The following is a 57,671-nucleotide window of genomic DNA, read 5'->3' as shown; positions in this document are numbered from 1 at the left end:
TAACTTTTGAATCTTCTTTGTCCTTTATTTCTTCAACTTCATCCATAACTTTAAAAACTCTCTCTGCAGATGCAATTGCAGCTTGAAGCATATTTACAATATAAGATATCTCTGTAGTAGGCTCTGATGCTTGATTTACATATTGTATAAACGCCTGTATACTACCAAGAGTCATTGCTCCAGTTGATGCAAATACACCTCCCACAACTGCTATAATAACATACCCAATTTGATTTATAAATCTAATAATTGGAGATATAGCATATGATGAGAATTGAGCTTTTCTACTAGCATTATAAAGATTTTGATTTAATTCTTTGAAGTTTTTTATAGTATCTTTTTCTTTACTAAATGCCTTGACTACTATTTGACCAGTAAACATCTCTTCTATATTGCTATTTAATTCTCCCAATGCTTTTTGATTTTCTGAAAATCTATTTTGTGATTTTCTTGCAATTATAACAGTAATACCTAAGGAAACAAGCAATGTTACAGCTGATACTATTGTAAGTGGTATACTTATGCTTATCATCATTACAATAGAACCAATCACTGTGACCACTGCCGTAATAAGTTGCATTAACCCTTCTTGTAAACTATCTGCTACCTTCTCTAAATCATTTGTGACGATACTAAGTGTTTCCCCTTTTTTGTGGGAATCATAGTACTTAAGAGGAAGCTTATTTAATTTATCACTTAAATCTTTTCTCATGTTAAGAACTAAATTTTGTGCAACCCCTGACATAATATATTGTTGTATATATATGAATACTGCACTAATCAAATATAACCCTAGAAGTATTGATATTATACCTCCCATAGTACTAAAATTCACACTGAACTTTGTACCTGTTTGAACTGCAGTTTTAATCCCATTAAATAATTGGTCAATAGCTTTTCCCATAACCATTGGTGCTAAAACTGTAAGAGCTGAACTTACTAATACTGAAATAAAAATCATTAATAACTTAAATTTTTGTTTCTTCATATATTTCAATAATCTTTTAGTAGTCTTTTTTGCATTTTTAGCTTTTTCTGCTGACATACCATCCTCAAAACTAAGTACATCTACATCTTGTTTTTCTGTTATTTTTTCACTCATATTACACCTCCAAATACACAGATTGATTCTTCACTCTATGCAAGTTCTTCTTTACTAAGCTGTGAATCTGCGATTTGCTTATAAACTTCACAATTTTCAAGTAACTCTTTATGTTTTCCTATACCTACAATTTCTCCATCATTCAAAACTATAATCTGATTAGCATCCATAATTGTACTTATACGCTGTGCTATAATTATGGCTGATGAATCTTTAATTTCATTCTTCAATGCTTTTCTAAGCCTTTTATCTGTATTGAAATCTAATGCAGAAAAGCTATCATCAAAAACATATACTTCTGGTTTTCTAACTAATGCCCTTGCAATAGATATTCTCTGTTTCTGGCCACCAGATAAGTTATTTCCTCCTTGTGCTACGAACGAATCATACTTATCTTCCATATCAGAAATAAATTCATCAGCTTGGGCTACATTTGCAGCATATTTTACTTCTTCAATACTTGCATCTTCTTTTCCATATCTTATATTTTCTTCTATTGTCCCACTAAATAAAAAGGCTTTTTGTGGTACAAATCCAATCTTGTCTCTAAGCTCTTTTTGAGGCATGTTCTTAATATCTTGACCATTTATAGATATTTCTCCAGATTGAATTTCAAAAAAACGTGGTATTATATTTGCAATAGTAGATTTACCAGAACCAGTGCTTCCTATAATTGCAGTTACTTCTCCAGATTTTGCTTCAAATGTTATATTGTTTAAAACAGGTTCCTCCGACTGTGAATATGAAAAAGTTACATTTTTAAATACTAAATGGCCTCTTTCTGAAGTAATATCTTTATATCCATTTCCATCTACAATTTCAGGTTCTATGTCTAAGATTTGGTTTACTCTATCTGCACAAGCTCCTGCTCTAGGTATGTACATAAATACCATTACTCCCATAATTAAATAAAATAATATTAAGATACAATACTCAACCAGTGCCATTATATGACCTATCTCCATATTTCCATTACTTACTCTCATACCACCAAACCAAATTATACTCACTATACCTAAGTTCATTATTAACATTACAACAGGCATAAGTACTGCAAATATTTTATTTATTGAAATTGCTGTTTCAGAATAATCTATTGCAGTTCTATCAAATCTCTTTTTTTCAAAACGACTTCTATCAAAAGCTCTTATAACTCTTACTCCAGTTACTACTTCACGTAATACTCTATTCATATTATCCATCTTTATTTGCATCATTTTAAACAATCTGATAACTTTTTTACCAACCAAAAACGCAGATAACATGAATAGAAACATTACTGTAACAATAATAATTGTCATTACTTTATCTATAGAATATGCTAAGAATAAACCACAAACTGTTATGATTGGTGCTGGTAATACCAACTGAATAAACATAAACAAAGATTGACCTATTAAAGTAATATCACTAGTACTCCTAGTAATCATTGAAGCTGTTCCTATTTTATTAAAACCATTTATTGATAAATCTTGTGATTTTATAAATACTGCTTCTCTAATATCTCTACAAAATCCAGATGAGAGATTTGATGATACTTTGCAAACTAAAACAGCTGATAAAGCTGTTATACCTGCTGCTATCAACATAATTAAACCTGTCTTTACAATATAATCTACATCCCCCTTTACTACACCATTATTTACTATACTTGCTGTAAGTGTTGGTATATATAAAGTTCCAAGAGTTTGTAAAAATGTAAACATCAGCACTGTAACAATTAAAACTCTATATGGTTTTAAAAAACGAATTAATTTTTTCATACAATCACACTCCTTTATAGAATATTATGATAAACTATACTGTAACAGGATAGTCAAGGAGGAATTTTAATTATGAGTCAAATTTCGAAAAATTATTTCACAACTGGAGAATTTGCAAAGATTTGTGGAGTCAATAAAAAGACGCTTTTTCATTATGATGATATAGGTCTTTTCTCTCCAGAGTTAAAGAATGAAAACGGATATAGATACTACTCATACCATCAACTCAGTATTTTTGGTATAATTTCTTCTCTTAAGGAAATTAAAATGCCTTTAAAAGAAATTAAAGCTTATATAGATAAACGAACTCCGAATTTACTAATTGAACTTTTAGAAAAGAAAACTCTTGATATTAACAATGAAATTGAAAAATTGAATAATATTAAGGCTTTAATGGAGTCTACTATTTCATTTACTAAAAAAGCATGTAATATAGATGCAAATACGATTACTTTAGAAGAACATGAGGAAGAGTATTTAGTCAAAACGCCTCTTACTTATAAAGAACCCTTTCTTGGAGATGATGATGAAAACTTTTTATATGAATGTATTAACTTTATGGATAACTATGATTTAGGTGATAATGGTATGATTGGTTCAATCATTAAAGGCGAAGATATAATGAATAGAGATTTTGAGTCATATTCATATTTATTTACAAAAGTTAATAAAGACTATAAGAAATATCCTACATCAATCAAACCAAAAGGGCTTTATGTAACTGCTTATCATAAAGGAAGTTATGAAACTATTAATAAAACTTATGAAAAACTATTAGAATTTTTCAATCAAAATAATTTATATATGGGAGATTTTGTTTATGAAGAATATCTCCTATATGATATAAGTGTAAGAGATTCTAATGAATATCTAACTCAAATATCAGCAGAAGTTAAAATGTAAAAGGAGATACTAAAGAATACAAAAATGAATGTAAAGATTAATAATGAGTATAGCAAATTAAATAAATTTTATAATAGTATTATCTAAAGCATACAGAAGTTTATTTAAAAAGATGTAGGTGATTTTATATAAAATCACCTACATCTTTATTTATATTTAAACTAATTTCTAGAGTTATCTAATAGCCATTTTTCTGCATCTTTATAAAGTCTATCAACTTTCTCTGGTCTACTTAATAACATGTTCTCAATCTCCTTTAACATAAACTTCTTTTATTTTTAACAATACTCAATTCATTATCTTACTTTATTACCCTTTATCCATACACCTTTTATATTTCTAGTTGCTACTATATCTTTAATTGGGTCACCTTCAACCATTACTAAATCAGCTCTTTTTCCCTCTTTTATTACTCCACGGTCATTAAGACCTAATAATTTTGCTGGTAAACTTGTTGCACTCTCAAGTACTTCAATTGTATTAAGACCTGCCTTAACTAATAATTCAAATTCACGATGAAGAGATTCCCCATGTTTCACTATACTAATAGAATTTTCATCATTATTTGCATCAGTTCCAGCTAATATCATCACTCCAGCTTTTTTCAATGTAGCTGTATTTTCTATTGCTGTTTCTAACCTAACATCTTCTCTTCCTGTAGCTTTTTTTATATTTGATACTATACTTTCCATCATAACTATAGTTGGAATTGATATAAGATTTTTCTCTTTTATCCTTTTGGCTACATCATCAGATAATTTACCTATAAAAGGAATATGATTTATTACATCAACATTTGCTTTTTCTGCATATTCATAAGCTATAGTTGTAGGTGCATGAGCAAATACTTTTTTACCATGTTCATGAGATATTTCAACTACTCTTTTTATTGTCTCAAAATCAAAAGCCGTTTTAGATGTTTTAGGGTCTTCTATTATGATTTTTACAAAATCTGCTCCTTGTTTAATTTGTTTCTTAGCAAAATTTTCAGCATCTTCAATAGTGTGTATTTTACTATCTTTAAACCCCATTCCCATAAGATGAGGGTGCGATTCTGGTGCAACAGGTTCATATACACTACGAATATCAGTTAATCCGTCTAAATTTCTTAAAGATTCTACTACATCTTTACTATTAGTTGCCATATCAAGCATAGTAGTTATACCCCAATCAGTTGCGTCCTCCAAGTTTTTTAAACTATCCAAATGTATATGAGAATCAATAAATCCTGGAAGTAAAGTGCATCCTTCTCCATCTATAGTAATATCAGATATTGTTTTTGATGATATCACACCATCTTCTATTACAACACTCCTTTGTTCTGAAAGTTTTTCTCCATCAAATATTTTAACATTCGTAATTTTAGTTATTGCCATACTTCACACTCCCTTTATTTTTATTTATTAAAAATTTAATTCTTATTTAATTAAAAATTTCTTACTTTGATATTTTCTTAATTTATATAACTAATTATATATAAATTAATTTACCTAAACTATGTGTTATAATCTAAACTTTAATGTAAAATATACTATATTGATTGTGCTATAGTACAATCAAATATAATTAGAGGAGGTTTAGCATGAAATTAACAGATTTAATGAAAGATATATCTCAATATATCTCAGTATTAAAGCCATTTCCAGATGAATATATAGACATTACTAGCTTGAATATTTATAAGAATAATCAAACTGAATTTACTACTGGATGTTTATATTTAGGAAATATATCAGATATTACTGTGGATTTGAACAATATAAATTTTTTAGGTATATTTATACAAAATGAAGTTAACATTGATTTAGAAAGATATAATTTAAACTCAGATATTTGTATCATAAAATCAAAAAAAGAAAAATATGACCTTTTTAGTGAATTGTTAAATATTATGAATCAAGAAATACGTCTTAGTTTATGTTCTCAAAGGTTTTTTGATGTGGTTTCTGAGAATAAAGGCATACAATATTTAATTGATATAGCACATGAAGAATTTGGCTATCCCATGATAATTCGTGACTCTACCTTCAAAGTTTTAGCTCATTCTTATGATGTTAGTGATATATTGCAACTTACTGAAGATTCTAATGGAGATAAATATTTAGACGAAGAAACAATAAATTACATAAAATATCAAAATATACATAAAAAAATACATTATAATAAATCTATTAAAGAAGAAAATAAACCAGACAGCTGGCTTGGTACATTAATCTCATCCGTGTGTGTAGAAGAAATTGAAATAGCTCATATAGCTATCTGTGAATGGAAAATTCCATTTAATGAATTTCACTTCAAATTATTAGAATCACTTAATAAAGCTTTATCTCTAGAACTGCAAAAAAATAATCTGTTTAATATAGATAAAAAACTTATTCCTAATTATATACTTTCTGATTTGTTGGAAAAAAAGTATCTAGATGATGATACTATAAGCAGAAGATTTCATTATCTAAATTGGACTAAGTCAAATTCATTAAACATAATGGTAATAGTAAACAAAGATAATAATTACTTTGACAGTAAAGTTCCTTTTATTATGCAGTCTTTAAGTGCATTTATACCATCTAATAATTGTGTAGTATACAAGTCTACTTTAGTTGTTTTTATTAATGATTCTTTAATTCATAATTTAATTGAGCATGAAAATAAAGAATTTATTAATTACTTAAAACTAAATTCACTTTATGCTGGAATAAGCCCAAGATTTTCAAAGCTATCTGATAGTTGGAAGTATTATATTCAAGCCAAAAAAGCTAGTGAAATTGCTCAAAAATATGACATAAACTTTTCTCCATTTGGGAAAAGCATACCATATATCCTCTACGAGCTACTTAGTACCAACTATGATTTATATGACCTCAATCATCCTGCTGTAACCAAACTAATTGAAGAAGATAAAAAAAATGGTTCTAATTTTTTAGAGACCTTAAAGCAATATATCTACTTTAATAATTCACCAAGCAAAGCAGCTGAAGTTTTAAATATCCATAGAAATACTCTGTTTTATAGAATTAATAAAATAAAAGAAATTACAGGTATTACACTAGATTATGCTGATGAAATACTTCAGATTTATATTTCTATAAAAATGATTGAAATTAACTCAAGAAATAAGACCTGTTTCAACACATATACAGGCATGTAAAAATATTTTGACACACTTAAATCACTATTGTAAAAGATATTTGATAGATTTTACCCTCTCAATATGACAAAATAATTATGAAAGGAGCGATAGCTACATGGAAATTGGAAAGAAACTGAAAAATGCTCGTATAAATTCTGGATTGACACAGGAAAAAGTTGCAGAAAAAATTAATGTATCACGACAAACAATTTCAAATTGGGAAAATGAGAAATCTTATCCAGATATTATAAGCGTCATCAAACTAAGTGATTTGTATTCCATTAGCTTAGATGAATTATTGAAAGGAGATAATAAAATGATTGAACATTTAAAAGAAAGTACAAATCTAGTTAATAGTAATAAAAAGTTAATAACTGCAATTATTATCAATATTATATTACTTATTTTATTTGTGCTATTTAATAGCTTTATACCAGACAACTACTACTTTATGGTTAGTGTATTTTGTACAGCAATAATAAGTTCATCAGCATTGTTCTACCAAATTATAAGAAAATTTTAGGAGGTGTACTCATTATGGAAGTGAATAAAACTATGCTTATTTTGATATGTTTTGCTGTAGCTCTTGTGGGTTCAGTTGGTGTTGTATATCAAATTTATCATATGACTGTGATTGATGCAAAAGCTCGTGGATTAAAACATCCTAAATTGTGGGGATTGTTTGCTATGAATGGTAATAATTCGAGTGGTTTAATAATATACTTAATAGGTAGACGAAAATACCCTATTATAGATATGTCTAAAGAAGATTGTAAAGAAATTGAATCTAGAAAAAAATCAGTTGGAGTTGGATTGATTTTTTTGGCTATCAGCGCTATAGGTTTGGTAATATGTATTACATTATTTTGAGTTAAGAAAATGCTAATTGCTTTTGGAGATACAGATACACAAGAGTATATTGATAATCCTAAAAACATGACAATTGTAGATTTTAATACTCTTGTTAATATTGAACCAACTACTTTGAATATTTTTTATATGCCTATAGGAACAGACCTAGAATTTCGCTCTGATAAAAGTGGAAAATATTTTATTGACACAAACACAAGGAAAGAAATTAGAGAACTAGTTAAACATCCTGCACAAATAGCATTTGAAAAGAATCTAAAATTTTTAAATCAGGAAAATTATCCGGTAGAATTCTTTCAAAACTTGTTTCAGAAAAGCGACAAACTTGAACCCTTCATTGTGGGAGAGACAGATTTTCCAAGTGGAGAAGTCACAGAACTTACAATACCATTTATGAATCCTACATATTTTTAAACTATAAAACTTATTGACAATTTGGTTTTAATAAATAGAATTCTTTTAAAATACATAGTGCTTAATTAGACATGAAAATAAGGCTATGCTTTTTATGGTCATAGCCTTTAACAAATACTTACAAATTCACTACATGAGTCAATTTTTTTAATAATTTAACTATATACTCAAACTATATCTTCTAAATTCACTGTATATATAATTCTTCTTCAAATAAACAGTAAGAATTTTTTCCAGAGGCCTTTACATTATAAAGAGCTCTATCTGCATTTTTAAACAATTCTAAAAATGAATTTCCATTTTGAGGATGTCTTGCAATACCTATACTAACAGAAGCCTCAAAGCTAAAACTTAAATCATTGTAGTTCTCATAAAGTACTCTATTTAATTCTTTAGCTTTTTTATGCAAATTTACTTCTGAATGATAATCTTGCATATATACTACAAATTCATCTCCACCAATTCTTCCAACTAAATCTTCATTACCAAAACTATCTTGTATCTTCTCAGCAAACGTTTTTAATACAAAATCACCAAATGGATGCCCAAAATTATCATTTATTTCCTTAAAATCGTCCAAATCAATAATGAATAATGCATCTTTTTTATTACTTTTATTTGTAGATATAACTTCTTCTACTAATTTTTCAAAGGTACCTTTATTGTATATATTTGTCAATGAGTCACTTTCTGCTCTAGTTTTCAACTCTTCGTATTTTTTTATATCACTATCTACATCTACAATTACACCTACAACCTTCAAAAGTTCATTTTCATCATTAAAAATCTTTATTACTGATGTTCTACACCAAAGGTATTCGCCATTAGATTTTTTTAAACGATGGATTACCTGATTATGTTTGTTATTTTCTTTAATACACTTAAGAAACTCTTCAAATCCACTATAATCTTCATGATGAACTAATTCTTTATCCATAATCTCTTTTAAAAGATTGTCACATTTACTACTATATCCAAATTTTTCATTCCATGCTTGAGATACAAATGATTTATTTTCTTTAGCATTCCATTCAAAGACAACAGAGTCAGTCTGTTCAACAATAATTTTATAACGTTCATTACTGAGCCTTAATTCTTCCTTATGAATTATTTCTTGCTCAAGTATTTCATACTTCATAGATAATTTAGTTTTATCTATAATAGATTTAAATAGATAAAACACGATAAAATTAATATATAAAATACCAACACTTGATATTAAGTTTAGAAATTTTAAACTTTCAGAACTAAAAAAATTATTTACATCAAAGATAGAAATAGTCAGAAATAAGCTGAACAAAGGTATTGCAAGTAAAATAACCCAATACTTTATTGGCATATCTGAATGTACATCTTTTTTAAATAAACAAACTATCTTGCATATAAATAAAAAAACTATCTTAGATAAAATTGTGGCTGGTACTCTTATAGTATTGTTTTCAAACATTATTTCGAAGCCTTCTTTTATAAATAAAACAAAAATACTTGTTACCACAATTTCTGATAATATAAAGAATACATTTAATAAAACAGTCGCAAACAATCGTGTCTTTGTATTTCCTTCATATAAAAATGATGATGAAAAAATAAGGATGAAAATTAAAGGTGTTGTGATTACAGGATTTAAAGTTATTAAATTACAGGCTCCTAAACATATTATAAAACCCAATCTAGCATATCTTACAGTTCTTGTATATCCTTCTTTCTGACCTAAAAAATCTGATAAAAACATATGGACAACAAAAGCTTCAAAGATAACTGTTACTAAATTTGTAATATCAAAAAGCAGTTGTTCTTTCATACATATTTTTTATAAAATAAGAAGCTTACTTAAGCTAAATACACTTCAGATTTTACTTTTCCTTTCTGCATGTATATTTAAGCATCTACTTTAATTGTCAACCATTATAATATATGTCAGCTTAATATTGTTCTTTTTTCAACAGTATACAATAGATATATGTAAAAAACAACTTCAAATATTGACATATTTCTTTAATATATATCAATATTATCTTTATAACTTAAATACTATAGTAAACTTAGCTCCTTTTTTACCATTTTCCGCATATATACGTCCACCATGTTTATTTACAATAGATTTAACTATTGATAATCCAATTCCATGATTTCCCCCAACTCCCTTATAAAATCGTTCAAAAACATGAGGTAAATCGTCTTTATTAATCCCAATCCCATCATCTTCAACTACAACAACTATATTTTTTTGATTATATTTACATACTATTTTAATTTCACTCTTAGCATACCTTAAAGCATTTTCTATAAGATTCATAAATGCTTTGGATACATTTTTTTCATCACATTCAAATAGAACCATTTCTTCATCAAACTCATAAATAAATTTTATACCTTTATTTGCCGCTCTTACATTTTGTCTAGAACCACAGTTTGAAAGTACTTCCCTTAAATCACATTCTACAAGGTCATAATCTTTAGTTATATTATCAATTTTAGAAATATATAACAAATCTTCAACCATATCACTCAACCTATCACTTTCTTCAAGTATTATATCACTTGCATGTTTGCTATCTATTACATTATACTTTATGGCTTCTGCATAACCTTTAATGGACATAAGTGGAGTCCTAAGTTCATGAGAAGCATTTTGAAAAAATATTTTTTGTTCATTATCATACTTATCAAGATATTCAGCACTCTTATTCATAATATTTGAAAGTTCTACTAATTCCTTATCTGAAAAGTCAAAGTAAGTTCTTTTAAAATCTCCTTGACCCATTTTTTTTGCAAAACCACATAACTCTTTTATCGGCTTAGCAATTTTTTCAGATAAAACTACTGCTGTAAATATTGCTAATATCCCAGCAAAACACATTACAAATATCAATACAATATTTATCTTTTGAACTAGATTTAAAGTCTTTGATATATCTATAAAAAGAATCAAATATTTATCTTGTTCTCCATATATACTAGTAATTTTTACAGTCGAAATATAATAATCTTTACTTCCAGTGGATATACGTGTGTTTTCATCTGAGTTTAAGTCGAGTTTTTCATTTTGGATACACTTTTTAATCGATTCCATCTCATCAATATTCTTTAAGAAATCATCCTCTCTTGTTGGAAATATCAAGTTATACTTTGAATCAACCACCATAGCATCAGCATCTGATTGTGTTTCTGCCATCCTAACTTTATCTTGTACATTTCTCATAAAATTAGATAATGCTTTTGGAGGAAGCTTTCCATCATCTTGAGGAGGCTTAATAGGTCTAAAATTGCTATCCATATGTTCTACTATTTCTGTAGATTTTGTTAGTTCTTCATTTGCAGTCGTTTTTATGTACGTATCAAGCAATATATTAAAAGATACTAATATTATCATAAAGACTACAATTATTAAACACAATATGCTCAATAAAATTCTAGTTTTTATGCTTATATTTTTCTTTGAAAATTTTAATTTAAATATGGATTTAATCTTATTTCCTCTCTTTTTATCATTTTTATTTTCCATCTGAATTTTTCTCCTTTAATCTAAACCCAAAACCCCAGACAGTTTCTATCAAAATATTTGTATCTAAAATTTTTTTACGTAGTCTCTTTACCGTATCGTCAGCAGCTCTTGTCTCAACTTCTATATCATATCCCCATATTTTATTTAATAATTCATCTCTAGAAACTGCTCTGTCTCTATTTTCAAACAAATAAGTTAATAAGTTGTATTCATTTGGTGTTAAGTCTATATTGTCACTTTTATTTGTAACGATTTTATTTTTTTTATTTATTGTTATATCACCAAATTTCAATTCCATATCTACAGAATCACCATACTTATCATAAATTTGTTTCTTTTCAAATTCTATCCTTCTAAATATCGACTTTACTCTCATAACTAAAGACATTGGGCTAAATGGCTTTGTAAAATAATCATCACTACCCAAAGTTATCCCTGTAATATAATCTATATCTGTATCTCTTGCAGTAAGCATTATTATTGGAACAGTACTCTTCTCACGAAGTTTCGTACATACATCAAAACCACTTAAACCAGGCATCATTATATCTAGGATTACTAAGTCACACTCTTTTTTATTAAATTGCTCTAAAAGTTCGTCACCTGTTTTAAAATCCATAACATCATGGCCTTCATTTTTTAAGAATGTCTTTACCAAATTTCTTATATTATCTTCGTCATCTGCTATATAAATTAACTTATTCATACACTCACTCCTTAATAAACTCTTAATTTAAATTAAATAGTATAAATACATTGATTAAACAATAAAACCCCAATCTATAAGATAAATAATATTTTTTACTATATTTAAATTATATCAGCTTTTTATGGTACATTAGTTTTAAAATTGTTTAGATTTTAAGGCAATTTTAAGGCAAAAACAAATTATTATAGAATTTATCAGACTCAATACAAAATGTTATAAAATAATAATCCAACTTCTAACTATATTTATTCATTTTCTACCAAAACTGATATTTCTCAGACTTTTTATTGAATATTCAAATAATTAATATTATAGTTATATTAAGTAATACAGTTTACTTCAAGCATAAAAAACATTTATTCATATATCATACTTATTCCATTCTCAATTAATTTTATGGATTTCTTAAACTCATTGACAAAATTATATTTCAACAAAATAAAACTAGGTAAAGTATCTCTGAAGGGAGAATTTAAAATGAAAAAAACGCTTAGATATCTTTTATTTTTAATTATTCTGTTAAGTATGTATTTTTTAGCTGTTAAATTGAATTTTGACTTCTATCGTAAATTTGGCACTGGTTTTATGCAAGACTTTAAAAAATTTATTTTTATTAATTTAATCTCCTCTGGTGGCATTGGTTTATTGTTAGGAACTGAATTATTTATTAAGGAGTATAAAAAAAATGGCAATTGGTATATTGATATTCCAAGATTAATCCTTCTCTGTCTTCCATCTTTTTTACTAACATTAATGCCTGTATTAATATTTATGTTTCCAGTTGGCAAAATTCCAATTATAGGTAGTTTTATTATGCTTGACCGAATACCACTTAATATAATAATTTTTAATATATTATTTGGATACTTCTTGATAACGAGTTTTCGTAAAAAATAATAACTAAATAACTTAAGTAAAAAATAGCTATCTTTAAATAAATTTTATTATTTAAAGATAGCTATTTTTTACTTAAAACCAATTATATTCTTATACTAATTTATAATCTTTTGGATTCAGTTTACTTGCTGCTGCTTCATCTACTATAACTATAGTATCTTTGTGAAGTTGAAGTATAGAACCAGGAACTTCTGGAGTTATATCCCCATAAACAGTTTTATATACTGCATCAGCTTTTTCTTCTCCTGAAGCTAAAAGTAATATTTTTTTAGATTTTAAAATTGAACCAATTCCCATACTTACAGCTTTTTTAGGAACATCTTCTCTTGATTCAAAGAATCTTGCATTAGCTTCTATTGTAGATTCTGTTAATTCAACTACATGAGTTCTTTTTGCAAATTTATTATCAGGTTCATTAAAACCTATATGAGCATTACGACCTATTCCAAGTACTTGTACATCTATACCACCTGCTCTATCAATAGAAGCTTCGTAATTTATACATTCTTTTTCAATATCATCAGCCATTCCATTTGGTAAATGAGTATTTTCTGACTTAATGTTTACATGATTAAACAGATTTTCTTTCATAAAATAATCATAACTTTGGTCATTAGATATTGGCAACTTATAGTATTCATCTAAATTAAAGCTTATTACATCTGAAAAATCTACTATATTTTCATTATATTTCTTAACTAAATCTCTATACATACCTATTGGTGTACTTCCCGTAGCTAATCCTAATATTGAATTTGGCTTTAAAACTATTTGAGCTGCTATCATTTCAGCTGCTTTTTTACTCATTCCATCATAATCTTTACATACTAATACTCTCATTTTGTTCCTCCTAAATTTTAGCTAATACTTTAATTGATATAAGTTTAATTTATTACTATTTTTATATAACTTTTATTTTATTTAAAGCTTATTTTTTACATTCTACATATTTTTGTATACTACTTCACCCAAGCATAGAGTCATCTTGCAGTCCAAGTTTTCATCAAACACAGCTATATCTGCATCTTTACCTATATCTAGACTTCCTTTTTTATCATTTATGCCTAAAGATGTTGCTGGGTTTAAGGATGCTAAATTAATTGCTTCATTTACTCTAAGGTTTGTATTATTTAAAAAGTTAAGTACCATTTTATTTAAAGATAATACACTACCAGCTAATGCACCATTTTCAAGTCTTGCTTCATTGCCTTTTACTATAACTTTTTGACCTCCAAGAGCATAATTTCCATCTTCAAGCCCACCCGCTTCAATAGAATCCGTTATTAAAATCAATTTTTCTCTACCTTTGTTGTTCAATATAAATTGAAATAAATCTTTATTTATATGGATTGTATCTGCTATTAATTCACTATATACATCAGTTGTAAGTGCTGCACCAACAACACCAGGATCTCTATGGTTTAATCCAGTCATTGCATTAAACATATGAGTTATATTTGTTACACCTAAGTTTATAGCTTCTTTAGCTTGCTCATAACTTGCATTACTGTGACCTATAGATAAAACTATATTTGTACATCTTTTGATTTCTCTAGTAAAGTCAAAGTCTATATCCTTTTCTGGAGCATAAGTTATTACCTTGATAACATTCTTGTATTCTTTGATAAATTCATATTTTGAATTTATTATAAATTTTTCATTTTGTGCCCCCTTATAATTTTCATTTATAAAAGGTCCTTCTAAATGTGCTCCTAATACTTGAGCTCCTCCAAGTTTTCTACTTTTAGCTTTTTTGATAACTTCAAGTGCATCATAAACATGCTCTTTATCCATTGTCATTGTAGTTGGAAGAAAAGATGTTACACCATGTCTCATTATTGATTTTGAAATTGTCTCTATAGATTCATCAGTTGAATCCATTGTGTCTTTTCCCATGTTTCCATGTATATGAATATCAATAAGACCTGGAGAGATATATTTACCACCAACATCTATAACTTCACAATCATTTGGTATCTCATCAGATATATCAATTATTTTTTCATCAAATACTAGTACTTTGTTTTCTAAAATTTGATTCTTTAATATTATTTTCCCATTAATTAAACATTTCACCTTATTCACCTACTCACTCAATACTATTTCATATTGATATTTATCTGTTCTAAATACCGATATGGTATACTCTATAGGATTACCTTCTTTATTATAAGAATTCCTATGAAGTTTAAGGGCTAAAGAACCTTCTTCTGTTTCAAGTAGCTTACTTTCTTCATCTGAAAGTATAATTGGCTCCATTACTTGCTCAGCTTTTTGTATCTTATAGCCATATTTCTCATTCAAAACTCTATATAATGAAGAATTATCTAATATTCCTTTTGTAAGACCTTTACACATTTCTTCTGATAGATACACTATTTCTAATCCAAATGGCTCTCCATCTGTATATCTAAGTCTAATAATTTTATATATATTTGTTGTATTATCACTTATTCCAAGCTTTCTTTTTACTAAATCGTCTGGTAGTTCCATCTCAAAGGATAATATATCAGTTCTTATGTTTACTCCTTTTTCCTTCATTACATCAGTAAAACCTTTTACATTTGAAAACTGATACTTCTTTTTTTGCTTTGCGACGAATGTACCCTTTCCTTGTACCCTATAAAGAAGACCTTCTGTAACTAAGCCAACAATAGTTTTATTTACTGTCATGCGACTTACATTTTGTATATTACAAAGTTCTCTTTCTGGTATTATTGCATCACCTTCTTTAAGTTCACCAGTTTCTATCATCTCTCTTATTATGGCACTTAGTTGAGTATGCAATGGTATATTACTAGATTTATCCACTATTTTCATAAAATCACCACTTTTCAATATGGTATATACCAATTTTGGTATATACCAATTATACTTTAAAAGAAAATTTATTTCAATACTTTTAACTTATTTTGTAAAAATTTTAGGGAAATCTAAAGACAAAAAAGAAATTGGAGTTTATACTATATAAGAAGCTAAATAATTGAAAATGCATGAATAATTACATTATTTATTATAAATTTCACTAATACTAATATATATACTGTGAAACACTACTACATAAGAGTAGTATAACTAAATTGTAAATATAAAATGAGAGGATGATTTTAATTTGATAAAAATAGGTGATTTTAATAAACTTATAGTAAAAAGAAAAACAGAATTTGGATATTTCCTAGATGGACAAACTAATAACACCAAGGATGATGTGCTTCTTCACAATAGATTAATAGGAAAAAATGAAATAAATATAGGCGATGAAGTAGATGCTTTCATATTTAAAGATTCTGATGACAGAACTGCTGCAACTTTAATACCTCCTTTAGCTAAAGTTGGAGATGTTGCTTATCTAAAAGTGGTTGATAACACTGACATTGGTACTTTTATAGATATGGGGCTTACAAAAGACATACTAGTTCCTTTTAAATCTAAGACCTATCCATTGTTTAGAGATGAAAAATATTTATTTTATATATATTTGGATAAAAGCGGAAGAATCGCTGCTACTACAGACATAGATTCATATTTAGAAACAGACCATACTTACAATGTAGGAGATATGGTAAATGGAGTTGTATATGGGTTCCAAACCAATAACTCTGCTATGATATGTGTTGACAATAAATATGCTGGTGTAATCCTTCATAATGAATACTTTACAGAATTAAAAGCTGGAGATGTTCTTGAAAATTTACATGTTATAAAAATATATGATGATGGTAAATTAGGGCTTTCTCCTAGAGGAAACAGAAAAGATGAACTTGATACCTTAGAAAATAAAATTTTAAGCTATTTAGAAGGTTCAGATGGATATATGAGATTTAATGATAAATCTGACCCTAAAGATATTTCTATCTTATTTAATTCAAGTAAGAAAAATTTCAAACGTGCTCTTGGAGTACTTATGAAGAAAGATTTAATTTATCAAGATGAAGATGGAACTTATTTAAAATAAATTATATAACACAAAAATCGAAGTAAAAATGAAAGATATTTTCTATTTCATATTTACTTCGATTTTTTATTTAGGTTACTACCTATATTTATTGTGCATTTACTACATCTATTATGTCTAGTTCACAAATCTTTTTAATTGGTTTTCTTACTGAAAGTAAAGTTATTATTATCATAGTTACCACAATGATAAACAGCAAATCAAAAGGTATTTGCCACTCTATATGAAACTTTAATGTTACTAAAGATACAAATATATACCTATGTAATATTAATCCAAGTACACTCCCCAGTAAACAACCACTTAAAGCATATGTACTTGACTCTACTATTACCATTTTTCTTAATTGCTTATTGGACATGCCTATTGCACGCATAATACCATAGTAATTTATTCTACTTGTAACACTTATATTCATACTGTTTATGATATTAAACATACTTATAATGGCAATTATAAATACAAACCCATATACAAAAATTGCCATAGTGTAAAATGAATTTCTAGCTTCTAAGTTACCTTGTCGCTTATCTCGAACCTCTAAATTATCATCTAGTACACTTCTTATATTTTGAATTAAATTTCCAGGAGCATCTTCATCAACTTGAGTATCAATTATTACATAGTCTTTCATACCTGTTACATTTGTAAAAGTATTTTCAGATGTTATAATATTTCCAATATATTTATCTTCATTAGTAGTGAATACTACTGGTATTTTTGATTTATCAACACCCATACTATGTAAGTATCCAGCTATATTATAATCATGTTCTACCAATGCTCTTTTATAATCATTGGTTATATTTACAACTACTATTTGACCTACTACTATAAACATCAATAAAACGGATATAATAACCAAAAAAATATTTTTATGTCTTTATTAGAAAATATCTTCATATTAACACCCTCACTTTATAACATTCCATTTGTAACCCATTCTTCTAACTGTTAATAGAAATTTTGGATTTTCAGGATTATCTTCAATCTTATTTCTAAGCCTTCTCACATATACTGACAGAGTGTTATCATCTACAAAACTACCATTTCCATCCCATAACTTGTCCAATATATTTTTTCTTGTAAGTACGATATTTTTATTTTTCATAAATAGGCACAATAATTTATATTCTGCTGTAGTAAGCTCCAGCTCAATTTCATTTTTAAAAACACGATTTTCAAGTAATTTAACAGTAATACTATTTGACTTTAGTTCAGTTACATTTTCATTTGTAAAATTATAACGCCTAAGTAAAGCTTTTATTCTTGAAATTAACTCATTTAATTTAAAAGGTTTTGTTATGTAATCATCTCCACCCATATCAAGCCCCATCACTACATTTACTTCTTCATCAGAAGCAGTTAAAAATATAATTGGCACATTAGAAACTTCTCTTACCTTTTTACAAATATCAAAACCATTACCATCAGGTAAGGATACATCCAAAATCAGTAAATCATAATTTTTTTCTTTGTACATTCGCAATGCTTCTTTTACTGTTCTTGCTATATCAACACTAAAGCCACTCTTTTGTATGGAAAATTCTAATCCATATATCAAGCTTAAATCATCTTCAACCAACAATATACTACTCATCTCAATCACTTCCATTTTATTTATTTTTATTTTTCATTTATTATATACTTAACTTATTATATTTTTACTCTTTTAAAAATACAATACTTTGAAATCCTAATAATTAAAAAAGCTTAAAATACACTAAGTATTCTAAGCTTTTCTTAATCACATTTTATCTATTTGTATTATTTATTTTTTAAAATACTATTTTCAATACTGACTTTATCAAACATTTCACTATCTTTACTATTATCTATAAAAATATCACTTATATTTCTAATATTTGTTGAATAGTTGCCACTAATTCCCATCTTATCGAAATTCATATTCCCTAGCTTTTGTATCACAAATCCCATTGATGCAAGTAAAATAGCAAATATTATATACTGACTAAAGTTACTCATATAATAATTTATAATAGTATATTCATTTCCTGTGAATGCCAACTGTTTTGTAGATAGCATAGTATATATGTATTCAGTACAATTTATAAATACATATATACCATAAATAACCAACATGACAGACAAACAATACATTGTAATTGAAACCTTTGATATTTTTTTTAATTGTTTAACTCTAAAAGCTTTTTTCAACTTCTCAATAAAATTTTTCATTTTAACTCCTCCAATACATTATTTAATAAAATATAATAATATTAGTATATAGAGTTAATGTGTTTATAGTATTAAGTTTTCATGAAGTTTATATGAGTTATTGATTTTGTATAAGCTTATTTCCAGCGTTTTAATTTTGGAAAGAAATTATTCATCATACTCCTTGCTTCATCTTCAGTCATACCTTTATTACTTTGAACCATAGGAGGTATACAGATTTCTATCATCTCTTCCATACTTATATCAGCAGTAAATTCACCATCTTTAAAACAATAACTACAGTAATCATCACTTTTACTTCCATCTTTATTTGTTCCATACAATTCATTAGTACATCCCATTGGCATGCCACAACATTGACAAAATCTAGTTTCTTCCATATATAATCACTCCTTGTATATTTTTCTTTGGCTCTTGACCATATTTAAATTATAGCAATATTAATATGACATGATTATGTCATATTAACAATAAAAAGACTAATAAAATTATATATTAATATATAAATTCTATTAGTCTATATTTTATTTACTCACTTAAGTTTTGGATTCTTAAATAAAAATTATATTCTATTTACTTTAGTCTTTATTGCTGCTTCTTTAACTGCTTCAGCAACATTTTTTACTACATTTTTGTTAAATACATCTGGTAATATATACTCTGGACATATTTCTTCATCAGTTATTGTATTAGCAATTGCATATGCAGCCGCTATTTTCATTTCTTCATTTATTTCTTTAGCTTTCACATCAAGTGCCCCTCTAAATATTCCTGGAAATGCTAAAACATTATTAACTTGATTAGGGAAATCTGAACGACCAGTTCCCATTATAAACGCTCCACCTAGTTTTGCTTCCTCTGGCATTATTTCTGGAGTAGGATTTGCCATTGCTAATATTATTGGTTTTTCAGACATACTTTCAACCATTTCTTTTGTTACAGTTTTTGGACCTGAAACACCTATGAATACATCTTTACCTTTTATAACATCTTTCAAAGAACCTTTTTCATTTCTTATATTAGTTACATCTAACATTTCTTTTTGAACCAAATTTAATCTTTCCATGTTGGCTTCCAGTGCACCACTTCTGTTACATAATACTATATTTTTAACATTCATTTTAAGTAATATTTTTGCTATTGCTATACCTGCAGCACCTGCTCCATTTATAACTATTTCTAAATCTTCTATTTTTTTGTTTTCAATTAACTTTATTGCATTTATTATTGCTGCTGCCACTACTATTGCAGTACCGTGTTGGTCATCATGAAAAACAGGTATACTCAAAGATTTTTTTAATCTATCCTCTATTTCAAAACATCTTGGAGAAGATATATCCTCTAAATTTATTCCTCCAAATACTGGTTCCATTAATTCCACAGACTTAACTATTTCATCTACATCATTAGTCTTTAAACATATTGGAAAAGCATCTACATCTCCAAATTGCTTAAATAATATAGATTTACCTTCCATAACAGGTATAGCTGCTTCAGCACCAATATTGCCTAATCCAAGTACAGCACTTCCATCACTAACTACTGCTACTAAATTACCTTTAGAAGTATATCTATAAACATCCTCTTGATTTTCATGTATTTTTAGACAAGGCTCTGCAACACCTGGCGTATATGCTGTTGATAAATCATCCTTAGTTTTAACTTCTACCTTACTTTCTACATTTATTTTCCCTTTATTAATTTCATGCATTTCTAATGCCAATTTTGCATAATCCTTAGACATCAATCTTCCTCCTTAAAATGTTTACAATTAAATTGTTTTGTATATTTAGTATTTATATAAATTTTCAAAATTTATTTACATTCATAAATTGCTCTTCCTTGTTCATAGATATTATTTCCATAACTATCTATAGCTACTGTAAGTTTAAGGTCTTCTACTACAATCTTCCTTATAGCTTCAGGTCCTAAGTCTTCATATGCAATAATTTCACATGATTTTATAGAATTTGAAATGTATGCACCAGCTCCTCCTATTGCTGCAAGGTAAACTGCTCCATACTTCTCCATACCTTGTATAACTTCTTCACTTCTTTTTCCTTTACCTATCATCAATCTAAGACCTCTCTCTAAAAGAGGTATCGTCAAATCATCCATTCTATAGCTCGTCGTTGGACCTGCTGCTCCTATAACTTCTCCTGGTTTTGTTGGAGTAGGACCTACATAGTATATACCTTGACCATTTACATCGAATGGTAACTCTTCACCTTTATTTATACAATCTATCAATCTTTTATGAGCTGCATCTCTTGCTGTATAAAGTATACCACTTAGACTAATTGTATCTCCACAATTTAACTTAGCTATATCAATCTCACTTACAGGTGTAGTTATCTTTATCATTTTATTTTTCCTCCTAAATTACTACCTTTTTATGTCTTGATGCATGGCAGTTTATATTTACAACAACAGGAAGACCTGCTATATGTGTAGGAAAAGTCTCTATATTTAAACCTAAAGCTGTTGTAGTTCCTCCTAACCCCTGAGGTCCTATCCCCAATTTATTAATAGAGGCTAATAATTCACTTTCTAATTTTGCAATATTTTCATCTTCATTAAATTCGCCTAGTTCTCTAAAAAGTGCTTTTTTAGCTATTTGAGCACATTTATCTACAGTTCCACCTATACCAACTCCAATTACCATAGGAGGGCATGGATTAGGTCCAGCTTCTGAAACTGTATCAATAATAAATTTTTTAATTCCTTCTAATCCATCTGATGGCTTTAACATCTTCATTTTACTCATATTTTCGCTTCCAAATCCCTTAGCAGCAAACTCTATTTTAATTTCATCGCCTTTTACCATTTCATAATGAATAATGGCAGGAGTATTATCCTTTGTATTTATTCTACTAATTGGACTTACAACAGATTTTCTCAAATATCCTTCCTCGTACCCTTGTCTTACTCCCTCATTTATAGCATCAGTAATTGTATCTCCTTCAACTAAAACCTCTTGTCCTACTTCAACAAAAAATACAGCCATACCAGTATCTTGGCATATTGGTATATTTTTTTCCTTTGCTATTTCAGCATTTTCAACTAATATATTTAATATGTTTTTTCCCACTTCACTTTTTTCAGTTTTAGCTTTCTCTTTTATACAGCTTAAGACATCATCTCCTAAGTATAAACTAGCTTCTATGCAAAGTTTTTTTACTTGTTCAACAATTTGTTCAGATTTTATCTTCCTCAAGCGAACATCCCTCCATTACTTTATAAAAAATATTCGTAATCATATTTACACTTTACCATCATTTTTAAAATTTCTCAATATTTTTATATCAATTACATAATAGTAGTTAAATGTTTATTTTTAAGTCATTATTTATTTTATTAATCATATAATTTTTTGTCATCAATTTTTTATCTGAAATATCTATTTTTTTATTACATCTGTAAACTCTACTTTTATAAGTTTCTGTAAATCAAGTGGTGATAATTCTATTTGGTATCCTATTTTTCCAGCACTTACTATAATTGTATCTAATTGTTTTGCACTTTCATTTACAAAAGTCTTATAAAGCTTCTTCATCCCTACAGGAGAACAACCACCTCTAATATATCCTGTAAGCTTATTTATATCTTTTACATGAATCATATCCACACTTTTTTCTTTAGCTACTTTTGCAGCTTTTTTTAAGTCTAAATTTTCATGTACTGGTATTACATATACATAAATACTCTTACTAACTCCTTGAGTTACTAGAGTCTTATATACTTCATTTACATCTCTTCCTATATCATGTGCTACCTCTACACCATCTACATGTTCACTTTTGACTTCATAAGATAGTACCTTATAATCAATTTTGTTTGAATCTAAAATTCTCATAGCATTAGTTTTTACTTTAATCATACATTCACTTCCTTTTTATAAAATACGAACATTATCCATATTTTCGAATATTCTGTACTATTTTAATAGAGTATTATAGTTAAAATAATTATATTTTAAAACAACAATATTATTATAACTCTATATTAACTTCAAAACTTCATTTTTTTCCAATTCACTAGAATTTTTTAGTTCTTTTTTTATTCTCATAGGAGAATCTCCTAAAATAAATATATTATCTGCTAAAAATAATGCTTCTTCAATATCATGAGTTACAAATAAAACAGTTCTTTTTTCTTTTTTAAGTATGTCTTTAAAATTATCCATTATTATTTGTTTATTCTTTGCATCAATAGATTTAAAAGGTTCATCCATTATAATAGTCTTTGATGGATAGATAAATGCTCTAGCAATATTCACTCTTTGCCTAAGCCCTCCACTAAGCATCTGAGGATAAAATTTTTTATATTTAATAATTCCAACCAAATCTAAATATTCATCACAAATTTTATCTAATTGAGTTTTACTGTAGTGTTTATTTACAACTATCTTTATATTTTCTTCTACAGTTAGCCAATCTATTAGCCTATCTTCTTGAAATATGTAACTTACATCTATCTTACTCCCAATTTTATTTGAACTTTCTTTAATATTTAAATTACAAGTATCATTTTCTATAATACCACTTATTATATTTAAGAAAGTAGTTTTTCCACATCCAGACTTCCCAAGTATACAGTTAACATTATCTATATAAAAATCAATATTAAAATTTTTAAATATAATATGATTATCATATTTTTTATTTATATTCTCAATACTTAACCTTATCTTTTCCATAAAAAAGCTCTCCTTGACAAAAATTTTTGAGCTACTTGTAAAATGACTGATATTAAAACTATTATAATTATCCATGCAAATATCCCAGATGTATTAAAATTAATTTTTTCAGTTTGTATCATAGTTCCAATACCATATGTAGGTTGACTATATACCTCTCCTGCTATAGCGACTTTTAAGCTTAATGAAAATGTCGATACTAATATAGATATAATTTGAAATTTTATAGCTGGTAAATAGATTTTCAACACCTTATCTATAAACCTTATCTTATACACGCTTGCCATTTCTAATAAATTTTTATCAATATTCAATATTGCTCCTAAAACACTCTCGTATAAGATTGGAAAAACTATAGTAAACCCAACTATAAAAGGTGTAGTATCTTTTTTAAACCAAATTAGTGCAAGTATTACTAATATCATCGTTGGTATTGAACGTGCTAGAGCATTAATTGGCTTTAATAAATTTCTAAAAATCCTGCTTAAGTATGCTACTATAGACAATATGATAGCAAAAATCAAAGCAAATAAAAAACTAAAAAAACATCTACCTATTGAGTAAAGTATGTCTATATAGAAATTAGAATTCAATGCTATTTCTTTGATACTACTATAGACTTGATTTATAGTTGGCAAGAATATATCATTGTTAATTTTTAAAGCAATAATTTGCCACAAAAATAAGAGGATAACACAAGAAAGTGTTACCTCTAATTTGTCTATAAATTGTTCTTTAATTTTCTTATTTTTCAACAAAGTATATTGCTTCATCTGGCACTTTGCCTCCTACTGTCTTATCATCAAAATTAGCTAATTTTTCATAGTAGTTTTTGTAATCATTAATCATATCTTTAACTGGAATATACTTTAAATTAGCTCTTTCAAGAGCTTTGCCTATTATTTTAGGTTCAGTAGATATTTCTATCTCCTCAGAATATTTACCTAATTCCTCAGGATTTTTATTTGCCCAATCTACACTATTTGATAATTGTCCTAAGAAAGAATCTACAAATTCTTTATTATCTCTTAAAAAATCAGATTTGATAATTAATGTAGATTGAGGATATCCATCCTTTGAACCACTTACTTCTTTCCATGAATCATTTAAACTTTTTATAATTTTTATATTTGGATTTTTGGACATTAAAGCACTAAGTGCAGGTTCTGGAACAATCCCTGTTGTAATTTTTCCTGTAGCCAATAATGGTACTAATTCACTTGCAGAGTTTACATAATTAAAATTTATATCTGCTGGATTTATATCCTTTTGTGATAAAAGACTTCTTATTGTTATATCTGGAGTAAGACCTTTCCCTGTACATCCAACTTCTTTCCCAATTAAATCAGAATAATCCTTTATATCATCTGTTGATACTAAATAAAGAGACCCCATACCTACAGTACCAACTATATTATAACTTGAAGTTTTATTATATGCTATTGCAGCCATATTTGATGGAACTATAGCTATATCTACATCTTTTTTCATTACTCTAGTAGAAATTGCCTCTGGTGTTTTCTCAATGCTATAAATTGTTTCATATCCATCTTTAATTGCTGGATTTTCATTTGCTAATTTCGCTACTGCTACCGCTGGCAATCCATCTGGAACAGCTACCTTTACTTCTTTAACAACTGCTGGTTCTTCTTTTGGCTTTTCATTTTGTCCTTGTGAACACCCCACTAAAAAAATTACACTTAATGCTGCTGATAACATTATATAAATATACTTTTTCATCTCTTCCTCCCGAAACTAACTTTTTATAAAATAATTATATTTATTTATATTAATTTCTGTTAATTTATCGAATAATCCTTCTTATTTAAATAATTTTATTTACTATTTACCTACACTCTATTTTAATATTTTTTCTTTCTCTTACTTGGACTTTTTTGTTGTTTTTTATTGTTTCTATTATTTGCATTATATTTTTTATTTTCAGTAGAAGACTTAGACTTATTTTTATTAGAATTATTTCTATTAAAATAAGGTTTCTCATCCTTTGGTTTTATTAGACATCTATGTCCAAAACCTATCAAATCCTCTCTTCCAGCTTCAACTAGTGCAGAATATACCAAGTCATAGTTTCTAGGTGCTCTATACTGTAATAAAGCTCTTTGCATTGCTTTGTCTCGTTTTGATTTTGGGACATAAACTGGCTTCATTGTAAGTGGGTCTATTCCTGTATAAAACATTGTAGTTGACAGTGTCCCAGGAGTTGGATAAAAATCTTGAACTTGCTCTGGTTGATAATGAGTATCCCTCAAATATTCAGCTAACTCTATGGCACTATTTAGTGTAGACCCTGGATGACTAGACATTAAATATGGTATCAAATATTGTTTTTTACCTAATTCTTCATTTATAGCAAAAAATTTCTGTCTAAACTTATCATAAGTTTTTCCTGCTGGCTTTTGCATATATTCTAAAACTTCTTCTGATATATGTTCTGGAGCCACCTTCAATTGACCACTTACATGATGTTCTATTAGCTCTCTAAGAAACTTATTATTTTTATCTGCCATTACATAATCATACCTAATACCAGAGCGTACAAACACTTTTTTTATGTTAGGTAATTTTCTTACAGCTCTAAGTAAATGTAGATACTCACTATGGTCTGCATCTAAGTTTTTACATGGTGATGGTGATAAACATTGTCTATTTTTACATGCACCTTTAGTAATTTGTTTGTTACATGCTGGCCTTCTAAAATTAGCTGTTGGACCTCCAACGTCATGTATATATCCTTTAAAATCATTTAATTTTGTTATTCCTACTGCTTCATCAATAATTGATTTCTCACTTCTACTTTGAACAGCTCTTCCCTGATGAAAGGTTATTGCACAAAATGAACAACTACCAAAACACCCTCTTGAACTTACTATGCTAAATTTCACTTCTTCTATAGCTGGTATACCACCAGATTTCTCATATACAGGATGATATGTTTTTTGATATGGTAATCCATAAACTTCATCCAATTCTTCTCTATTTAGAGGTTTCTCTGGCTTATTTTGAACTAAATACTTACTTCCATGAGGTTGAACAATTATATTTCCTCTAAATGGGTCTTGTTCATCATATTGAATTTTAAAAGCCTCTACATATTTCATTTTATCTTCACATATTTCTTTATATGATGGAATCAATATATAGTTATCGTATATTTCTTCTAGTGTATCTGCAACATAACATGTCCCATCAATATGTCTAATATATTTGGGCTCATATCCATCATTAAGTGCATTAGCTACATCCACAATCTGCTTTTCACTCATTCCATAAACTAATAAATCTGCTCCACTATCTATCAACATTGACTTTCTAACCTTATCACTCCAATAATCATAATGGGAAAATCTTCTTAAACTAGCTTCAATTCCTCCTATTACTATTGCAACATCGCTATATGCTTCTCTTATTTTATTACAATAGACTATTGTAGCTCTATCTGGTCTATAACCCATTTTTCCACCAGGAGAATACATATCCTTATCTCTATGCTTCTTACTCACTGAATAGTGATTCACCATTGAATCCATATTCCCTGCATTAACCAAAAATCCAAGTCTAGGCTTTCCTAATTTCATAAAATCATCTGTCGTCTTCCAATTTGGTTGTGCTATTATACCTACCTTATATCCAGCATTTTCTAAAACTCTAGATATTATTGCTGTACCAAAACTATGATGGTCTACATATGCATCACCTGTAACCAACACAAAGTCTAGCTCTTCCCATCCTCTATCTATCATATCTTGTTTACTTATTGGTAAAAACCTATTTTCCATATCATCACCTGCTCAATGTATATTTAACAAATACTTTCTTAAAATTAAAAATATCTTTTAATTTTGTTCTTAACGCTTAATTATAACACAAAAAATACTTAAAACCACAACTTAAATAATTTATATGAACCTTTTAGGTTCAATAAATCAAAATTGTGATTTTAAGTAAATCTATAATACAGTAGTTTAAACGTTTTATTCAATTAGTTAGGAAATCTTTACAAGAAGCTCATTTAAATATTTGCTTCAGACTCAACACTATTTACTTCACTACCAAATATTAAACATGCATCTTTACCATCAAACCATTTTAAAGCTGTTGCCGTTATATTTACATTTACACCAAACTTTTTGTTACGCATAAATGATTTACAAGTATCAGTTCCATCTTTTAAACAACTCATAGGGCATTTTCTACATTGTTTATTCTGATTGTTCCATAGTACTTTATAACATAAATCACCTACATGTGTATCTGGGGCTGACTCAAGCATCTTTTTATTGATAAATAACAGTTCATATGTGTTTCTGTCAACAACATAAGCCCATATGTCCATGTTATCCATTACAGACTTTTGAACTTCTAAAGATTCCTCTAGCTTACTTTGGATACGCATTTTTAATAAAAACACACTAAGCGTCTTGGAAATAAATGTAAGTGTATCCACTTCATCACTGGTCCACATACGATTATATGAACATTCATCAAATCCTACAAATCCTCTAAATTCATTACCTTCTAAAATTTTACATTGTAATATTGAACATATCCCTTGTGCTTTAAGCAAATTTTTTAAATCGCTATTGAGATTATCAACATCATTACAATAAAATAATCCATCTGCATTAAAATTTAAAAGATAATTGCCTAAATGACCATAGTAAATATTCTTAAGATTATCAATTTCTGCTGTTATTCCTTCATTACACCATTCAAATGTATTTTTACAGTAGAGGTTATCATCTGAGTTTTCAAATATATAGACACGACTCACATTAAAATGTTTACCCACAATATCAAGAATCAAATTTACAGCCATTTCTATATTATTTGATTCATACAATATATCAAATATATAATTTGTAATATGTTCCTTAAAAGACCTTGCTACATTGGTATTTTCATCTGTATTTCTTGTATTTGCTATATATTGTACTTTATCAATTTTTTTATCATACAAGGCATAACGATTCTTTCCTTTACCCTTAGCTGAATAAAGAGCTATGTCCGCATTTCTAAATAACTGCATGTAATCTGTTCCATCTTTTGGAAATCTAGCAATCCCTACACTCAAAGATATTTTATAATTATATCCTTTACCTACAAAAGACCTCTCAAACGTTTTGACCAATTCCTCTGCTTTGTTCATAATATCTTTTGTTTCAGAAATATCTTTCATAAAAACAATGAACTCATCTCCACCAATTCTTCCTACTATATCAGATGCTCTAAATAAATTTATTAAATCACTTGCAATTTCACTTAATACAGCATCACCATATAAATGACCTAAATTATCATTTATACCTTTAAAGTCATCAATATCAATAATCATTAAAGTACCTTGTCTGTTTTTATCCAATGTTATATATTCTTCTATAAGTGCTTGTGATGCTTTTTTATTATATAAACCTGTTAGTGGGTCTTTTTCCGCTCTCTCTTTTAATTTTTCAGCTTCTCGTTTTGATTCATCAATATCAGTTAAACTACCTACAACTTTATAAGGTATTCCATTATCATCAAACAGTGTCGTTGCTTTTATACTAAACCATGCATAAGTAGTATCTCTAACTCTAAGCCTAATCTCACACTCCTCATACTCACTTCCTGATGAAGTGAGCTTAGTTAATAAAATAAACTTATCTATATCATCATGATATATATCAACTGATTTAGTTATATTTTTCGTTGCATTTTCAGTTATAGGGTCATAACCAAATTTATTATACCAATTAGGAGAAATACTCATTTGGTCTTTTTCTATATTCCATTCAACTATAATATTTTGTGTCTGCTTTATAATAATCTCATGACGTTCTTCACTCTTTTTAAGCTCTTGCTCTAATAATTTAGCAGAAGTAATATCGACAATTACACTACATAGTACTGAGTTTCCATTTTCATCAACTATTTTTCTTCCTTTTAATAAAATCCATATAATACTACCATCTCGTTTTTCAACTCTTCGTTCGCATGCAAATGTATCATTTACTTTAAGTTGCTTATTTATATCATCAATCATTCCAGCTCTATCATCTCTGAAAATCAGCTTGATTAATTTATTATCTAATTCATCTTCTAACTGTTTACGTGTGTATCCAATCATATTTAAATAACCTTCATTTAAATATATACTATCAAAATCATCATTTATCTCAGTTATCACTATTCCACCAACAATGCTATCATTGATAGTCTCTATTTCAAACCTTTTTGAGTCTAATTCTTCTTGTATTTTCTTGAGTTCTGTTATATCAGTTAAGACTCCCTGTATATACTCATTCCCTTTACTATCTTTTATAGATTTACTTCTATCTAAAACCCAAATTATACTTCCATCTTTTTTTACAATTCTATATTCAACTTCAATTTTATCTTGTCTTTTTAATTGATTCAAAACGATACTATTAACCTTGTCTACATCTTCTTTATAAATCATATTTTTAAATTTATTTTTAAAAACTACATCTAAATCCTCTTCAGAATAACCTGTAAGTTCCAAAAACCCCTGACTTACATAAGTCATAGTCATATATTTATCTTTTAAGCAGTTTTTAACACCTCCTAATATATTATCAGTAAGTGCCTTAAATTTTTCTTTTTCATTTATAATAGTCTTAGTATTGTTATTTATAATATAAGCTATATATACAACAAAAATTAATATAACTAATAATATTTCTAATGCAAATATGTATACATCATACGAAATATTATCTGACTGAATATATACTACTTCACTTGGTACAACAGAAAAAATATACCAATCATTAATTCCAAGTGGTTGATAATTTAACATAAATTTCTCATTATCTAAATTATAGTTAGAATATCCAGATTTATCATTTTTAATATTTTCTTTTATAACTTTTAAACAATTTACTTCCTCACAATTATCCTTATTAAAAAGTTTAAATACACATGATAACATTTTACTATTTTCGTTTGTATTTTGAGCAATTACATCTCCATTTTTTTTGGCAATATAAACGTGTGCTTTTTTATCAAATGCAGATAAGCCTAATAATTCATTCAATTTAGTTGAATCATAAGCTCCACTTAAAACACCTGCTACTTTTTCATCTTTATAGATAGGAGTAGCTAAAACTATTATTTCTTTCTTATCAATAATGGATTTTAAAGATTCTGATATGTTTTTTTCTCCATTTTTAGCTTTTTTAAAATAATCTCTATCTTTTAAATTAGTAATAATTCCATCATTAGAATAACTTTTTCCATCCAGTGTAGAAACAGACATTCTAATTAAAGAACTTCGCTTTACTCCAGACTCCATTAAATTAATCATCATATCATTATTTATATTATCTAAATTTCCCATAAAACTAGCAATAGATTCAAGCATGTCAAATTGACCACTAAGTTTTGTCTTAAGATTAATTATGTTATGCTCCGTAAATTCTGACAAATATGTATGCGTGGTCTCTTTCAACTTATTATCCAATTTAAACTTAAACTTAAAAATAGCCCCACAGGTTAAAATAATTATAATAATAAACAAGATACTAATACCTAAAATTTTTGGCTTTAGTCTGTTCACCATACTCACATCCTCATTACATATAATATATTATATGTTTATATTATATCTTCCTATTTTTATACATATTTTATTTCTTCCTATATTAGAATCAAACAACATATAGTTAAATTTATCTATAAAATTTTCATTTTACACTTCTTTTAATTATATATTAATTGATGTATAAAAATTATTCTCTTTTATAATACTTATATTAATAAATTCCTTATAATTCTTTTCATGCTTATAAATACCTCAATCAATTTTTTAAGTTCCTCTTAGATAAGATACTATTTAACATTGTCCCACTTTAATTTAAAGATAAAATTAAACTCAATATATCCTCATTTTCAACATTTTAATTTTAATGAATATTTTAAAAATATAACTTAATTTTCTTTTGATTTTAATAAGGCTTAATAACATAGTATATACTAATTATTATTCATTATTTTTCTAATTAATCACTATACTTTTTATATAATCAATCCTGTTTCCAAATTGAATTACCATTTTCTTAAGCTTCAACACTATAAAATAATTATAAGCTTCATACTCATCCTTGAAACTTAGTTTCCGAATAATAATTCTAGCATGTCACTTTAATATCCTTTTATTTTTCTAATTTTGCTCATATAACAATATAGTCTATAATAATAACAAATATCTTTTAACGCTTATTATAAATACTGTCTATATAAATTTCCATTCTAAATTATAACATACAATATTACTCTATTTCTGTTAAATGTAAATTTTTACCATATAAAAATCTAAAAAAAAGATAGCTTTTTAGAAAAACTATCTCTTATAATTTAAAATTACTATACTATTATTTTTAATTAAAAATTAAAGGCTAAAAAGTAGTAGAGTTTACTTTTTAGCCTTTAATTTTATTAATTATTCATTTATTTCGTGTAAGAATAGCCCACATCTTACCTTAGGTTCAAACCATGTTGACTTAGCTGGCATTATCTTGCCTGCATCTGCTACTTTTATTAAATCCTCAATACTAGTAGGATACATTGCAAACGCTACCTTCATATCTTCATTAACTCTTCTTTCTAATTCCTCAATACCTCTAATTCCACCAATAAAATCAATTCTTTTATCTACTCTAGGATTTTCAATTCCTAAAATAGCATCAATCACATAATTTTGTAGTATAGAAATATCTAATGAGTCAACTGGGTCTTCTATGTCTAATAAATTCTTATTTGCCTTCATTTTGTACCATTTATCACCTAGATACATTCCGAAAGTTCCTTTTTTGTCAGGTTTATATTTTTCTTTACCTTTCATTTGTTCTACATCAAAATTTTCTTTTATTTTATTTATAAATTCTTCTTCATTTAAACCATTTAAGTCTTTGATAACTCTATTATAATCTAAAACCATTAGATTTTCATCTGGTGCAATCATTGCTATAAAATAATTAAATTCTTCTTTTCCAGTATAGTTTGGATTTTTAGCTCTCATTTCTTTAGCTACATTTTCTGCTGAAGCTGTTCTATGATGACCATCTGCAATATATAAATAATCTAATTTACCAAATGCATTTACTAAATTACATATTATATCATCATTATCAATCTTCCACACTGTATGCTCTATCTTGTCATCTGTTATAAAATCATATAAAGGCTCATGATTATCCATAAAATCATTTATCATATCATCTATTAATCTTTGATGTTTGTAAGTTACAAGTATAGTTCCCGTATTAGCATCACAGTATTTTATATGATTAGTTCTATCAACTTCCTTTTCTGGTCTAGTGTACTCATGTTTTTTTATTGTTCCATCTAAGCTTTCATCAACTGAAATACATGCAACTATACCAACTTGAGCTCTGCCATCCATAACTTGTTTGTATATATATATACAATCTTTTTCCTCTTTTACTAGAATTTCTTGTTTTCGAAATTCGTCCAAATTTTCTCGTGCTTTTAAATAAACTTTTTCATCATATAAATTTATATTTTCATCTAAATCAATTTCTGATTTATCTATATGCAAAAATGAATATGGATTCCCTTTTGCAATTTCTCTAGCTTCTTCACTATTCATAACATCGTAAGGAAGTGCTGCTACTTTATCTACTATATATTTATTTGGTCTAATCGCCTTAAATGGTTTAATCGTTGCCATTACTAAATTCCTCCTAATTGTATAAAATATTTTATAATGCTACCCCTATTAGATTATTGAAGTCAAGAAAGTAGTCTTGAATCACATTTACAATTTCTTCTCCAATTCTTTCTTGAGCCTCTACTGTAGATGCACCAATATGAGGTGTAGGAGAAACTCTTGGGTGATTTACTAAATCTAGATTTAATGTAGGTTCTTGCTCATAAACATCTATAGCTGCTGCTGATAATTTACCCTCATCTAATGCTTTTAGTAAATCTTTTTCGTCCACCAAACCGCCTCTTGCACAGTTTATTAAATAAGCTCCATTTTTCATCTTATTTATTTCTTTTTCAGTTATTACTGCCCCCTTATTCTTATCAAAAGGTATGTGTAAAGATAAGAAATCTGCTTTTTGTAAAACTTCTTCCATATCACAGAATCTATATTTGTTAAAGCCTTGTGCTTCACCCATTATATCAGTATATATGACATTCATTCCTAATAGTTCTGCCCTCTTTGCAACTTCTTTTGCAATTCTTCCAAAACCTATAAGTCCTAATGTTTTTCCATTAATTTCTGTACCTTTGTATTTTTTCTTTTCCCATTTTCCATCTCTCATAGTTACATTTGCAGTATTTATGAATCTTGCAAGTACAAATAATTGACCTATTGTAAGTTCTGCAACAGATATACTGCTTGCATTTGGAGTATTCATGACTTTTATTCCATTAGCTTCTGCATATTTAACATCTATATTGTCTAATCCTACCCCACCTCTTACTATCAATTTTAACTTTTTACCTTCTAATGCTTTGTCTATTACATCCTTAGTAACCTTAGTAGCTGAACGTACTACAAGCACATCAACATCTTTAAGTTTATCTCCTAAAACATCTTTTTCATAAAACTCTTCTATCACATTAAAATTTAACTCTCTCAATTTTCTCGCTGCATCTTTCTCTATTCCATCAGTAATTAATATATTATACATAACAAACTCCTCCAATTATATTCACTTAATTTTTCCAATTTTTATTTTTTAAAGTATTTTCATCACTAAAAAACTTTATTTAATTACACTTTCTATTTATATAATTTTCAAAATATTTTTTATTAAAGTCATATCAAATTTCATTAATGTTTGTTAAAAATTTAATATGTAATTTTCATAAAACACATTTTATTTTATATATTTTAAATTTAACTTAAAATACACATAATTTTGTAATATTACTTATTAAAACCTAATATATCATCAATATTATCTAATAATTCTTGTACATCTTCGACAGTATAGTCACCCATATGTGAAATTCTAAAAGTTTTTTCTTTTAAATTGCCATAGCCATTTGCTATTTGGAATCCTCGTTCTTGTAATTTTGAATTTAAATTTGATACACTAATACCTTGAGTATTTTCTATAACAGTAAGTGTATTGGATAAGTGATTTTCATTGGTAAAAATTTGGAAGTGTTTTTTAGCCCAGATTCTAACTAAGTTTGCCATGTCTTCATGTCGTTTGAATCTATTATCTAGGCCTTCATCTAATATATTATCTAATTGGAAATCTAAAGCGAACATGTGAGAAAGAGATGGTGTTGAAGGGTATTGGTAGTTTTTCTTGATTAAGTATTCATACATTTCTAACAAATCAAAATAAACTCCTCTAAAAGGTACTTGCTTAGCTCTATCGATTGCTTTTTGAGAAAATGTGCAAATAGACATTCCTGGTGGTAATCCCAGTGCTTTTTGTAATGATGTTATACAAATATCTATTCCAATCTTATCAACCTCGACTTTTATTCCACCGGCTGAACTTACAGTGTCTACACAGTAGACCACATCTTTATATTTTTTAACAACTTCTCCAATTTCTTCTATTGGATTTCTTATTCCAGTTGAAGTTTCATTGTGAGTTACGGTTATTAAATCATATTCTCCGGTAGAAAGCACCTTATCAACCATTTCTGGTGTTGTTGCCTCTCCTAATTCAACTTTAAATATATCCGCTGGGACATTATTAGCCACTGCCATTTTGTACCATCTATCACCAAAGGACCCACAGGAAAATACTGCTGCCTTTTTGGATGTACAGGAACGAATGGAGCCTTCCATTAAACCAGTTCCGGACGACGTGGATAAAAGTATCGTGTTGTTGGTATAGAATAGTTTTTGCATTTTTTCACTTATACTTTTTTGAAGTATAGATGCATCTTTCCCTCTATGTCCTATCATTGGTGTAGCCATCTTTTCCAAGACTTCTGCTCTAACATCAATAGGACCAGGAATAAATAATTTCTTACTCATTATAATTCCCTCCTTTTTTAGTTTGTAATATGGATAGTGTGTTTACTGTCCTTATTTTTAATATCTATAATATCAAGCTAAATTAAGTATGTCAACATAAAAATTATATTTTATATATAATTTATTTTCTATATTTTGTGAAATCATCCATTTTATACCTCATCATTAGTTTGAATTTTCTGAATTCTACCCATAAAAAAAATACACTTTTTAAATATATAAATTATTTTTTTTAACGTGTAAATTTAATGCTATTATAAGAATTTTTTTTAAGTATAGCTAAGTTATTTTTATCTTATGTTTTTCAATTTTATATTTTTTAACACATCATTTTACATAGCAAATATGTAATCACTTAAATCTCAATATATTCAACTTTTTCTTCTGATTCAGCAAAGAACCATTCTTCATCAGAAAAATCACCTTCTGCTATTTGACCAATAGGCATCTTCATATATTTTCCAGTTGCTGTTACTGCTATCTCTCCATTTGGCAAAATTATTTCTCCTGTACCTTCAAATAATTTTCTATTTTCTTTAGTTATCCTTCCAACTACTTTTATAGTAGCATCTGTTGGTACTGGCTTTTTATATTTCAATTCCAAAGATACTGTAACCCCCCATATTTGGTCATCATTTATACTTACAGCTCTTCCAATAGTCTCATCTAATATTGCAGCAGACATACCTCCATGAACTCTCCCTGGATAACTCTGATGCCAATCTTTTGTATTACAAATTGATACAAGCTCTCCATTTTCAAGTTCATAAAAATCTGCTTTTAATCCTAATTCATTTTGTGTTCCACAAACTAAACAAGATTTACTACTATTTTGCTTTTTTAAAACCTTATATTTTCCCAAAAACTCCATCTCCTAACTAATATTGACAGTCACTTAATATTCATAATACTAAAATATATTATATAATATTAATTAAATCCCTGCAAATTTCTAATAAACAAAAATAGGCTATTTCAGCATTAAAATCTTAATCCAAAGTGTTATTTTATAAAAAAGCACAACGTGATTTTATGTAATTAAAATTACCTAAAATCATGTTGTGCTTTAAAAATAAAATATCTCTTTTACCCTAAATATAAAACTATTTCACAATAAATTTTTTACTAATGCCCCCCATTATATGACCAAATCGTATTATATAAATTAAACTATAATTCTAAATTTCATTTACTATTAATTCTCCCATTTTCTTTGTACCAACAACAGTTCCTATACTATTATATATATCACTAGTTCTGTATCCTTTTCTAAGTACATTTTGTACTGCATCTTCAATGCATTTAGCTTCATCTTCTAGATTAAAGCTATGTCTTAACATCATTGCGACAGATAAAATAGTTGCAATTGGATTTACAATATCTTTTCCAGCTATATCAGGAGCACTCCCATGTATTGGTTCATACATTCCAAAGCTATCTTCTCGAAGTGATGCAGATGGTAACATACCTATAGAACCTGTAACCATGGATGCTTCGTCAGATATTATATCTCCAAAGATGTTATTAGTCACTATTACATCAAATTGGCTAGGGTCTTTCACAACTTGCATAGCAGCATTATCAACATACATATGTGATAGCTCTACATCATCAAATTCTTTAGCTAAGTTCTCCATAATACCTCTCCAAAGTCTTGAACTTTCAAGCACATTTGCTTTATCTATACTGACAAGCTTCTTCTTTCTATCTCTAGCGATTTCAAAAGCCCTTCTTCCAATTCTTCTTATTTCATTTTCATTGTATACCTCTACATCATAAGCCTCTTCAACACCATCAATAATCTTTCTTCCACGTTCTCCAAAATAAATGCCCCCTGTTAACTCCCTCACAACAACAAAATCAATGCCTTTTTCTACTATATCTGCTCTAAGTGGTGAAGATTCCTTTATACTTTCATATATAGTTGCTGGTCTCAAATTTGCAAATAAGCCTAAGGATTCTCTCAATTTCAAAAGACCTGCTTCTGGTCTTGCATCCCCTTTACATTTATCCCACTTTGGACCCCCAACAGCTCCAAGTAATACCGCCTCGTTTTTTCGACATATTTCAACAGTTTTATCAGGTAGAGGTTCTCCAGTTTCATCAATTGCACATCCTCCAGCCAATACATATTCACAATCAAATTTATGATTAAATTTATAACAAATTTTATTTAAGACCTTTATACCTTCTTTTATAATTTCTGGCCCAACACCATCACCTTTTATGACTGCTACTTTACAATTCATACACCATTACCCCCTGTTTACCTTTATTGAGTTAATTAAACCTTCATTTGTTATGATATTTTGCATAAACTCAGGAAATGGTTCAGCCTTATATTTTGTTCCTTTTGTTATGTTTTTTATTACACCTGTTGAAAAATCCACTTCTATAGTATCACCTTCTTCTATGCTATTAGCTGCTTCCTCACATTCAAGTATTGGAAGCCCTATATTTATAGAATTTCTAAAAAATATTCTAGCAAAAGTTGATGCAATTACACAGGATACTCCACTTTCTTTTATTACGATTGGAGCATGTTCTCTTGATGAACCACATCCAAAATTTTTAGTTGCAACTATAATATCTCCTGCCTTTACTTTAGATACAAACTTATCATCAATATCTTCCATACAGTGTGTTGATAGTTCCTTATAATCAGCTATATTTAAATATCTAGCTGGTATTATTACATCTGTATCTATATTATCACCAAATTTAAAAACTCTTCCATTAGCAATCATAAACTTTACCTCCCTTAAATTATTTCTGATGGTTTTGATATTTTTCCAGTTATAGCTGATGCTGCTGCTACAGCTGGACTGGCAAGATAGACTTCTGAATCAACATGACCCATTCTTCCTACAAAGTTCCTATTTGTTGTTGAAACTGACCTTTCTCCTGCTGCAAGTATACCCATATGACCTCCAAGACATGGTCCACATGTTGGTGTAGAAACAGCTGCTCCTGCTTCTATAAAGATAGTAATATATCCTTTTTCTATTGCTTCAAGATATACTTTTTGAGTTCCAGGAAATATCATCACTCTAACCCCATCTGCAACTTTTTTACCTTTCATGATTTCAGCTGCAACTTCAAGGTCTGATATTCTTCCATTTGTACAAGAGCCTATTACAACTTGGTCTATCTTTATATCGTTATCAATCTCATCTACTGTTTTAGTATTTTCAGGAAGATGTGGAAAAGCTACTGTTTCTTTTAATGTAGCTAAGTCAATTTCATATACTTCATCATAAATTGCATCTTCATCTGCTTCGTATACATTTACAACTTTTTCTGTTGTTGTACACTTATGTGAATTTATATATTCTATAGTTTTATCATCTACTGGAAAAATTCCATTTTTAGCCCCTGCTTCTATTGCCATATTACAAATAGTAAATCTATCATCCATAGATAGATTACTTACTCCATCTCCACAAAATTCCATTGATTTGTAAAGTGCCCCATCAACACCTATCTTCCCTATTATATGAAGTATTACATCTTTTCCAGTTATCCATTTATTTGGCTTATTCTTTAGGACAAATTTTATTGCACCAGGTACCTTAAACCAACATTTTCCTGTAGCCATGCCAGCTCCCATATCAGTTGAACCTACGCCAGTGGAAAAAGCGCCTAACGCTCCATATGTGCAAGTATGAGAATCGGCACCTATTACTACATCTCCTGCTGTTACTATACCTTTTTCAGGAAGAAGAACATGTTCTATTCCCATATCCCCTACATCAAAGAAATTGACCACTCCTTTGGATTTTGCAAAACTTCTTGTAAACTTACACTGCTCTGCACTCTTTATATCTTTATTAGGTGTAAAATGGTCCAAAACTATTGCCACTTTAGATTTATCATAAACATCCTCAATTCCTAACTTTTCAAATTCTCTAATAGCTACTGGTGATGTTATATCATTGCCTAAAACTATATCTAAGTTTGCTTCAATCAATTGTCCTTTCTTAACCTCATTTAAATTAGCATGTTTCGCTAAGATTTTCTGCGTCATAGTCATCCCCATTTTCTGCTTCCTCCTCAATATAACTTTTATTTATTGCATTCATAAGAGCATTAATAGCTGCTGTATTTATATTTTCTGATATGCTTACCCCAAAATAAACTTTATCATTATGTTCTATTCCCACATAGGCCACACCTCTTGAATGTGAACCTTCCTCTAATGCATGTTCCCAATAATATCTAAATTTATAATCTTTCATTCCACATTGTTTTAATGCATTATTAAATGAATCTACTGGCCCATTTCCTATTCCAACAATCCTTTGTTCATTACCCATATAAGTTACTCTTGCAGTCATCTCAATCATATTAGTATCATCAGAATCATCACTTTCATAGTTTATCTCATCCATTGATTTTATCTTATATTTCTTAACTTTATATGGACTCTCAACATCAATATATTCCTTCTTGAATAAGTTAAATATTGACTCACTGCTAAGTTCCGCTCCTATTCTATCAGATTCCATTTTAACCACATTTCCAAAATCAGCATGCATATTTTTAGGTATCATGAAACCATAATCTGTTTCCATTATATAAACAGCTCCACCTTTTCCAGATTGGCTGTTTATTCTAATGATTTCTTTGTATTCTCTTCCTATATCATGAGGGTCTATTGGTAAATATGGAACTTCCCAACAACCATCATTTCTATTGCTAATTGCTATCATACCTTTTCTAATAGCATCCTGGTGAGAACCTGAAAAGGCACAATGTACAAGATTTCCTGCATATGGATGTCTATCATGTACTGTAAGTTTTGTACAATCTTCATATATTTCTATCATTTTATCAATATTACTAAAGTCTAATTCTGGGTTTATTCCTTGTGTATAAAGATTAAGACCCACATTTACTATGTCCATATTACCAGTTCTTTCACCATTTCCAAATAATGTACCTTCAAGTCTATCTGCTCCAGCTAATAATCCAAGTTCACTTGCTGCTGTACAAGTTCCCCTATCATTATGAGTGTGTAAACTCATTATAATAGAATCTCTACAGCTTATATTTTCACAAAACCATTCTATTTGGTCTGCATATATATTTGGTGTTGCCATTTCTACTGTTGATGGAAGATTTATTATAACTTTCTTTTGTGGCGTTGGTTTCCACACATCTATAACTGCCTCACATATCTCAAGTGCATAATCCATTTCTGTACCTGTGAAACTTTCAGGTGAGTATTCAAAAATAAACTCTGTTTCAGGATATTTCTTTGCTTCTTCATTGAATAATCTTGCTCCCTCAACTGCTATATCTATGATTTCTTGTTTACTCATATTAAAAACCACTTCTCTTTGAAGAACAGATGTAGAATTATATAAATGTATTATTGCTTTCTTACATCCTTTTACTGATTCAAATGTTTTTTCTATAAGATGAGCTCTAGATTGTGTAAGTACTTGTATAGTTACATCATCTGGAATCATATTTTCATCTATTAGCTTTCTTAAAAATGTATACTCTGTATTTGATGCTGATGGAAAGCCTACTTCTATTTCTTTAAACCCTGTATCCAAAAGCATTCGGAACATTCTGACTTTTTCTTCTACATTCATAGGTGTTGGCAGTGATTGATTTCCATCTCTTAAATCGACACTACACCAAACTGGAGCTTTTGTTATTTCGTTATCTGGCCATTTACGATTTACCATTTTCATTCTATTATATTTTTTATATTTTCCATATTTCATGTTATTTTCCCCCTTTTCTGTTTTTTGTATTCAGTATACCTTATATCGACGCAATTCTACCCCTTTTCAATTCATAAGTACAAATGTTAGATTTATCATTAGAATAAAAATAACCCCATCTCTAGTAAAACTAGAGACGAGGTTTTGCTCGCGGTACCACTCTATTTAGCTTTTTAAAAAGCTCCCTTAGTAATAGCTACTACTAATTATTATAATAGCTATTTTTCCTATAACGTGGAAATACGGTTATCCTAAGTTACACAACTCAGGAAACAGCTCCTAGACAAGTTCAGAATTATCAACTGCTAAATCACACCATACTTTAGCTCTCTGGAAGTTTCATGATTCTTACTACTTCTATTCATCGCTTTTAAAATCATTTAAATTTTCTAAATATTTTGATTTAATAGTTATTATATACACATTAAAATGTATTGTCAACATAAAAAAATAATTATCTGTATTTTTTTATTATTTATTTTTGTCAAGTAATATTCTAAATCATGCTAACTATTGAAAATAGTATGGTATTACCCCTTAAATTTTTTTATCTTTTCATCTATTGTACTCAATAATTTTTTTTCATCTTCCAAACTCAATGCATTTAATCTAATTTTGTAATTAAAATTATCAGCACATATATTTAATATATTTTTTGTTACTTCTATTTTTTCTATTACTTTATAGTTAAATTTTTGATTTTTTCTAGCTTTTATACTGAAAATACATTGATTATTTATTGATATTGAATGATTATCAAGAGTAAGATATACTTTTCCCTTATATCTATTTGAAAAATCACGACCTTGCTTAAAAAGAAAAACCGCTGTTATTATACATAAAAGATATAAAAATGTTGTTGAGTATATAAAAATTGTGGCCAAAATTATAAGAGCTAAAACCATATTTATAACCATTCCCTTTTTGAAATAACCATTGTCATAATAATTCATGTAGATAAACTTATTTTTACTCAAATTTTCTCACTCCTAAAATTCTAAAAATTTATATTAAAAAACTCTACAATTTCATCTTCATGATAATTTATTACTAGTTCTTCTGGAAAATCCACTGATTTTAAAACTTTCTCTGCACTTTCAAATTCACCTATAGAGTAACATATATGCGAATCTGTACCAAGAATAACTCTTACACCATATTGTTTACATAATAGTAACATTTCACTTGCATTTTCCCAAGTTCCAGTTCTATGAGAATTTGAACTTAATGAAGAGTTATTTATTTCTAAAAGAATATTTTTATCCTTTGCTTTTTTTACTATAGACTCATAATCTAAAGGATATCTACTATCATCTGGATGCCCAATTATCTTTACTCTAGGTTTATCCATCACTTTTAAAATAGCATTTGTATTTTCTTCTTTTGTACCTGAAGCTATACAAGGTCTATGCAAACTTGCAATTATATAATCTAAATGTTGTAGCATGTCTTCTGGAACATCTAAGTTTCCATCATAATCCATGATATTTCCTTCTATACCTCTAAGAATTTTTAAATCTTGTATTTGGCGTGGAAGTAGATGTAAATTATAGAAGTAAAATGGATGTGGTCCTCCTGGCATATTAGGACCATGGTCTGATATGCCTAAATATTTTATATTTTTTTGAATTGCTTCTTCAACATTTTCTTTAAAAGTACTATGTGCATGTCCACTTATTAAAGTATGACAATGTACATCTATAATAGCTTTTTTCATTAATTTTCCTCCTAATACTGTATATAAATTTTTATAGATAGTTGAAGGGCTATTTTAAAACTAAAGCTGTCAAAATAGACAGAGTAATGTTTTAAAACAGCCCCCCTTTTTGATTATTTTATATTTCTAAGTCTTTAAATTTATCTTTAAATAATTCTCCAATACTTCCTAGAGATTCTTCTACTTCTAAAAACTCTGTTATATCCTCTTCTGGCTCTCTAGTTGCTTCTTTTATCGAAACTAACATTCTCTTAGTTTTTGGTTTAAAATCAAGAATTTTAACTTTAATTTCGTCTCCAATATTAACAACATTAGTAACTTTAGCTACTCTAGTATCACTCAATTCAGAAATTGGTAAATAAGCATCTACACCTTCTTCGATTTGGACAAAAGCTCCCTTTTCTATAATTCTAAGAACTTTAGCATTAACAACATCATCAACTTGTAATTCTTTTGCTATTAAATCCCATGGGTCATTGTTTATATCTTTTAATGCTAGTGCAATTTTTTTAGTTTCTTGATTTACATCTAATACATAAACTTCCACTTCTTGACCTTCAGAGACAACATCTTCCACACTTTCAACTCTTGTCCAAGATAGGTTATTTATATGTGCTAATCCTTCAATTCCACCAATATCTATGAATGCACCATAAGACATTATCTTTGTTACTTTACCATCTCTTTTCTGACCAACTTCAAGGGAATTAAACAATTCTTCTTTGGCTAATTTAATACGAGCTTTTTCTTCTTCTCTTTCATGTTTTATTCTAGCTCTTTCGGCTTCCTTTTCTGCCTTAATTTGAACTCTTCTTTCTTCTCTCTCTTTATTTATACGTTCTTGTAATACGTCTCTATGAGATGCTACAAATCTATTTTTTCTAGCATCCATTTCTTTTATATATACTTCTAAGTTACGACCAACAAATTTAGACGTATCTGTAATAAACTTTGTGTCAAGCTGAGAAATTGGTATAAAAAATGTATATGTATTGTAATTAGCAAATACACCTTTTTCTATATTTTTTTCAACGTTTACAGTTATTATTCTATGTTCATCATAAGCTTTGTGTAAATCAGCAAAATCATTTTTTCTATCTAATTGTAACTTAGATAAAGTTATTGTTCCATCTTTTTGAGATACTTTTGTTATTATAGCAGTTATTTCATCATTTATATGATATAACTCTTCTATAGATTGATTTTTTTCTATGTTTAATTCACTTATAGGTATTATTCCATCAAACCCATAACCTAATTCTAGTTGTACTTCATCATTTCTCACTGCAGTTATTTTTCCAGTTATCAATTCCCCAACTTTCACTTTGCTGAACACTTGCTCTTGTTGCTCAAGTAGCTCTTGCATTGTTAAATCATTTTCCATTATATAAACATCCTTTCCTCTTATTGATTATCATATCTGTAAATATTATACCATTAATATTGCAAATACTTACATTTTTCTTACTATAATTTTAAATTTTAATTCTAGTTTGTATCTTTGTAAATTATAAAAAATATCTTCTTAAATTAAAATACAAATTTTAATTTTTAACTAATAATATATGCTCCTAAAAACTTTCTACTATTTATATTTTACTCCTCTATTACTTTAGGTTTTGATAGAGAACATTTATAAAACACAAAGAAACAAATTGCTGTAATAGTGGCTGCTGTTATATCTGCAATTGGCTCTGCTAAAAGTACAGCAAAAAGTTTTTCATCAAAAAACATTGGAAGTATAAATATTAAAGGTATCAAAAGTACAACTTTTCTAAGAAGAGCTAAAATTAAAGATATTTTTGCTTTTCCAAGCGCTAAAAATGTCTGCTGGCAAGCTAATTGTATTCCAAACATAAAAGAGCCAGCAAAATATATTTTTATACTCCAACTAGTCATACTAAGTAATTGTGGGTTTTTATTAAATATACTTACAAAGAACGTAGGGAATATCATAAGTAAAATCCACAAAATTGCAGAGTATGTAAAACATGACAATAAACATAACTTAAAAGTCTTTTTTACTCTGTCAATCTGTCCTGAACCATAATTGTAACTTATTATTGGTTGTGCCCCTTGTGTAAATCCCATGTTAGGAAGCATAAGAATTTGCATTATACTACTCATTATTGCCATTGAACCTACTGCTAAATCTCCTCCATACATCTGTAATTTGCTATTTAGGGCTATAAGCACTAAACTTTCTGTAGATTGCATTATAAATGGAGAAATTCCCAGACCTAATACTGGCAAAATAATACTTGCTTTAGGCATCATGTATTTCTTTTTTATCTTAAGTATACTTTTCTTTCCAAATAGAAATACCAATACCCAAATAGCAGAAACTCCTTGTGCAATTATAGTGGCTAATGCAGCTCCTTTTACCCCCATACCAAATCCAAATATAAAAATTGGGTCTAGTATTATGTTTATCAAAGCTCCTATAGCAACTGTAATCATACCAGTTGTCGCAAATCCTTGAGTATTTATAAAGGTATTCATACCTAGTGAAATTTGAACAAATACTGTCCCTATTAAATAAATATTCAAATAATCCATTGAATATCCAATTGTAGATTCACTTGCTCCAAATAGCCAAAGTAAGGGTTCTTTTCCAATCTGAAAACCTATAGTCAATAGTATCGCCAAAATAACTAATACAGAAAAACTATTACTCATTATTTTCTCTGCCCCATCATTATCTTGTTCCCCCATTTTTATGGCAGCTAAAGGTCCTCCCCCCATACCAATTAAATAACTACATGAAGTTATTATAATTATTATAGGAAATGCTACTCCAACACCTGCCATAGCAACTTCGCCACTTTCCATTCTACCAATAAAGATTCTATCTACTATGTTGTACAAAACATTCACAATTTGTGCAATAATAGCTGGTGTAGCCAATTTAAAAAGCAATTTGCCTACATTCTCACGACCTAAATCAGTATTTGAATTTTCCATCTTAAAACCTCCTTAATAATTTAATGTTTAAATCTATTACTATTAAAAATACATTTTATATAAAAACTTTATTTTATTGATAGGCAAGTTTAAATTAATTTCCTCATAAATACTACTATACTATATTTCTTTTATGATAGTAAACATTTTAAGACCAAATGAATTTAAATATTTTGTCTAAATAAAAAATATTTTTCACATATTTTCATAAAAAAACTATCCAATAGTATATTTGGATAGTTTTATATTATATGTAGAGAAAGGGCTGACACTATGACTCCAGACAATAAATTTCCTAAAAATACTCCTATAAAAGCATCTTTTATTCTCATTTTTAGTATTGAGGCTATCGCAGACGCAGTCCATGTTCCTGTTGTTGGAAGTGGTATGCCTACAAATAGTATTATACCTATTATTGAAACGCTTTTTAATTTCTTCATTCTTGAATTTATTTTTTTATCAATTGTGTTAGCAAGTCCCTTAAATAACTTTTTACCTTTCAAAAATTGCAATATATGTCTAAATGTCAATATCAAAGGAATTGATACTAATGTAGAACCAATCACACTAAATACATAAACCCATATAGGATTTAAGCCCATTGCAATACCTATAGGAATGGCTCCTCTTAACTCTGTTACAGGAACCATAGACAAAATTAATATGTGCAAATATCCCAAACTATCCCCTCCTATTCTAAGTGATATAAAGCTATGAATTTATTTGTTCTATAACCTCACCATTTTTCTTATTAACCAAAAATGCATTTTTAGCTAAGGAAAGCATAGGTAAATCACTTTTAGAGTCTGAATATGCATATGAATTTTCATAATCGATCTCAATTCCAAGTTTATCTAATACAGTATTTATTCTCTGTATTTTTTCAATTCCCTTGCAGTTTTCGCCAATGAATTGGTTTTTGTATCTTGAATTTTCACAAAATAGCTCAGTGCCTATAACCTCATCTGCGAAATCATAATACTTAAAGTACTTCATATATGCATATGGAGATGCAGTTATCATAATTACAACATTATGCTCTTCTTTGTTTTTATAAATTACTTTTTTTATAGACTCATTAATTTTTTTCATTATACAACTATCAAAAAAATCTTTTAACTCGTCTTCGCTAAAATCTACTATTGGATAAAAGATTGCCTCTTTTGCTTTTTTCAAGGGTACTATTTTAACCAAATACATCATTAGAGTAAAAATTATGTATGGCAATTTTATAATAGTCTTAAGTGTTTTATTTTTTAAAGAATAAATAAAAAAGTCTACCATACTATCAGTATTTATAACAGTATAATCTATATCGAGCAATAATACACTTTTTTTCATAAGTATTTTCCCATCCTATCACTAAAAAATTAATATTATTAAACATGTAATTACCCATAAGATTACGTTTATTTTTAAAGCATTATCTTTTAGTATAATGTCAGTAGGATTTCCTTCATTTGTTTTGTTAATTATATAATTATATCTAAGTACACCATAAACTACAAATATTGTTGTAAATATCATATCTGGTTTTTCTGGATTACTTGTAGAATATAATGCATAGCATACAATTGTAGAACTTAGTATAACTATCATCATTTGATTTAAATTTTCTATATCATAATCTTCTAGTATTTTTCTATGCTCAACTGCATTATCTTTTAAAATTATGATTTCTTTTTTGCGCTTTCCAAGAGCTAAATACAGAGATAAAAAAAATGTACATAATATTATCCAGTTTGATAATCTAACATCTATAGCTACACATCCTGCATAAACTCTAAGTATAAAACCAAGAGATATAGAAAACACATCTAATAGAATTATATTCTTTAACTTAAGAGAATATAATATATTATTTATCAAATATAAAATGAGAATTATAGTTAATTTAAAATTAATAACCGTTGACAAGCAAATTGAAATTAAAGCTAAAACAACAAATAATATATTCGCACTTCTTTTACTTATTCTTCCACTTGCTACTGGTCTATTACGTTTTTTAGGATGTCTTTTATCTTTATCCATATCTATAGCATCATTTAATGCATATGCTGATGATGATATCAAACAAAAACACACAAAAGCTATAAATGTATTTAACAATAGACTTATATTTAGTATATTGTTTGAAAATATTATAGCAGCAAATATAAATAAATTCTTTATATACTGCTTTATTCTCATTAATCTTATATAATCTGAAATTTTAGTAAGAAGATTAATTATTGTATTTGTCTGTTTCATAAACTTACTACCCTTTCAACATTATTTTTTAAACAGGATATGATTTTATCCCAATATTTAAAATTTCTATAAATCCATTTATATTACTAATTATTATAGTGACTAGCAACAATGATAAAAATATATTGTACATACTTTTTTCATTTTTTCTAAGTGCTTTAGTAAAGTAAGCTAACAAAACTATAACAGCAAAACTAAAATTTATAGTCATTATACTTGAATTAGTCAGATTGTACCCTATTATACCATGTAAAACTAAATTAAATAAAATTATTCCCATACACAATTTAGGAACTCTTTTTTCTGAGTTCTCAATAACAGCTAAAACACAAAAACAAAATGCTAATAAAGTAAGGATAACTGGTATCGTTGCAACTTCTCCATTTTGTAAAAATAGTCCTTTTTTAATCTCTGCTCCAGGAAAATAAAAAACTGAATACAATAATCTTTCTATAATCATTGCAACTTTTTCTAAAATAGGCTCTCCACTTATAAACTTTGTATCATATTGTATTACATTTCCAAGATTCATAAAACTTTCATAAGATTTTGTTGAAACTACACAAATATATGCCATTAAAATAAATGTAATTAAATGCTTTAATATTTTTCCTATTTTTAATTTAAATTCAAATATTATGTTAAGCAAATACAAATATATATTACTAATAGTTATTCCAAATAATGGTATAGCTGCTAATTCTACTAAATAAGAGTTTTTTCCGTTCATTTTATTTGCAATAAATATAAAAAATATTAATGTAAACTGACTATATATAAATCTTTCTACATTTAAGGTCATAAATAGTTGTGGAAAAGAAAATATCATTATCATAGTAAGTAAAATTAAGGTTAACCTCTGCATTTTTATTTTTTTAATATGATTAAAAACTAAAGTTATAGATATAGCACTAGTTACTATTTGTAGACAAATCAATCCAAATCCATAAGCAGTATTAAAATCGGTTGTCCCTGGATTTGCTATCGAAGTACATAGTAAATATATTGGATATGCAAAAATTGATATAATAGCTGAAAATAATACGTGCTTGCTATTGTCTTGATTTATAGCAAATACATTTAAATTGAATAGTACACCTGTATCTGTATCTAATAACACATCATAAGTGTTGTTCAAATCATAAAATATTGTAGTTTTAGAAAAGAATGCTATTGTTATTATTAAATAAGTTATTATGACTAATATAAATAAAAACATCTCATTTTTATATTTAAATATATTATTTTTCAATATATATCACCCTCCATTCATTATATAGGATTTGTTACTACCTACAATTTATTCTTTTAATTATAATAATCACTTTTATAATATCCTTACTTGTTTTATTGTAATTGAATAATTCCTTATTTACAACCACAATATTTACTTTATTAAAAGCTATAATTAAATAAAAATTATTTGTGTAATATATATTGAAAGCTTATAAAATTAGAGTTTGAAAGTAATTTTATTGTAAAATATTGGAATAATTCAATGTGAAAATAGATACTGTCAGTTAGTATAGATAAAATTTACCCATAATAAATTAAAGCATAATATATAAGGAGACAAAATCATAATTTGTCTCCTTATATATTAAACCTTATTAAATACTATACAAATTTTAAGTACAATATAAACTAACTATACTGTGACATTATTGACTCCATGTTCTTCCCATTGCTTAATTTCTCTTAATCTGTCAATTATCGGTAAATGTTGAGTACACTCAATTTCACATTTTCCGCAAGCTATACATTCTTTAGCTTTTGCTTTACTATTCATTGTATAATTCCAATGTGCTAGCCCATAGACCGATTTTGTCATTTCTTCATCACTCTTTTTAAACATCTGTTTTTCATTATAAAAAAGCATATATGCTGGAGTGTTTATATCTTTTGGACATACTTTACAATATCCACAACCTGTACATATTTCATTCATATTTTTACTTAATCTAGTTTCAATATCATGTATATCTCCATCTGAATATATTTTATGCTCATCTGCAATTTTACAAGCATCATCTATATCCTGCTTTTTATTAACTCCTATTAACGATATATTTATTTGTGGAATTCCTATGTTAAATCTTAAAGCTGATTCTATAGTACTTTCACCTTCTCTTGCTAGAAAAGAAAGCTCTTCATTGTACTTTGGAATAGTTCCACCACTTAATGGATTCATAGCTACAACACCATATCCATTTTCAATAGCATGTTTAGCACCTTTTAATCTATATGGAAAGTTTAGTATATTAATTCCCATAGTAACACCTTCAAACTTATTTTCATCAAGAACCTTTATGACCTCATCTCCTGGCTGATGAGATGAAAATACTATGTGGTCTATCAATCCTTCTTCTTTACATTTTAATAGACCCTCATACTGACCTCCAGGTCTCATTGCAAATTCATAATGTTCCATCTTTCTAATATTCCATATATGATAGAAATTTATTTTAGATACGCCCAATCTTTCTATTGACTTTTTCACAGCATCTATTGCTTTTTCTGCTGTGTCGTATACTTTTGGCTTTCCTTTTGTAGATACGTAAAAGTCTGTTTTACCTTCTTTTATCATTTGCCTAAAAGCTAGTCCAAATATATCTTCGCTTCTGTCATCACAATACCCCGGTGCTGTATCAAAATAATTAATGCCCTTTTCATATGCATATTTAATTAAATCTGCATTTTCTTGGTCATTTTTTTCTAAATCAAATCTTAATCCTCCATATCCAACTACCGAAACCATTTTCCCAGTCTTTCCATATTCAACGTATCTCATAATAAATTCCTCCTTAGGTATATTAAGACTTAATTTCTCTATAAAAAATATTATACCATAAATATTTTCTGAAAATATTTATGGTATAATATTTTTTTTATGAATTATAAATTTTTATACTTATGTCTTTATAATCAAATTAAAAGCTATAAAAAGGTTCAATATGCACTATTACCTGAGCATTTTCATTAATTTCTTCTTGTATTTGTTTCTCAATTTTATGTGTTAAGTCATGTGATTGCTCTACACTTATAAATGGGTCTACCATTACATGCATATCAATATAAATAACACTCTTACTACCTCTACTTCTAATATTATGAACATCTCTCACTTCATTAAATTCAAATACAATTTCCCTTATATACTCTTCATCTACAGCTACTCTATCAACTAAAATTCCAATAGACGGTTTAAATATTCCATAAGCTGAATAAATTATAAACCCAGAAATAATAATAGGAACTACAGATTCTATTATTACTGGAAATCCTAACTTAACACCAACTAAAGTAACCAATACTCCTAAAGACACAAATATATCACTTCTTGTATGCAATGAGTCTGAAATTAAGACATAACTATTCAGTTTAGTTCCAACTCTATACTCATATATACAGACAAAAATATTTATAAAAAGAGTAATGACTAGAGCAATTAAACTTTCTATAGTTATAGAAGGTGTAACTGGGTTTGCCAGTCTTGATATAGAACTAAGAATTATCTTAACTGCTATAACAAATAGCATACCACTAATAAATAAACTGGTTATAATTTCAAATTTTTTATGCCCATAAGGATGATCTTTATCTTTTGGTTTAGATGCAAAAAAAATACCTATTAATCCTACTATATTAGATGCTCCATCTGACAGAGAATGAAACCCATCTGCTGTCATACTATAACTTTTAATTTTATTACCAATAATTATTTTTAATAATGCTACAGCAAAATTGGCAAATAAAATTATCCATAACACTTGCTTCACTTTTTTATAATTATCCATAACTGTATACCTCCTCCCTTCGACTTAATCGAAAAAAGACTATGTATCAATATCAATTGACTAGATAAAGCAAATTGTATATATGCACACTTACTATATTTATATTCAAAGTTGGTTGTACTTGTTCATTCAATTTAAAAATTAATTATGAATTAAAAATCATAATATAGGTTTTGTATACAAAAAAATAAGTTATAAATAGTATTTAAAATACTATCTATAACTTAAGTTCATAATATAAACTATTAATTTTCTATACTAAACCTTCTTTAACTAAGAATGAATGAGCAACCTCTTCTGGTGATTTTCCAAGCTCATCAACTTGATAGTTAAGTTCTCTCATAGTTTCTTCATTTATTTTTCCTGAAAGCATATTCATCACTTTTTCTAACTCAGGATATTTCTTAAGAGTATCTTGTCTCACTAATGGAGCCGCATAATATGGAACAAAGAAGTTTTTGTCATCTTCTAATATCTTAAGATTAAACTTCTTAATAAGACCATCAGTTAAAAACGCATCTACAACTTGAGATTCATTATTATCTAAAGCTGTATATCTTAAACTTCCATTCATAGCTTTTACATCTTTGAATTTTAGACCATAATCTCTAGAAATACCTACAAAACCATCTTCTCTATTTTCAAACTCTAAAGTTGGTGAGAAAGTAAAGTCACTACTATATTTAGTTAAATCAGAAATAGTGTTTATTCCATATTTCTCAGCAGTTTTAGGCATCATGGCTAATGTATAAGTATTGTTAAATCCAATAGGGTCAAGTAAAGTTAATTGATTCTCTTTTTCCATAGTATCTTTAACAACTTTATATGCTTCATCAGCATCTTTAATTGGAGCATGCTTCATTACATTTACTAAAAGTGTACCTGTATAATCTACATACATATCAAGTTCACCAGATTTAATAGCATTAAATGCAACAGATGAACCACCTAGATTTAAATTCTTTTTAACATTAAGGTCTGTATTTTTCTCTATCAATTCAGCATAAACATTACCAAGAATAAGTTGTTCTGTATAATCTTTTGAACCTATAGTTATTGTCTCTTTTTTGCTTGAAAAACTTGAACCAAAAGTAACAAATAACATTGCAATAATTATTATAGCAGATACTACTTTAAGCCCTATATAATTTTTCTTTGGAGCCTTTGGATTTAAGCCTTTTGGAGTAACTGCAACTTCAATCTTACTAAATAAATAATCAACTAGCAATGCAATTATACATGATGGAATTGCTCCTGCTAAAATCATATTGTTATTTACAGTTTGTACACCTGAAAATACTAAATATCCCAGACCACCAGCACCTATAAATGCTGCAAGAGTCATAAGACCAACCGCTGTAACAGCAGAAATTCTAACCCCACCCATTATTATAGGCAAAGCTAAAGGAAACTGTATTTTAAATAAAGTTTGGTTTCTTGTAAGACCAATACCTTTAGCCGATTCTAATACTACTGGGTCAATACTTGTTATACCTATATACGTGTTCTTTACAATTGGTAATAATGAATATACTACTACCATAAATATTGCTGGTTTGCTTCCTATACCAAGTACTGGTACAAGAAGACCCAAAAGTGCCATTGATGGAACTGCTTGAACTAAGTTTACAAATCCAAGCACAATTTTTCTAAGAGATGGTATTCTTGAAATAATTATTCCTAGAGGAACACCCACTAGTATAGCTATCAAAATAGATGTAACAGTTAAGCTCATATGTTGTATCAAAAGCTCTATAATCTTATCTTTTTGCAATAGTATAAAATTAAAAAAATTATCCAAGGACACTCACCTCCATCTCTAGGAATTGCTCACTTAAAACAGAAAGTAAACTACTTCTAGTAATCAGTCCTACTAATTTATTTTCACTTGAAACAACTGGAATATATCCAACTGAATTACAGTTCATTATATTTAGTATTTCTACTAAATTATCACCTTCATTTACATGCAAAGGCTCTCTTGACATAATATCACCAAGCAATGTCGATTTATCATGACGGTCTTTCATATCTTTTACAGTGACAATACCTTTTAGTGTTCTAGCTCTATCTATGATTAGTAAACTATCAACCTTACTCGTTCTCATAATTTCTATACCTTGAGTTACAGTTCTTGTTGAATTAACAGCAATAGGATTTTTTATCATAATATCTTTTGCTTTTATATATTCTGGATTATCCCAAACTCTATCTTCTCCAATAAAGTCTTTTACAAAATCATTTGCTGGATTTCTAAGTATGTTCTCTGGAGTATCATACTGCGCTATTCTTCCATCTTTCATAATACAAATCTTATCAGCTATCTTTAAAGCTTCATCCATATCATGAGTTACAAATATTATAGTTTTTTTCAGTTCATCTTGAAGAGAAAATAATTGTTCTTGTAAAGATGTTCTTGTTATTGGGTCTAAAGCACTAAAAGGCTCATCCATTAATATTATTTCAGCATCAGTTGCAATGGCTCTTGCAACACCAATTCTTTGCTGTTGACCCCCACTAAGCTCTGAAGGATACTTATTTAAAAAATCATCACTATCAAGACCTACCATTTCAAGTAATTGTAAAGTTCTTGCCTCAATTTCTTCAACTGACTTTTCCTTTTTTAAACGTGGAATTAACTCTATATTCTCTTTTATTGTAAGATGAGGAAATAGACCTGTGTTCTGTATAACATATCCTATTTTCCTTCTAAGTTCTATTTCATTTTCTTGAGAAATTGGTTTACCATTAATATATATTTCACCAGATGTAGGTTTTATTAATTTGTTTATAAGCTTCAAAGTAGTAGTTTTCCCACAACCACTTGAGCCAATTAAAACTACCAATGTGCCTGTTTCGACAGCTAGAGAAATATCATCTAATATTACATTATTTCCCATTTTCTTGGTTACGTTTCTTATCTCTATCATAATTTATCATCCCCTCTTTCGACAAGCAACCCTTGCCAACGCAATAAGTTGTTTTTATAATTATATCACAATATCCCCTTTATGTAAACAAAGTACGACTTTTGGGTTAATACATATTAGTAAACATTACTATAAATATCAAGTATTTGTATACAATACTCAAATTTAAAAGATATAAAAAAAAATAAAAAAATCTTAATAAAACAATACAACACTATCCTTAATTATATATAATTAAGGCTAGTGTTAATTCATTCATTTAAACAAATAGTCATCGCTGAATACTATCCATATACTCAAATAAAGTAATGTCTTTGTAAGTTTCTTTTTTGTCGCTTAAGTTTGATATTGTAACTCCTAATAGTCTAATTTGTTTTCCATTCATTTCAACATTTCTCAATAAATTGTCAACACCATTTCTTATATCATTATATTCATCAATATAATGTTCTAAACTAAGACTTCTAGTTATCTGTGTAAAATCCTCATACTTAACTTTTAATGTCAACGTCTTTCCAAATTTCTCAGAGTTTTTTAATCTATGGCACACTTCCTCACAAAGTTCATCAAGTATATTACGTGTTTCTTCTTCATCAATATCCAAGTTATGACTTAGTGTAGTCTCTGCTCCAACAGATTTTCTAACTCTATTTGGCTCTACTGGTCTATCATCTATACCCCTTGCAAATTTATATAAGTCATATCCTTTTTTCTTAAATATGTTCTCAAGTTCAAATAAATCTAAACACCTTAAATCATATCCTGTTTTTATCCCTAAATTTTTAAGAGTATTTGAAGTGACTTTTCCAACACCAAAAAATTTATTTACAGGCAATTTATCTAAAAAATCCTGAGCATTTTCTTCATTTATTACAGTCAAACCATTAGGCTTTTTTAAGTCTGATGCTATCTTAGCAAGAAATTTATTATATGAGATACCTGCTGAAGATGTAAGTCCAACTTCCCTAAATATATCTCTTTTAATTTGCTTTGCTATTTCAATTGATGAATCAATATTCTTTTTATTTTTTGTTACATCTAAATATGCTTCATCTAAAGATAGTGGCTCTACTAAATCTGTGTATCTATAAAATATATTTCTTATTTGATTTGATACACTTTTATATACCTCAAATCTAGGTCTTACAAAAACTGCATATGGACATCTATTATAAGCTACAGTGGATGGCATAGCTGAATGTATGCCAAATTTTCTAGCCTCATAAGAACACGTTGCAACTACTCCTCTGCTTTGTGGATTTCCACCAACAACCACAGGTCTACCTTTTAATTTTTTATTGTCTCTTTGTTCTATAGACGCATAAAAAGCATCCATATCTATATGAATTATTTTTCTATAAAATTCCATTCTTATCACCTTAAAGTATAACTAGATTAAATTTATTTACATCACTGTTTTAATTATACCAAACTTATGTTTCTTTATGCTATTTTTTCATCTATTTTATTTATATGTCAATACTTTCTCTTACTAAAACAGTTTATAATCAATTAATTCAATACAATTTATAAAAAATCATAAAAAACACTTGCAAAAACTAGGTAAAAGCTTTACAATAGGTATTCCAAGGAACTAAATTAAAATTCCTTATGGATAACAGTATATATATTAATTTAAATGGGATGTTTTAAAAATAAAAGACTGCCTTATACAAGACAGTCTACTGATTTTATTATAATTGTAATGGACTGCTCAAACTATTACTTTAAAACAGCCCATATTTTTTTGTATAATTATATTTTTAGCTATAGTAAAGATTTTGTGAAGGATACTCTGGGTCACAAGTTACATCTATACCAAGCTTTCTAAATGTTTGTTCATCATCTCTATTTAATATAGTAGTAGAATGTGCTTGACACCCTTTTAATAAAGCTAACTTTTCCATAGCAAATTGTGCAGTTGGATTAGTTACAGCACAAATACTAAGAGCAGTTAAAACCTCTTGACAACTAAGTGAAACATTTCTACTTGCTAAAGTTTTTGTTTTTAAATTTATAATAGGCTCTAATATTACAGGTGATATTAAGTGCATATCATCAGATATATTAGCTAAATGCTTAATTGCATTCAGTACTGCTGCTGCTGTTCCATTCATTAAGTCAGAACCTT

51 protein-coding genes and 1 other annotated feature (2 of these 52 running past the window's edge) are annotated in these 57,671 nt (G+C 27.9%); of the genes, 7 read left to right on the top strand and 44 right to left on the bottom strand.

Annotation, left to right across the window (positions count from 1 at the left end):
* Positions 1 to 1,102: the 5' portion of an ABC transporter ATP-binding protein gene (locus tag IC175_RS09845; protein ID WP_227851471.1), read on the bottom strand. The gene continues 761 nt to the left of window position 1, outside the view; only the first 1,102 of its 1,863 coding nucleotides appear in the window; it begins with the start codon at positions 1,100 to 1,102; the stop codon falls past the left edge of the window.
* 35 nt (positions 1,103 to 1,137) lie between these two features.
* Entirely contained in the window at positions 1,138 to 2,865 is a 1,728-nt protein-coding gene (locus IC175_RS09840) for an ABC transporter ATP-binding protein (protein WP_227851470.1), read from the bottom strand.
* A 72-nt stretch (positions 2,866 to 2,937) separates the two neighbouring features.
* On the opposite strand from IC175_RS09840, the gene IC175_RS09835 reads away from it, so the two are divergent.
* Entirely contained in the window at positions 2,938 to 3,768 is an 831-nt protein-coding gene (locus IC175_RS09835; RefSeq protein ID WP_227824781.1) for a MerR family transcriptional regulator, read from the top strand.
* 296 nt (positions 3,769 to 4,064) lie between these two features.
* Here IC175_RS09835 and IC175_RS09830 read toward each other — a convergent pair whose 3' ends face one another.
* The gene (locus IC175_RS09830) at positions 4,065 to 5,144 is read right to left on the bottom strand and encodes an amidohydrolase family protein (protein ID WP_227835937.1); all 1,080 of its coding nucleotides are present in this window, start codon (positions 5,142 to 5,144) and stop codon (positions 4,065 to 4,067) included.
* A gap of 206 nt (positions 5,145 to 5,350) precedes the next feature.
* Here IC175_RS09830 and IC175_RS09825 point away from each other — a divergent pair, with 206 nt between their 5' ends.
* From IC175_RS09825 to IC175_RS09810, 4 genes are all read left to right on the top strand, one after another.
* Positions 5,351 to 6,916, top strand: a complete 1,566-nt coding sequence (locus tag IC175_RS09825) for a PucR family transcriptional regulator (protein ID WP_227436647.1) — start codon at positions 5,351 to 5,353, stop codon at positions 6,914 to 6,916.
* A gap of 97 nt (positions 6,917 to 7,013) precedes the next feature.
* Positions 7,014 to 7,421: a helix-turn-helix domain-containing protein gene (locus IC175_RS09820; protein ID WP_227436649.1), complete on the top strand. Its 408-nt coding sequence runs from the start codon at positions 7,014 to 7,016 to the stop codon at positions 7,419 to 7,421.
* A gap of 14 nt (positions 7,422 to 7,435) precedes the next feature.
* A complete protein-coding gene (locus tag IC175_RS09815) occupies positions 7,436 to 7,768 on the top strand; it encodes a hypothetical protein (protein ID WP_227436650.1) in 333 nt (110 codons plus the stop codon).
* A 9-nt stretch (positions 7,769 to 7,777) separates the two neighbouring features.
* On the top strand, positions 7,778 to 8,182 hold the full coding sequence (locus IC175_RS09810) for a DUF2185 domain-containing protein (protein ID WP_227851469.1): 405 nt from the start codon (positions 7,778 to 7,780) through the stop codon (positions 8,180 to 8,182).
* A gap of 187 nt (positions 8,183 to 8,369) precedes the next feature.
* Here the strand turns inward: IC175_RS09810 and IC175_RS09805 are convergent, their stop codons facing one another.
* From IC175_RS09805 to IC175_RS09795, 3 genes are all read right to left on the bottom strand, one after another.
* Positions 8,370 to 9,983 carry a diguanylate cyclase gene (locus IC175_RS09805; protein ID WP_227851468.1) on the bottom strand — a complete coding sequence of 538 codons (1,614 nt, stop codon included), beginning with the start codon at positions 9,981 to 9,983 and terminating at the stop codon, positions 8,370 to 8,372.
* Positions 9,984 to 10,199: 216 nt separating this feature from the next.
* Entirely contained in the window at positions 10,200 to 11,687 is a 1,488-nt protein-coding gene (locus IC175_RS09800; protein ID WP_227851467.1) for a sensor histidine kinase, read from the bottom strand.
* The gene (locus IC175_RS09795; RefSeq protein WP_054269556.1) at positions 11,677 to 12,393 is read right to left on the bottom strand and encodes a response regulator transcription factor; all 717 of its coding nucleotides are present in this window, start codon (positions 12,391 to 12,393) and stop codon (positions 11,677 to 11,679) included. The genes IC175_RS09800 and IC175_RS09795 overlap by 11 nt, the downstream gene beginning before the upstream one ends.
* Before the next feature lie 480 nt (positions 12,394 to 12,873).
* Here IC175_RS09795 and IC175_RS09790 point away from each other — a divergent pair, with 480 nt between their 5' ends.
* The gene (locus IC175_RS09790; protein ID WP_227482933.1) at positions 12,874 to 13,293 is read left to right on the top strand and encodes a hypothetical protein; all 420 of its coding nucleotides are present in this window, start codon (positions 12,874 to 12,876) and stop codon (positions 13,291 to 13,293) included.
* Between the two features lie 90 nt (positions 13,294 to 13,383).
* Here the strand turns inward: IC175_RS09790 and nagB are convergent, their stop codons facing one another.
* The 3 genes from nagB to IC175_RS09775 form a co-directional block, all read right to left on the bottom strand.
* Positions 13,384 to 14,133, bottom strand: a complete 750-nt coding sequence (gene nagB, locus IC175_RS09785; protein WP_227436662.1) for a glucosamine-6-phosphate deaminase — start codon at positions 14,131 to 14,133, stop codon at positions 13,384 to 13,386.
* A 102-nt stretch (positions 14,134 to 14,235) separates the two neighbouring features.
* Positions 14,236 to 15,369: an N-acetylglucosamine-6-phosphate deacetylase gene (nagA, locus tag IC175_RS09780; RefSeq protein ID WP_227436664.1), complete on the bottom strand. Its 1,134-nt coding sequence runs from the start codon at positions 15,367 to 15,369 to the stop codon at positions 14,236 to 14,238.
* A gap of 9 nt (positions 15,370 to 15,378) precedes the next feature.
* Complete coding sequence (locus IC175_RS09775) at positions 15,379 to 16,113, bottom strand: GntR family transcriptional regulator (protein WP_227851466.1); 735 nt, start codon at positions 16,111 to 16,113, stop codon at positions 15,379 to 15,381.
* Positions 16,114 to 16,405: 292 nt separating this feature from the next.
* Between IC175_RS09775 and IC175_RS09770 the strand changes: the two genes are divergently transcribed.
* The gene (locus tag IC175_RS09770; protein WP_227482934.1) at positions 16,406 to 17,248 is read left to right on the top strand and encodes a S1 RNA-binding domain-containing protein; all 843 of its coding nucleotides are present in this window, start codon (positions 16,406 to 16,408) and stop codon (positions 17,246 to 17,248) included.
* Between the two features lie 88 nt (positions 17,249 to 17,336).
* Here the strand turns inward: IC175_RS09770 and IC175_RS09765 are convergent, their stop codons facing one another.
* The 35 genes from IC175_RS09765 to IC175_RS09595 form a co-directional block, all read right to left on the bottom strand.
* Positions 17,337 to 18,089 (bottom strand): ABC transporter permease, encoded by a 753-nt coding sequence (locus tag IC175_RS09765; protein ID WP_227834701.1) that lies wholly within the window; start codon positions 18,087 to 18,089, stop codon positions 17,337 to 17,339.
* A gap of 72 nt (positions 18,090 to 18,161) precedes the next feature.
* On the bottom strand, positions 18,162 to 18,848 hold the full coding sequence (locus IC175_RS09760) for a response regulator transcription factor (RefSeq protein ID WP_227824774.1): 687 nt from the start codon (positions 18,846 to 18,848) through the stop codon (positions 18,162 to 18,164).
* A 167-nt stretch (positions 18,849 to 19,015) separates the two neighbouring features.
* Entirely contained in the window at positions 19,016 to 19,447 is a 432-nt protein-coding gene (locus tag IC175_RS09755; RefSeq protein WP_227824773.1) for a hypothetical protein, read from the bottom strand.
* Positions 19,448 to 19,563: 116 nt separating this feature from the next.
* Positions 19,564 to 19,827, bottom strand: coding sequence for a zinc ribbon domain-containing protein (locus IC175_RS09750; protein WP_227436676.1), 264 nt, complete (start codon positions 19,825 to 19,827; stop codon positions 19,564 to 19,566).
* 182 nt (positions 19,828 to 20,009) lie between these two features.
* Positions 20,010 to 21,191 carry an NADP-dependent malic enzyme gene (locus IC175_RS09745; protein WP_227436677.1) on the bottom strand — a complete coding sequence of 394 codons (1,182 nt, stop codon included), beginning with the start codon at positions 21,189 to 21,191 and terminating at the stop codon, positions 20,010 to 20,012.
* Between the two features lie 71 nt (positions 21,192 to 21,262).
* Positions 21,263 to 21,811, bottom strand: a complete 549-nt coding sequence (locus IC175_RS09740) for a Fe-S-containing hydro-lyase (protein WP_227436679.1) — start codon at positions 21,809 to 21,811, stop codon at positions 21,263 to 21,265.
* A gap of 13 nt (positions 21,812 to 21,824) precedes the next feature.
* A complete protein-coding gene (locus tag IC175_RS09735) occupies positions 21,825 to 22,664 on the bottom strand; it encodes a fumarate hydratase (protein WP_227851465.1) in 840 nt (279 codons plus the stop codon).
* Between the two features lie 183 nt (positions 22,665 to 22,847).
* Complete coding sequence (gene ybaK / locus IC175_RS09730) at positions 22,848 to 23,327, bottom strand: Cys-tRNA(Pro) deacylase (protein ID WP_227436683.1); 480 nt, start codon at positions 23,325 to 23,327, stop codon at positions 22,848 to 22,850.
* 120 nt (positions 23,328 to 23,447) lie between these two features.
* Complete coding sequence (locus IC175_RS09725) at positions 23,448 to 24,146, bottom strand: ABC transporter ATP-binding protein (RefSeq protein ID WP_227851464.1); 699 nt, start codon at positions 24,144 to 24,146, stop codon at positions 23,448 to 23,450.
* On the bottom strand, positions 24,134 to 24,919 hold the full coding sequence (locus tag IC175_RS09720; protein ID WP_227851463.1) for an ABC transporter permease subunit: 786 nt from the start codon (positions 24,917 to 24,919) through the stop codon (positions 24,134 to 24,136). Before IC175_RS09720 ends, IC175_RS09725 begins: the two co-directional genes overlap by 13 nt.
* On the bottom strand, positions 24,891 to 25,886 hold the full coding sequence (locus IC175_RS09715; protein ID WP_227436690.1) for an ABC transporter substrate-binding protein: 996 nt from the start codon (positions 25,884 to 25,886) through the stop codon (positions 24,891 to 24,893). The genes IC175_RS09720 and IC175_RS09715 overlap by 29 nt, the downstream gene beginning before the upstream one ends.
* Before the next feature lie 122 nt (positions 25,887 to 26,008).
* Entirely contained in the window at positions 26,009 to 27,943 is a 1,935-nt protein-coding gene (locus IC175_RS09710) for a YgiQ family radical SAM protein (RefSeq protein WP_227851462.1), read from the bottom strand.
* Between the two features lie 233 nt (positions 27,944 to 28,176).
* On the bottom strand, positions 28,177 to 31,725 hold the full coding sequence (locus IC175_RS09705) for a diguanylate cyclase domain-containing protein (RefSeq protein WP_227851461.1): 3,549 nt from the start codon (positions 31,723 to 31,725) through the stop codon (positions 28,177 to 28,179).
* 879 nt (positions 31,726 to 32,604) lie between these two features.
* Positions 32,605 to 33,855, bottom strand: a complete 1,251-nt coding sequence (locus IC175_RS09700; RefSeq protein ID WP_227482941.1) for a DUF1015 family protein — start codon at positions 33,853 to 33,855, stop codon at positions 32,605 to 32,607.
* Between the two features lie 31 nt (positions 33,856 to 33,886).
* Positions 33,887 to 34,828, bottom strand: a complete 942-nt coding sequence (locus IC175_RS09695; RefSeq protein ID WP_227824771.1) for a D-2-hydroxyacid dehydrogenase — start codon at positions 34,826 to 34,828, stop codon at positions 33,887 to 33,889.
* A 239-nt stretch (positions 34,829 to 35,067) separates the two neighbouring features.
* Positions 35,068 to 36,144: a pyridoxal-phosphate-dependent aminotransferase family protein gene (locus tag IC175_RS09690; protein WP_227436700.1), complete on the bottom strand. Its 1,077-nt coding sequence runs from the start codon at positions 36,142 to 36,144 to the stop codon at positions 35,068 to 35,070.
* Positions 36,145 to 36,499: 355 nt separating this feature from the next.
* Positions 36,500 to 37,015 (bottom strand): PaaI family thioesterase, encoded by a 516-nt coding sequence (locus tag IC175_RS09685; RefSeq protein ID WP_227436702.1) that lies wholly within the window; start codon positions 37,013 to 37,015, stop codon positions 36,500 to 36,502.
* Between the two features lie 307 nt (positions 37,016 to 37,322).
* Positions 37,323 to 38,393 carry a 3-isopropylmalate dehydrogenase gene (gene leuB / locus IC175_RS09680; RefSeq protein WP_227436704.1) on the bottom strand — a complete coding sequence of 357 codons (1,071 nt, stop codon included), beginning with the start codon at positions 38,391 to 38,393 and terminating at the stop codon, positions 37,323 to 37,325.
* Between the two features lie 6 nt (positions 38,394 to 38,399).
* A complete protein-coding gene (leuD, locus tag IC175_RS09675) occupies positions 38,400 to 38,891 on the bottom strand; it encodes a 3-isopropylmalate dehydratase small subunit (protein WP_227436706.1) in 492 nt (163 codons plus the stop codon).
* A 14-nt stretch (positions 38,892 to 38,905) separates the two neighbouring features.
* A complete protein-coding gene (gene leuC / locus IC175_RS09670) occupies positions 38,906 to 40,183 on the bottom strand; it encodes a 3-isopropylmalate dehydratase large subunit (RefSeq protein WP_227436709.1) in 1,278 nt (425 codons plus the stop codon).
* On the bottom strand, positions 40,140 to 41,882 hold the full coding sequence (gene leuA / locus IC175_RS09665) for a 2-isopropylmalate synthase (RefSeq protein ID WP_227436712.1): 1,743 nt from the start codon (positions 41,880 to 41,882) through the stop codon (positions 40,140 to 40,142). Before leuA ends, leuC begins: the two co-directional genes overlap by 44 nt.
* A gap of 129 nt (positions 41,883 to 42,011) precedes the next feature.
* Positions 42,012 to 42,256, bottom strand: a binding site (T-box leader).
* Positions 42,257 to 42,412: 156 nt separating this feature from the next.
* The gene (locus tag IC175_RS09660; RefSeq protein WP_227845900.1) at positions 42,413 to 42,859 is read right to left on the bottom strand and encodes a hypothetical protein; all 447 of its coding nucleotides are present in this window, start codon (positions 42,857 to 42,859) and stop codon (positions 42,413 to 42,415) included.
* A gap of 20 nt (positions 42,860 to 42,879) precedes the next feature.
* A complete protein-coding gene (locus IC175_RS09655; protein WP_227482944.1) occupies positions 42,880 to 43,599 on the bottom strand; it encodes a phosphatase in 720 nt (239 codons plus the stop codon).
* A gap of 118 nt (positions 43,600 to 43,717) precedes the next feature.
* The gene (locus tag IC175_RS09650) at positions 43,718 to 44,983 is read right to left on the bottom strand and encodes a 30S ribosomal protein S1 (RefSeq protein WP_227436716.1); all 1,266 of its coding nucleotides are present in this window, start codon (positions 44,981 to 44,983) and stop codon (positions 43,718 to 43,720) included.
* 212 nt (positions 44,984 to 45,195) lie between these two features.
* The gene (locus tag IC175_RS09645) at positions 45,196 to 46,563 is read right to left on the bottom strand and encodes an MATE family efflux transporter (RefSeq protein ID WP_227436718.1); all 1,368 of its coding nucleotides are present in this window, start codon (positions 46,561 to 46,563) and stop codon (positions 45,196 to 45,198) included.
* A gap of 242 nt (positions 46,564 to 46,805) precedes the next feature.
* Positions 46,806 to 47,243 carry a COG2426 family protein gene (locus IC175_RS09640; protein WP_227436720.1) on the bottom strand — a complete coding sequence of 146 codons (438 nt, stop codon included), beginning with the start codon at positions 47,241 to 47,243 and terminating at the stop codon, positions 46,806 to 46,808.
* A gap of 31 nt (positions 47,244 to 47,274) precedes the next feature.
* A complete protein-coding gene (locus IC175_RS09635) occupies positions 47,275 to 47,904 on the bottom strand; it encodes an HAD family hydrolase (protein ID WP_227436722.1) in 630 nt (209 codons plus the stop codon).
* Positions 47,905 to 47,925: 21 nt separating this feature from the next.
* Positions 47,926 to 48,813 carry a decaprenyl-phosphate phosphoribosyltransferase gene (locus IC175_RS09630; protein ID WP_227824770.1) on the bottom strand — a complete coding sequence of 296 codons (888 nt, stop codon included), beginning with the start codon at positions 48,811 to 48,813 and terminating at the stop codon, positions 47,926 to 47,928.
* A 28-nt stretch (positions 48,814 to 48,841) separates the two neighbouring features.
* Complete coding sequence (locus tag IC175_RS09625) at positions 48,842 to 50,065, bottom strand: DUF6080 domain-containing protein (protein WP_227436727.1); 1,224 nt, start codon at positions 50,063 to 50,065, stop codon at positions 48,842 to 48,844.
* 396 nt (positions 50,066 to 50,461) lie between these two features.
* Positions 50,462 to 51,604 carry an aldo/keto reductase gene (locus tag IC175_RS09620; RefSeq protein ID WP_227851460.1) on the bottom strand — a complete coding sequence of 381 codons (1,143 nt, stop codon included), beginning with the start codon at positions 51,602 to 51,604 and terminating at the stop codon, positions 50,462 to 50,464.
* Between the two features lie 139 nt (positions 51,605 to 51,743).
* Positions 51,744 to 52,610 carry a cation diffusion facilitator family transporter gene (locus IC175_RS09615; RefSeq protein ID WP_227436730.1) on the bottom strand — a complete coding sequence of 289 codons (867 nt, stop codon included), beginning with the start codon at positions 52,608 to 52,610 and terminating at the stop codon, positions 51,744 to 51,746.
* A gap of 253 nt (positions 52,611 to 52,863) precedes the next feature.
* Complete coding sequence (locus tag IC175_RS09610; protein WP_227436732.1) at positions 52,864 to 54,411, bottom strand: glycine betaine ABC transporter substrate-binding protein; 1,548 nt, start codon at positions 54,409 to 54,411, stop codon at positions 52,864 to 52,866.
* Positions 54,404 to 55,540: an ABC transporter ATP-binding protein gene (locus IC175_RS09605; RefSeq protein WP_227436734.1), complete on the bottom strand. Its 1,137-nt coding sequence runs from the start codon at positions 55,538 to 55,540 to the stop codon at positions 54,404 to 54,406. Before IC175_RS09605 ends, IC175_RS09610 begins: the two co-directional genes overlap by 8 nt.
* A gap of 271 nt (positions 55,541 to 55,811) precedes the next feature.
* Entirely contained in the window at positions 55,812 to 56,909 is a 1,098-nt protein-coding gene (gene dinB, locus IC175_RS09600; protein ID WP_227436736.1) for a DNA polymerase IV, read from the bottom strand.
* A gap of 394 nt (positions 56,910 to 57,303) precedes the next feature.
* Positions 57,304 to 57,671, bottom strand: the 3' portion of a protein-coding gene (locus tag IC175_RS09595; RefSeq protein WP_227436738.1) for a DUF1846 domain-containing protein. 1,138 nt of this gene lie beyond the right edge of the window; only the last 368 of its 1,506 coding nucleotides appear in the window; the start codon falls outside the window, past its right edge; the stop codon is at positions 57,304 to 57,306.

This window comes from Clostridioides sp. ES-S-0123-01 (genome assembly GCF_020658415.1).
Lineage (GTDB): Bacteria > Bacillota > Clostridia > Peptostreptococcales > Peptostreptococcaceae > Clostridioides.
Note: the sequence above shows the minus strand (reverse complement) of the source record. Positions and strands in the feature narration are given on the sequence as shown.

Bases quoted from the DNA above. Each gene is read 5' to 3' on its own strand.
- IC175_RS09800 (WP_227851467.1), bottom strand. From the start codon at position 11,687: ATGGAAAATAAAAATGATAAAAAGAGAGGAAATAAGATTAAATCCATA.
- IC175_RS09765 (WP_227834701.1), bottom strand. From the start codon at position 18,089: ATGTTTATAGTAGTAGGTCAAATAGTAGTTGTAAATATAACCAATGAT.
- IC175_RS09815 (WP_227436650.1), top strand. From the start codon at position 7,436: ATGGAAGTGAATAAAACTATGCTTATTTTGATATGTTTTGCTGTAGCT.
- IC175_RS09835 (WP_227824781.1), top strand. From the start codon at position 2,938: ATGAGTCAAATTTCGAAAAATTATTTCACAACTGGAGAATTTGCAAAG.
- IC175_RS09685 (WP_227436702.1), bottom strand. From the start codon at position 37,015: ATGGAGTTTTTGGGAAAATATAAGGTTTTAAAAAAGCAAAATAGTAGT.
- IC175_RS09830 (WP_227835937.1), bottom strand. From the start codon at position 5,144: ATGGCAATAACTAAAATTACGAATGTTAAAATATTTGATGGAGAAAAA.
- IC175_RS09775 (WP_227851466.1), bottom strand. From the start codon at position 16,113: ATGAAAATAGTGGATAAATCTAGTAATATACCATTGCATACTCAACTA.
- IC175_RS09825 (WP_227436647.1), top strand. From the start codon at position 5,351: ATGAAATTAACAGATTTAATGAAAGATATATCTCAATATATCTCAGTA.
- IC175_RS09710 (WP_227851462.1), bottom strand. From the start codon at position 27,943: ATGGAAAATAGGTTTTTACCAATAAGTAAACAAGATATGATAGATAGA.
- IC175_RS09840 (WP_227851470.1), bottom strand. From the start codon at position 2,865: ATGAAAAAATTAATTCGTTTTTTAAAACCATATAGAGTTTTAATTGTT.
- dinB (WP_227436736.1), bottom strand. From the start codon at position 56,909: ATGGAATTTTATAGAAAAATAATTCATATAGATATGGATGCTTTTTAT.
- IC175_RS09605 (WP_227436734.1), bottom strand. From the start codon at position 55,540: ATGATAGAGATAAGAAACGTAACCAAGAAAATGGGAAATAATGTAATA.
- IC175_RS09740 (WP_227436679.1), bottom strand. From the start codon at position 21,811: ATGATAAAGATAACTACACCTGTAAGTGAGATTGATATAGCTAAGTTA.
- IC175_RS09645 (WP_227436718.1), bottom strand. From the start codon at position 46,563: ATGGAAAATTCAAATACTGATTTAGGTCGTGAGAATGTAGGCAAATTG.
- IC175_RS09715 (WP_227436690.1), bottom strand. From the start codon at position 25,886: ATGAAAAAGTATATTTATATAATGTTATCAGCAGCATTAAGTGTAATT.
- IC175_RS09690 (WP_227436700.1), bottom strand. From the start codon at position 36,144: ATGAGTAAGAAATTATTTATTCCTGGTCCTATTGATGTTAGAGCAGAA.
- IC175_RS09695 (WP_227824771.1), bottom strand. From the start codon at position 34,828: ATGTATAATATATTAATTACTGATGGAATAGAGAAAGATGCAGCGAGA.
- IC175_RS09705 (WP_227851461.1), bottom strand. From the start codon at position 31,725: ATGGTGAACAGACTAAAGCCAAAAATTTTAGGTATTAGTATCTTGTTT.
- IC175_RS09745 (WP_227436677.1), bottom strand. From the start codon at position 21,191: ATGTCTAAGGATTATGCAAAATTGGCATTAGAAATGCATGAAATTAAT.
- leuA (WP_227436712.1), bottom strand. From the start codon at position 41,882: ATGAAATATGGAAAATATAAAAAATATAATAGAATGAAAATGGTAAAT.
- IC175_RS09810 (WP_227851469.1), top strand. From the start codon at position 7,778: ATGCTAATTGCTTTTGGAGATACAGATACACAAGAGTATATTGATAAT.
- IC175_RS09760 (WP_227824774.1), bottom strand. From the start codon at position 18,848: ATGAGTAGTATATTGTTGGTTGAAGATGATTTAAGCTTGATATATGGA.
- IC175_RS09615 (WP_227436730.1), bottom strand. From the start codon at position 52,610: ATGGATAATTATAAAAAAGTGAAGCAAGTGTTATGGATAATTTTATTT.
- nagB (WP_227436662.1), bottom strand. From the start codon at position 14,133: ATGAGAGTATTAGTATGTAAAGATTATGATGGAATGAGTAAAAAAGCA.
- IC175_RS09790 (WP_227482933.1), top strand. From the start codon at position 12,874: ATGAAAAAAACGCTTAGATATCTTTTATTTTTAATTATTCTGTTAAGT.
- IC175_RS09755 (WP_227824773.1), bottom strand. From the start codon at position 19,447: ATGAAAAATTTTATTGAGAAGTTGAAAAAAGCTTTTAGAGTTAAACAA.
- IC175_RS09795 (WP_054269556.1), bottom strand. From the start codon at position 12,393: ATGAATAAGTTAATTTATATAGCAGATGACGAAGATAATATAAGAAAT.
- IC175_RS09655 (WP_227482944.1), bottom strand. From the start codon at position 43,599: ATGAAAAAAGCTATTATAGATGTACATTGTCATACTTTAATAAGTGGA.
- leuD (WP_227436706.1), bottom strand. From the start codon at position 38,891: ATGATTGCTAATGGAAGAGTTTTTAAATTTGGTGATAATATAGATACA.
- IC175_RS09720 (WP_227851463.1), bottom strand. From the start codon at position 24,919: ATGAAGCAATATACTTTGTTGAAAAATAAGAAAATTAAAGAACAATTT.
- leuB (WP_227436704.1), bottom strand. From the start codon at position 38,393: ATGAATTGTAAAGTAGCAGTCATAAAAGGTGATGGTGTTGGGCCAGAA.
- IC175_RS09700 (WP_227482941.1), bottom strand. From the start codon at position 33,855: ATGGCAACGATTAAACCATTTAAGGCGATTAGACCAAATAAATATATA.
- IC175_RS09650 (WP_227436716.1), bottom strand. From the start codon at position 44,983: ATGGAAAATGATTTAACAATGCAAGAGCTACTTGAGCAACAAGAGCAA.
- ybaK (WP_227436683.1), bottom strand. From the start codon at position 23,327: ATGATTAAAGTAAAAACTAATGCTATGAGAATTTTAGATTCAAACAAA.
- IC175_RS09750 (WP_227436676.1), bottom strand. From the start codon at position 19,827: ATGGAAGAAACTAGATTTTGTCAATGTTGTGGCATGCCAATGGGATGT.
- IC175_RS09620 (WP_227851460.1), bottom strand. From the start codon at position 51,604: ATGAGATACGTTGAATATGGAAAGACTGGGAAAATGGTTTCGGTAGTT.
- IC175_RS09820 (WP_227436649.1), top strand. From the start codon at position 7,014: ATGGAAATTGGAAAGAAACTGAAAAATGCTCGTATAAATTCTGGATTG.
- IC175_RS09635 (WP_227436722.1), bottom strand. From the start codon at position 47,904: ATGAAAAAAAGTGTATTATTGCTCGATATAGATTATACTGTTATAAAT.
- IC175_RS09805 (WP_227851468.1), bottom strand. From the start codon at position 9,983: ATGAAAGAACAACTGCTTTTTGATATTACAAATTTAGTAACAGTTATC.
- IC175_RS09630 (WP_227824770.1), bottom strand. From the start codon at position 48,813: ATGAAACAGACAAATACAATAATTAATCTTCTTACTAAAATTTCAGAT.
- IC175_RS09725 (WP_227851464.1), bottom strand. From the start codon at position 24,146: ATGGAAAAGATAAGGTTAAGTATTGAGAATATAAATAAAAAATATGAT.
- leuC (WP_227436709.1), bottom strand. From the start codon at position 40,183: ATGGGGATGACTATGACGCAGAAAATCTTAGCGAAACATGCTAATTTA.